We start from the raw sequence: 47,472 nt of genomic DNA on the forward strand, positions 1-47,472 counted from the left end.
GCTTCCGGTCCGCGTCGGGTGGCGAGCAGGAGGTGGCGGATGCCGTGGGTGGTGACGAGGTGCTTGGCGAGGAGGGCGCCGAGGGTGCCGGTGCCACCGGTGATCAGGACGGTGCCGTCCGGGTCGAGCGGGGTGGCTCCGGCGGTGTCCGGGGTGGCAGCCCTGACCAGCCTGGGCACGGTCAAGATGCCTTCGGCGAGCGCGAGTTCGGGCTCGCCGCTGCCGAGCGCGAGCGGGAGCGCGGCGGCGGACGAGTCGGTGCCGTCCTGGCGGACGAGGACGATGCGGTCGGGGTGCTCGGCCTGGGCGGACCGGACGAGGCCGACCAGGGCACCGACCGCCGGGCTGCCGGTTCCGTGGGGGAGGGCGACCAGGACACGGGCGTCGGTGAGGGTCTCGTCGGCGAGGACGTCCTGGAGCGCGGTGAGGGCGCGGGTCGCGAGCGCGTGGGTGCGCTCGACCTCCTCGGCCTCCTCACCGCCCTCCGCACCGTCGGGGGAGACCAGGTCGAGGTGCCGCACGAGGTCGAGACCGGCGGCCCGGAGCACGGCAGCGGTCGCGTCATCGCCGAGGAGGACCCAGGAGCCGGTGGCGGAGCCGCGACCGCCGAGGTCCTGTTCCTGCCAGTCCACCCGGTACAGCGGAGCGGCCCCGGACAGGGCGGTCCGGGCCTCGGTCAGGCGGTCCGGGTCGACCTCGCGCATCGTCAGCGCACCGATGGTCATCACCGGGGCGCCGGTCGCGTCGGCCACGGCCATGGTCACGGTGCCCGGCGTCGGCTCGCTCACCCGGATCCGCAGCCGGGTCGCGCCGGTCGCGTGCAGGGAGACCCCACTCCAGGAGAACGGCAGTCGGACGTGCCCGGTGGCCTCCACGACCCGCTCGCCATCCGGACCCGTCCGGGGGACCAGGGCGCCGGGGTGCAGCGCGGCGTCCAGCAGCGCGGGGTGGATGCCGTAGTCGCCGGGCTCGAAGCCGTCGGGCAGCGCGATCTCGGCGTAGACGGCGTCGGAGCTCCGCCAGGCGGAGCGCAGGCCCTGGAACAGCGGGCCGTAGTGGTAGCCGCGCTCGATGAAGTGCGCGTAGAAGTCGGAGAGTTCGACGGCGGTGGCGTCCGCGGGCGGCCAGACGGTCAGGCTCTCCCCGTCGCGCTCGGGCGCCGAGAGGAGGGCGCCGGAAGCGTGGCAGGTCCAGGAGACGGGTGCGGTCGTGTCATCGGGGCGGGTGTAGACGGCGAAGGCCGCCCGCCCGGTGCCGTCCACGGGCTCGATCACCAGCCGCAGCTGCAGCGCGCCCTGTTCCGGGATGGCCAGGAAGGCGTGGTGGGTCAGCTCGTCGATCCGGTTGCAGCCGACCTGCGCGGCGGCGTGCAACAGCAGGTCGATGAAGGCCGTGCCGGGCAGCACGGGTGCGCCGTAGATCTCGTGCTCGGTGGTCCACGCCGGGTTGTCGGCGGTGAGCCGGCCGGTGAACAGGTGCCCCTTGCCGTCGGGGAGTTCGGTGACGGCGGCCAGGAGGGGATGGTCGGCTGTGGCGAGGCCGGCCGAGGCGAGACCGGCTCCGGCGGTGCCGGTGGCGGGCTTGAGCCAGTAGCGCTCGCGTTGGAAGGGGTAGGTGGGGAGGTCGGCGGGGTCGGTGGTGGTGCCGTCGAGGGTGGGCCAGGTGACGGGGTGGCCGTGGGTGTGGAGGGTGGCGAGGGCCGCTGTGGTGGTATGGGTTTCGGGGTGGTCCTTGCGGAGGGTGCTGATGGCGAGGGTGTCGTCGAGGGTGGTGTGGGTGAGGGCGGTGAGGACGGGGTCGGGGCCGAGTTCCACGAAGGCGGTGACGCCGTTGTCGGCGAGGGTGCGGAGGGTGTCGGTGAAGCGGACGGCCTGGCGGATGTGCTCGGTCCAGTAGTCGGGGGAGGTGAGCTGGTCGGCAAGTTGGCCGGTGAGGTTGGAGATGACGGGGATGGTGGGCTGGTGGTAGGTGAGTTGGGTGGCCTCGGTGCGGAAGGCGTCGAGGACGGGGTCCATGTGGGGGGAGTGGAAGGCGTGGGAGACGGTGAGTTTGCGGGTCTTGCGCCCGAGGGCCTTGAAGTGTGCGGCGATCCGCTCGGCGGCTTCCGGATCGCCTGAGACCACCGTGGAGTCGGGTGCGTTGAGCGCGGCGATGGAGACGGTGTCGGTGAGGTGTTCGCGGAGTTCGTCTTCGGTGGCCTGGATGGCGATCATGGCGCCGCCGGCGGGGGCGGACTGCATCAGCCGTGCCCGGGCCGCGACCAGTCGGGCCGCGTCGGTGAGGCTGAGGACTCCGGCGACGTGGGCGGCGGTGAGTTCGCCGATGGAGTGGCCTGTGACGAAGTCGGGTGTCATGCCCCAGGATTCGTAGAGCCGGAAGAGGGCGGTCTCCAGGGCGAACAGCGCGGGTTGGGTGTAGCGGGTCTGGTTGAGGGCGTCCCCGTCGCCGAAGACGACCTCGCGCAACGGCCGCTCCAGATGGGCGTCCAGTGCGGCACAGACCGCGTCGAAGGCGGCGGCGAACACGGGCTGGTTCTCGTACAACTCCCGGCCCATGCCGAGGCGTTGCGCGCCCTGCCCGGTGAACAGGAAGGCGACCTTCCCGCCGCGCACCGTCCCCTGGACGGCGTGCGGGCTGGTGGAACCGTCGGCCACGGATGCCAGTCCGGTGAGCAGCTCCGCCCGGTCGGCACCGAACACCACCGCCCGGTGCCGCAGCTTCGCCCGTCCGGAAGCGAGCACGCGGGCGGCCTGCGCGAGCCGGTCGGCGTCCGTCACCGTGGCGAGGAACTCGCCCAGCCGCGCGGCCTGTTCGCGCAGCGCCGGCTCGCTCTTCGCCGACAGCAGCAGCGGCGGCAGCACCTCGGGGGCTGTGTCCTCCTCGGTGGTGCGCTCCGGAGCCGCTTCCAGGATCAGGTGGGCGTTGGTCCCGCTGATGCCGAAGGAGGAGACGGCGGAGCGGCGCGGGTGGTCGGTCTCGGGCCATGGCTGGGCCTCGGTGAGCAGCGAGACCGCGCCGGACTCCCAGTCGACGTGCGGCGTGGGTTCGTCCACGTGCAGGGTACGGGGCAGGATGCCGTGGCGCATCGCCTCGACCATCTTGATCACGCCGCCGACACCGGCCGCGGCCTGGGCGTGGCCGATATTGGACTTGAACGAGCCCAGCCAGAGCGGCTGTTCGGGTGTGTGTGCCCGCCCGTAGGTGGCCAGCAGGGCCTGGGCCTCGATCGGGTCACCGAGCCGGGTGCCGGTGCCGTGCGCCTCGACGGCGTCGACCTGGTCGGCCGACAGTCGGGCGTTGGCCAGCGCGGCCCGGATCACCCGCTGCTGCGCGGGCCCGTTGGGGGCGGTGAGCTGGCTGCTCTTGCCGTCCTGGTTGATCGCGGTGCCGCGGATCACCGCGAGCACCGGGTGTCCGGCGGCCTGGGCGTCGGAGAGCCGCTCCAGGAGGAGCATGCCGACGCCCTCGCCCCAGATCACGCCGTCGGCAGCGGCCGCGAAGGACTTGCAGCGGCTGTCCGGGGACAGCCCGCGCTGGCGGCTGAACTCCAGGAACATCCCGGGCGTCGACATGACCGCGGCGCCGCCGGCGAGCGCCATGGTGCACTCGCCGCTGCGCAGCGCCTGGACGGCCAGGTGGATCGCCACCAGCGAGGACGAGCAGGCGGTGTCCACCGTGACCGCGGGCCCCTCGAAGCCGAGGGTGTACGAGATGCGGCCGGAGGCGACGCTCAGCGTGTTGCCGGTCAGGACGTAGCCCTCGACGTCCTCGGGTCCCTGGTGGACGAGCGAGGCGTACTCGTGGTTGGAAACGCCGGTGAAGACGCCGGCTGCCGTGCCGCGCAGTGCGGTCGGGTCGATGCCGGCCCGTTCCATGGCCTCCCAGCCGGTCTCCAGCAGCAGGCGCTGCTGGGGGTCGAGGGCGAGGGCCTCGCGGGGGCTGATGCCGAAGAACTCGGCGTCGAACTCGTCGGCGTCGTACAGGAATCCGCCCTGGCGCGCGTAGCTGCGGCCGGCGGCGTCCGGGTCCGGGTCGAAGAGGTCGGCCAGCTCCCACTCGCGGTTGCCGGGGAAGTCGCCGATCGCGTCCACACCGTCGGCGACCAGCCGCCACAGCGCCTCGGGGGTGTCGGCGCCGCCGGGGAACCGGCAGGCCGTCGCCACGATGGCGATCGGCTCCCGGGCGGCGGACTCGGCCTGCCGCAACCGCTGCCGGGTCTGCTGGAGCTCCGTGGTGACCCGCTTCAGATAGTCGCGGAGCTTGTCCTCACTCACCGTCTGCCCCCAGTCCCAGCTCGTTGTCGATGAAGTCGAAGATCTCGTCGTCGGTCGCGGAGTCCATCCGCTCGGCGGTGTCGTCCGCCGGGCCGTGTGTCGCTGTCCCGTCCAGCTCGGTGAGCCGCTCCAGGACGTCCTGCAGACGCAGGATCAGGTCGTTCCTGGTGTCGGACCGCAGGGTGGCCGCGTCGGCTGTCAACCGGTCCAGTTCGGCCGCGAGCAGCGGCGGGGTGCCGCCCGTCGCGTTCGGACCCGCCGCGCCCGCCGCCTCGGGGGCGAACTCGGTGCGCAGGAAGGCGGCGAGTTCGGCCGGGGTCGGGTAGTCGAACAGCGTGGTGGCGGGCAGCCGCAGCCCGGTGTTGCGGTTCAGGGTGTTGCGGAACTCGACGGCGGTCAGCGAGTCGAGGCCGGTTTCCAGGAAGCCGGTCCGACCGTCCAGCGCCGCCGCCGAACCGTGGCCGAGGACGGTGGCGAGCTGGCCCAGGATGTGCTCCTCCAGGATCCGGACCTGCTCCTCCTCGCCGCGGCCGGCCAGCCGCTGCCGGAAGGTGTTCGCGTCCACGGTGTCCGTGGCCCGGCGGCGTGCGGTCGTGCCGACCAGGCCGCGCAGCAGGGGCGGCACGGCGGGGTTGTCCCCGCCGAACCCGGTGAGGTCGAGCCGGGCCGGCACCAGCAGCGCCTGGTCGTGGCCGAGGGCGAGGTCGAACAGGTCGAGCGCCTGCGCGGTCGGCACCGGTGCGATGCCGCCCCGGGTCAGTCGGGCCCGCCCGGCCTCGTCCAGGGCGCCCGCCATGCCGCTCTCCAGCTCCCACAGGCCCCAGGCCAGCGAGATGCCGGCGAGGCCACGGGCGCGGCGGTGGGCGGCGAGGGCGTCCAGGAAGGTATTGGCGGCCGCGTAGTTGGCCTGCCCGGCGTTGCCGATCAGACCGGCCACGGAGGAGAAGAGGACGAAGGCCCGCAGGTCGAGGTGCTCGGTGGCCTCGTGCAGGTGCCAGGCCGCGTCGACCTTCGGCCGCAGCACCGCGTCGAGCCGCTCGGCGGTGAGCGACGGGAGCGTGCTGTCGTCCAAGACGCCGGCCGCGTGCACCACCGCGGTCAGCGGGTGCTCGGGCCTGATCGCGCCGATCAGCGCGGCCACCGCGTCGCGGTCGGCGGTGTCGCAGGCCATGACCGTGGCCTCGGCGCCCAACTCCTGCAGTCCGGAGACCAGTTCGACGGCACCCGGGGCATCCGGGCCGCGTCGGCCGACGAGCAGCAGGTGCCGTGCGCCGTGGTCGGTCACCAGTCGGCGGGCGATCAGCGCGCCGAGGGTGCCGGTGCCGCCGGTGATCAGCACGGTGCCCGCCGGGTCGAGCGGGACGGGCGTCTCCGCGGTGACGGAGGCCCGGGCGAGCCGGGGCGTCAGCAGCTCGCCGGCACGCAGCGCGACCTGTGGGGCGTCACCGGCGAGGGCGGCGGGCAGGGCGCGCAGGGACGGGGCGTCGCCGTCGTGGTCCACCAGCACGATCCGGCCGGGGTTCTCGGACTGCGCGGTGCGCACCAGGCCCCAGATCGCGGCGGCGGTGAGGTCGGGCACGTCCTCGTCGTCCCGGGCCGCGATCGCGCCCTCGGTGAGGACGGTCAGCACCGTCCCGGCCAGTCGCTCGTCGGCCAGGAACTCCTGGACGGTCGCCAGGGTTGCGGCCGCGGTGGCGTGCGCCCCGGCGACGACGTCCTGGGCGGCCTTGTCGGCAGCCGAGACCGGGAGCAGCAGGCCGGCGATCCCCGCGGGCACCGTCTCCTGCAGCGCGCCCGGACCGTCGTGCACCTCGGCGGCGATGCCCAGCCGGACCAGCCGGTCGGCCAGGTCCTTGTCACCGAGGACGGCGTAGGGCCGGCCGGCCGGACGGGCCGCTCCCGCGGCGATCCGGCTCCACTGCACCCGGTAGAGCGAGTCCGGCTGCTTGGTGCGGGCGGCAGCCAGTTGCCCGGCGCCGACCGGGCGCATGGCCAGCGCCTCGATCGTCATCACCGGGGCGCCGGAGCGGTCGGCGATCTCCAGGGCGACGAGGTCCGGCTCCGGGCGGGACAGGTGCACCCGCACGTGCCGGGCGCCGGTCGCGTGCAGGGTGACACCGCTCCAGGAGAACGGCAGCCGGACACCGTCCTCGGCGCCGTACCAGAGCATCAGCGGGTGCAGCGCGGAGTCCAACAGGGCCGGGTGGAGGCCGTAGGTCTCCGCGTCGCCGTCGTCCGGCAGCGCGATCTCGGCGTAGACGTCCTCGCCGAGCCGCCAGCCGGCCTTGAAGCCCTGGAACATCGGGCCGTACTCGTACCCGCGGTTGATGAAGGTCCGGTAGAACTCGTCGATGTCGACCGCGGTCGCCCCGGCCGGCGGCCAGACGGACAGGTCGAAGGACGGCTGCCCGACCTCCCGGGCGAGGTACCCGCCGGCGTGCCGGGTCCACTCCTCCTCCGGCGCGGCACCGGCCGGCCGGGAGTACATGGTGAACGGGCAGCGCTCGGTCTCGTCCGGGGTGCCGACGGTGATCTGCACGTCCCGCGCACCCTGCGGAGGCACGGCCAGGAAGGCGTGGTGGACGAGCTCGTCGATCCGGCCGAACCCGGCCTGTCCGCCGGCGTACGCGAGCAGGTCGAGGAAGGCCACCCCCGGCAGGACGACCGTGCCGAACACCACGTGGTCGTACAGCCACGGCTGCTGCTTCAGCGAGACACGGCCGGTGAACAGCCTGGTCCCGTCCGGGAGGACGACGGCCGCACCCAGCAGCGGGTGGTCGGTCGTGGTCAGGCCGGCGGAGGCCAGGTCGGCGGACCGGGTGGCGGGCTTGAGCCAGTAGCTGTCGCGTTGGAAGGGGTAGGTGGGGAGGTCGGCGGTGCGGACGGTGGTGCCGGAGGGGGTGGGGATCGGCCAGGTGACGGGGTGGCCGTGGGTGTGGAGGGTGGCGAGGGCCGCTGTGGTGGTGCGGGTTTCGGCGTGGTCCTTGCGCAGGGCGCTGATGGCGACGGTGTCGTCGAGGGTGGTGCGGGTGAGGGCGGTGAGGACGGGGTCGGGGCCGAGTTCCAGGAAGGCGGTGACGCCGTTGTCGGCGAGGGTGCGGACGGCGTCGGTGAAGCGGACGGCCTGGCGGATGTGCTCCGCCCAGTAGTCCGGTGTCGTGAGGCGGTCGGCGAGTTGGCCGGTGAGGTTGGAGATGACGGGGATGGTGGGGTGGTGGTAGGTGAGTTGGGCGGCCTCGGTGCGGAAGGCGTCGAGGACGGGGTCCATGTGGGGGGAGTGGAAGGCGTGGGAGACGGTGAGTCCGCGGGTCTTGCGCCCGAGGGCCTTGAAGTGTGCGGCGATCCGCTCGGCGGCTTCCGGATCGCCTGAGACCACCGTGGAGTCGGGTGCGTTGAGTGCGGCGATGGAGACGGTGTCGGTGAGGTGTTCGCGGAGTTCGTCTTCGGTGGCCTGGATGGCGATCATGGCGCCGCCGGCGGGGGCGGACTGCATCAGCCGTGCCCGGGCCGCGACCAGTCGGGCCGCATCGGTGAGGCTGAGGACTCCGGCGACGTGGGCGGCGGTGAGTTCGCCGATGGAGTGGCCGGTGACGAAGTCCGGTGTCACGCCCCAGGACTGGTAGAGGCGGAAGAGGGCGGTCTCGAGGGCGAACAGCGCGGGTTGGGTGTAGCGGGTCTGGTTGAGGGCGTCCTCGTCGCCGAAGACGACCTCGCGCAACGGCCGCTCCAGATGGGCGTCCAGTGCGGCACAGACCGCGTCGAAGGCGCTCGCGAAGACGGGCTGGTTCTCGTACAACTCCCGGCCCATGCCGAGGCGTTGCGCGCCCTGCCCGGTGAACAGGAAGGCGACCTTCCCGCCACGCGCCGTCCCCTGGACGGCCTGCGGGCTGGACGAACCCTCGGCCACAGCCGCCAGCCCGGCCAGCAGCTCCGCCCGGTCCGCACCGAACACCACCGCCCGGTGCGGGAACAGCGTCCGCCCGGTGCTGAGCAGTGCCGAGGCCTCGGCGGTCGAGGCGTCCTCGTGTGCGGCCAGCCAGTCACGCAGGCCGGCCGCCTGCGCGGCCACCGCCGCCGGGCTCTTGGCCGACAGGAGCAGCGGCACGACGGGGGCCGTTTCGGACTCGGTCGTCATCGTGGGAGCGGGGGCGGGCGGCGCCTCCAGGATGACGTGGGTGTTGGTGCCGCTGATGCCGAAGGAGGAGACGGCGGCGCGGCGCGGGTGGCCGGTCTCGGGCCACGGTCGGGCCTCGGTGAGCAGCGAGACCGCGCCGGACTCCCAGTCGACGTGCGGGGTGGGCTCGTCCACGTGCAGGGTGCGGGGCAGCACGCCGTGGCGCATCGCCTCGACCATCTTGATGATCCCGCCGACACCGGCGGCGGCCTGCGCGTGGCCGATGTTGGACTTGAACGAGCCCAGCCAGAGCGGCTGTTCGGGTGTGTGTGCCTGGCCGTAGGTGGCCAGCAGGGCCTGCGCCTCGATCGGGTCACCCAGCTTGGTGCCGGTGCCGTGCGCCTCGACCGCGTCGATCTCGGCGGCGGTGAGCCGGGCGTCGGCGAGCGCGGTGCGGATGACCCGCTGCTGCGAGGGCCCGTTGGGGGCGGTGAGGCCGTTGCTGGCGCCGTCCTGGTTGACGGCGGTGCCGCGGATGACCGCGAGCACCTGGTGCCCGGCGGCCTTCGCGTCGGAGAGCCGCTCCAGCAGCAGCATGCCCGCGCCCTCGGCCCAGATGGTGCCGTCGGCCGCGCCGGAGAAGGACTTGGCCCGGCTGTCGGGAGCGAGCCCGCGCTGCCGGCTGAACTCCAGGAACATGCCCGCGTTGGCCATCACGGTGACGCCGCCGGCGAGGGCCATGGTGCACTCGCCGTTGCGCAGGGCCTGGACGGCCAGGTGGAGGGCGACCAGGGACGAGGAGCACGCGGTGTCGACGGTGATGGCCGGTCCCTCGAAGCCGAAGGCGTAGGAGAGCCGGCCGGAGGCCACGCTGGCCGTGGAACCGGTGAGCAGGTACCCCTCGACCCCTTCGGTGCCGGTGCGCACCAGCGGTCCGTACTCCTGGGTGATCACGCCCGCGAACACGCCGATCTGGCTTCCGCGCAGGGTGCCCGGCAGGATGCCGGCCCGTTCCATGGCCTCCCAGCCGGTCTCCAGCAGCAGGCGCTGCTGGGGGTCGAGGGCGAGGGCCTCGCGGGGGCTGATGCCGAAGAACTCGGCGTCGAACTCGTCGGCGTCGTAGAGGAATCCGCCCTGGCGGGCGTAGGTCTTGCCGATCGCCTCCGGGTCCGGGTCGAAGAGCGCGTCGAGGTCCCAGCCGCGGTTGTCCGGGAAGTCGCCGACGGCGTCGACCTCGTCGGCGACCAGCCGCCACAGCGCCTCGGGGGAGTCGGCGCCGCCGGGGAACCGGCAGCCCATGCCGACGATCACGATCGGGTCGTCGTTCTTCGCCGTCCGGCTCCGGCCGGGGGTGCCGGAGGCCGGCTTGGCCTGCGGAACCGCGGAGCTGAGCAGTTCCTCCCGCAGGTGGCGGGCGATCGCGCCGGGCGTCGGGTGGTCGAAGGTCAGGGTGGCGGGCAGTCGGATGCCGACCGCCTTGCTGAGCGTGTTGCGCAGCTCGACGGCGGTCAGCGAGTCGAAGCCGAGGTCCTTGAACGAGCTCTCGGGGTCGATCGCGGTGGACGGGTCGTGGCCGAGCACGGTGGCGATGTGCCGGCCGAGGAAGTCGAGCAGGAACGGACCCTGCTCGGCTTCGCCGCGGGACAGCAGCTCCTGCGCCAGGCCGTGCTCGCCGACGGCGGGGCCTGCCTCGGCCGCGCGGCGCGGACGCGGCTTGTACAGCGCGGTGAAGATCGGCGCGATGGTGCCTGCGCTCGCCTGGGCGCGCAGCCCGGCTCCGTTGAGCTGGGCGGGGACCAGCAGGGCCCGGTCGTGCGCGAGCGCGGCGTCGAACAGGGCCAGACCCTGGGCGTCCGGCATCGGGACGACACCGGTGCGGGCCATGCGTTGCTGCTCCTGCTCGCCGAGCGTGCCGCCCATGCCCCCGGACTCGGCCCACAGGCCCCAGGCGAGCGAGGTCGCGGGCAGCCCCTGGGCCCGGCGGTACGCGGCCAGGCCGTCCAGGTAGGCGTTGGCGGCCGCGTAGTTGCCCTGGCCGGGGGCGCCGAGCGTGGCGACGACCGAGGAGTAGAGGACGAAGGCCGTCAGTTCCAGGCCCTGGGTGGCGGTGTGCAGGTTCCAGGCGGCATCGGCCTTGGGGGTGAGGACGGCGGCCATGCGGTCGGCGGTCAGCGTCGGGATGGTCCCGTCGTCGAGGACGCCCGCGCAGTGCACGACGGCGCGCAGCGGGTGCGCGGCCGGTACGGCGTCCAGCAACGCGGCAAGGGCCTGCGGGTCGGCGGCGTCGCCGGCGGCGATCCGTACGGTGGCGCCCAATTCGGCCAGCTCGGCGGACAGTTCGGCGGCTCCCGGTGCGTCCGGGCCGCGCCGGCTGGTGATCAGGAGGTGCCGCACGCCGTGCTCGGCCACCAGATGCCGGGCCAGCATCGAGCCCAGGGCGCCGGTACCGCCGGTGACGAGGACCGTCCCCTCGGGGTCGAAGGCCGGCCCGGTCGGCTCGGCCGCGGCCGCTCGGGTGAGCCGGGGGACATTCACCGTGCCGTCCCGCAGGGCGAGTTGGGATTCCCCCAGCTCGATGGCGGCGGGCAGGGCGGTGGCTGAGGCGGGCGCGTCGTCCAGGTCCACCAGGACGATCCGCCCGGGGTTCTCGGACTGTGCGGTACGCACCAGGCCCCACGCGGCGGCGCCACCGAGGTCGACCTGCTGGGCATTGGCGACGGAGACCGCCCGCCGGGTCACCACGGCGATCCTGGCGGTGAACTCCTCGTCGGCGAGCAGCTGTTGGAGGGTGACCAGGACGTCGGTGGTGATCCGGTGGGCACGCCCGGCGGTGACGTCGGGGTCGTCCAGGGCCGGGACCAGTACCAGCTGCGGGGCCGTGCCGGGCTCGGCGGCGCGGAGGGCGGCGCACAGCGAGAGCGCGTCCGGGTATCCGGTGACGGTGGCGTCGGCGCTGCGGAGGGCCTCGGTGAGCGTGGTGTCGCCGAGCACCGCCCAGTGCCGCTCGGTGCCGGCCGCCGGGAGCGGGGCGGGCAGGGGACCCCAGTCGAGTCGGTACAGCTCCTGCGCTGTGGTCGCCTGGGCGGCGGCGGCCATCTGGTCGGTGGCCACGGCGCGCATGGCCAGCGAGCCGATGGTGATCGCGGGCGCACCGGTGTGGTCGACGATGTCCAGCGAGACGGTGTCGGGGGTGGGCCGGGAGAGCCGTACCCGCAGGCGGGTCGCGCCGACGGAGTGGATGGCGACGCCGCTCCAGGAGAACGGCACCCGGATGCTGTCCTCGGCCGGGGTCGCGCCCAGTACGAGGGCGGCCGGCTGCAGCGCCGAGTCCAGCAGGCCGGGGTGGACGCCGTAGCCGCCGGCGTCGACGTCGGCCGGGAAGGCCACCTCGCCGTAGGTGGTGTCGCCGTCCTGCCAGGCTGCCCGCAGCGAGCGGAACAGCGGGCCGTAGCCGAAGCCGGCATCGGTGATCCGCGTGTAGAACTCCGTCATGTCCAGCGGCGTGGCGTCCGCGGGCGGCCAGTCGCCGTCCTCGAACGGCTCGAAGGCGCCGGCCGGTTCGCCCACCGCGAGAGAGCCGGTGGCGTGCAGGGTCCAGTCGGTGCCGGGCTCGGCCTCCTCGGCGCGCGAGTACAGCGCGAAGCTGCGAGCACCCGACTCGTCCGTGGCGTCCACCGCCAGCCGCACCTGGAGCGCGCCCTGCTCGGGGATGGCCAGGAAGGTGCGGTGGGTGAGCTCCTCGATCTGGTCGCAGCCGACGATCCGGGCGACGTGCAGCAGCAGGTCGACGAAGGAGACGCCGGGCAGGATGTACGTGCCGTAGATCTCGTGCTCCGGCGCCCACGCCGGGTTGTCGGCGGAGAGTCGGCCGGTGAACAGGTAGCCGCGCCCGTTGGGGAGTTCGGTCTGGCTGGTGAGCATCGGGTGCTCGATGGCGGTGAGCCCGAGTGCCCCCGCTCCGGCGGTGCCGGTGGCGGGCTTGAGCCAGTAGCGCTCGCGTTGGAAGGGGTAGGTGGGGAGGTCGGCGGGGTCGGTGGTGGTGCCGTCGAGGGTGGGCCAGGTGACGGGGTGGCCGTGGGTGTGGAGGGTGGCGAGGGCGGTGGTGGCGGTGTGGGTTTCGGGGTGGTCCTTGCGGAGGGTGCTGATGGCGAGGGGGTTGGCCTCGTCGAGGGTGGTGTGGGTGAGGGCGGTGAGGACGGGGTCGGGGCCGAGTTCCACGAAGGTGGTGACGCCGTTGTCGGCGAGGGTGCGGAGGGTGTCGGTGAAGCGGACGGCCTCGCGGATGTGCTCGGCCCAGTAGTCGGGGGCGGTGAGGCGGTCGGCGAGTTGGCCGGTGAGGTTGGAGATGACGGGGATGGTGGGCTGGTGGTAGGTGAGTTGGGCGGCTTCGGTGCGGAAGGCGTCGAGGACGGGGTCCATGTGGGGGGAGTGGAAGGCGTGGGAGACGGTGAGTCTGCGGGTCTTGCGCCCGAGGGTCTTGAAGTGTGCGGCGATCCGCTCGGCGGCTTCCGGATCGCCTGAGACCACTGTGGAGTCGGGTGCGTTGAGGGCGGCGATGGAGACGGTGTCGGTGAGGTGTTCGCGGAGTTCGTCTTCGGTGGCCTGGATGGCGATCATGGCGCCGCCGGCGGGGGCGGACTGCATCAGCCGGGCCCGGGCCGCGACCAGTCGGGCCGCATCACCGAGGCTGAGGACTCCGGCGACGTGGGCGGCGGTGAGTTCGCCGATGGAGTGGCCGGTGACGAAGTCCGGTGTCACGCCCCAGGATTCGTAGAGCCGGAAGAGAGCGGTTTCCAGGGCGAACAGGGCGGGTTGGGTGTAGCGGGTCTGGTTGAGGGCGTCCTCGTCGCCGAAGACGACCTCGCGCAGCGGCCGCTCCAGGTGCGGGTCCAGTGCGGCGCAGACCGCGTCGAAGGCGGCGGCGAACACGGGTTGGTTCTCGTACAACTCGCGGCCCATGCCGAGGCGTTGCGCGCCCTGTCCGGTGAACAGGAAGGCGACCTTCCCGCCGCGCGCCGTCCCCTGGACGGCGTGCGGGCTGGTGGAACCCTCGGCCACGGATGCCAGTCCGGTCAGCAGCTCCGCCCGGTCGGCACCGAACACCACCGCCCGGTGCGCGAACAGCGTCCGCCCCGAGGCCAGGGCCCGGGCGACTGCGGCGGGGTGCCGGTGGCTGTCGGAGTCGATGAACTCGCGGATCCGGTCGGCCTGTTCGCGCAGGGCCGGCTCGCTCTTCGCGGAGAGCAGGAGCGGCGGTTGCACCTCGGAGGCTTCGTCCTCCTCGATGGGGCTCTGCGGTGCGGCCTCCAGGATCACATGGGCGTTCGTCCCGCTGATGCCGAAGGACGACACGGCGGCCCGGCGCGGCTGCCCGGTCTCCGGCCAGTCGCGCGCCTCGGTGAGCAGCGAGACCGCGCCGCTGGTCCAGTCGACGTGCGGGGTGGGTTCGTCCACGTGCAGGGTGCGGGGCAGCACGCCGTGCCGCATGGCCTGCACCATCTTGATCACGCCGCCGACGCCGGCCGCGGCCTGGGCGTGGCCGATGTTGGACTTCAACGAGCCGAGCCAGAGCGGCCGTTCGGCGTCGTGTGCCCGCCCGTAGGTGGCCAGCAGGGCCTCCGCCTCGATCGGGTCGCCGAGGGTGGTGCCCGTGCCGTGCGCCTCGACGGCGTCGACCTGGTCGGCCGACAGCCGCGCGTTGGCGAGCGCCGTACGGATGACCCGCTCCTGGGAGGGGCCGTTGGGGGCGGTGAGGCCGTTGCTGGCACCGTCCTGGTTGACGGCCGAGCCGCGGATCACGGCGAGCACCGGGTGTCCGGCGGCCTGGGCGTCGGAGAGCCGCTCCAGCAGCAGCATGCCCGCGCCCTCGGACCAGCTGGTGCCGTCGGAGGCGGCCGAGAACGCCTTGCACCGGCCGTCGGTGGCCAGGCCGCGCTGATGGCCGAACTCGACGAACATGCCGGGGCTGGACATCACGGCGACGCCGCCGGCCAGGGCGAGGCCACACTCGCCCTGCCGCAGCGCCTGCGCCGCGAGGTGCAGGGCGACCAGCGAGGACGAGCACGCGGTGTCCACGGTGACGGCCGGGCCCTCGAACCCGAGGGTGTAGGCGATGCGGCCGGAGGCGACGCTCGACGTGGTGCCGGTGAGCAGGAAGCCACCGTAGGTCTCGCCGCCCTCGTGCAGCCGGGGGCCGTACTCCGCGGGCATCGCGCCGACGAACACGCCGGTGCGGCTGCCGCTGAGCTGTGCGGGGTCGATGCCGGCCCGCTCGAAGGCCTCCCAGCCGGTCTCCAGCAGCAGGCGCTGCTGCGGGTCCATCGCTGTGGCCTCGCGCGGGGTGATGCCGAAGAAGGAGGCGTCGAAGCGGTCCGCGTCGTAGAGGAATCCGCCGTAGCGGGCGTAGGTCTTGCCGGGGGTGCCGGGTTCCGGGTCGTACAGGTCGGAGAGGTTCCACCCGCGGTTGTCGGGGAAGTCGCCGATCGCGTCGACCCCGTCGGCGACCAGGCGCCACAGCGCCTCGGGGGAGTCGGCCCCGCCGGGGAAGCGGCAGGCCATGCCGATCACGGCGATCGGCTCGTCGCCGGCCGTGGCGGTCTCGGCGGTTCCCGCAGCCTCGCCGCCGGCCAGCCGGTCGAGCAGGTGGCGGGCCACGGCGACCGGGGTGGGCTGGTTGTAGACCAGCGCGGCGGGCAGGGCGAGTCCGACGGCGGCGACCAGGCGGTTGCGCAGCTCCACACCGAGCGCGGAGTCGAAGCCGAGCTCCTTGAAGGTGCGCCTGGAGTCGACGGCGTCCGCGCTGAGGTGGCCGAGCACGATGGCCGCGCTGGAGCGGACCAGGTCGAGCAGGGCCTCCTCCCGCTCGGTGTCGGTGAGGCCGTCCAGGCGGCGCGCCCACGAGGACCCGGCGGCGGGCAGCGGCCGCTCCTCGGGCTCGGCCTCGTCGGCGGCGGGCCAGAACACGGTCTCGGTCGCGGTGCCCTCGGCCGGCGGCTTGGGCCAGTACCGGCGGCGCTGGAAGGCGTAGCCGGGCAGGGCGATCCGCTGCGGGGTGCCGCGGCCGAGCAGCGCCGACCAGTCCACCGTGGCGCCGTGGACGTGGAGTTCGGCCAGCGCGCCGAGGAAGGAGCGCCAGGAGTCCTCGTCGCGCCGCAGCGTGCCGAGCACCAGCCCCGGCCGGGTGGCGTCGTCCTCCAGCGTCTCGCTGAGCGCGAGGGTGAGGACGCCGTGCGGGCTGCTCTCGATGAAGGTGCGGTGTCCGGCGGCCCGCAGCGCGGCGACGGCGCGGTCGAACCGGACCGGGCGGCGCAGGTTGGTGTACCAGTAGTCGGCGTCGAGCCCGGTGGTGTCCAGCAGCCCGCCGGTGAGCGAGGAGTAGAACGGGATGTCGCCACCGCGCGGGCGGATCGGTGCGAGTTCGCTCAGCAGCCGTTCGCGGATCGCCTCGACGTGCGGGGAGTGCGAGGCGTAGTCGACGCGGATCCGGCGGGCCCGGACCTCGGCCCGTTCGGCCGCGGCGAGCAGTTCGTCGATCGCGGCCGCGTCGCCGGAGAGCACGACGGCGCCGGGGCCGTTGACGGCGGCGAGGGCGAGCCGCTCGCCCCACGGGGCGATGAACTCCTCGGCCCGCTCGGCCGGCAGCGCGACCGAGGCCATGCCGCCCTGTCCGGCCAGCGCGGTGATGGCGCGGCTGCGCAGGGCGACCACCCGGGCGGCGTCGTCCAGGCTGAGCGCCCCGGCGACGTACGCGGCGGCGATCTCGCCCTGGGAGTGGCCGACGACCGCGTCGGGGCGGATGCCGACGGACTGCCAGAGGCGGGCCAGCGAGACCATCACCGAGAACAGCACCGGCTGGACGACGTCGACGGCGTCGAGGCCGGGCGCACCGGGCGCGCCGCGCAGCACGTCCAGCAGGTCCCAGTCGACGTACGCGGCGAGGGCGTCGGCGCACTCGGTGACGGCCTCGCGGAAGACGGGGGAGGCGTCCAGCAGCTCCAGGGCCATGCCGGCCCACTGGGAGCCCTGGCCGGGGAAGACGAAGACCGTCCGGCCGCGGTCGTCGGCGACGCCGCGGACCAGCCCGGGAGCGTCCTGCCCCCGGGCCAGCAGGGCCAGCCGCTCGCGCAGGTCGGCGGTGTCGGTGCCGAGCAGGACGGCCCGGTGCTCGAAGGCCGTCCTGGTGGTGGCGAGGGAGTGGGCGACGTCGCCGGCCCGGGCCTCGGTGGGCAGGGCCTCGGCGAGCCGGGCGGCCTGGGCGCGCAGCGCCTGCGCGGTGCGGCCGGACACCGGCCAGGGGAGCAGGGCGGGCGCGTCCCGGCCCTCTCGGTCCTCGCGGTCCTCGCGGGCGTCGGTGGCGTCGGTGTCGGTGGAGGCGGCGGTGTCGGTGGCGGTCGGCGGTTCGGTGACCACGACGTGGCAGTTGGTGCCGCCGACGCCGAACGCGCTGACGCCCGCGACCAGCGGTGCGTCGGGCGAGGGCCAGTCCGCGTACTCCTGCTGGACCTCCAGGTGCAGACCGGCCAGGTCGATCGCCGGGTTCGGGGAGGCGTAGTTGAGGCTGGCCGGCAGCTTGCGGTGGTGGATGCTGAGTGCCGTCTTCAGCAGGCCGGCGATACCGGCGGCGCCCTCCAGGTGGCCGATGTTGGTCTTCACCGAGCCGACGCGCAGCGGGCGTTCGGCGGGGTGTTCACAGCCGAGCGCGGAGCCGAGAGCGGAGGCCTCGATCGGGTCGCCGACCGGGGTGCCGGTGCCGTGCAGTTCCACGTACTGGACGGCACTGGGCTCGATCCGGGCGTTCTCGCAGGCCAGCCGGATGACCTCGGCCTGGGCCTGCGCGCTGGGGACGGTCAGGCCGGGGGTGGCGCCGTCGTTGTTGGTGGCGCTGCCGCGGATCACGCAGTAGACCTGGTCGCCGTCGGCCAGTGCGCGGGCCAGTGGCTTGAGCACCACGACGCCGCCGCCCTCGCCGCGGACGTAGCCGTTGGCCCGGGCGTCGAAGGTGAAGCACCGGCCGTCGGGGGACAGCCCTCCGAAGCCGGCCGAGCGCGCAGTGCTGTCCGGGACGATGCTCAGGTTGACGCCTCCGGCCAGGGCGAGGGTGGACTCGCCGCGGCGCAGGCTCTCGACGGCCATGTGCACCGCGAGCAGCGAGGAGGACTGGGCGGCGTCGACGGTCAGGCTCGGGCCGCGCAGTCCGAGGGTGTACGAGACCCGGTTGGCGATGACGCCGCGCTGCACACCGGTGAAGGCGTGCTGGGTGAGCGACTGCGCGCCGCTGCGCTGGAGCAGCGTGGCGTAGTCGTCCCAGATCGCGCCGACGAACACACCGGTGCGGGTGCCGGCCAGCGCACCGGGAAGGGTGCCGGCGTCCTCCAGCGCCTCCCAGGCCAGTTCCAGCATCAGGCGCTGCTGCGGGTCCATGGTGACGGCCTCGCGCGGCGAGATGCCGAAGAACGCGGCGTCGAAGCGGTCGATGCGGTCGAGGAAGCCGGCCCGCCCGCCGGGGCGGCCGCGCAGCGCGTCGCCGAACCGGTCGGCGGGGGCGGCGGTGACGGCGTCGGAGCCCGTCGAGAGCAACGTCCAGAACGCTGCGGGATCCGGGGCCTGCGGAAGCCGGCACGAGAGGCCGGTGACCGCGATCGCGTCCTCGGCTTTCAGGGGCAGGTTCTGGGAACCGTTGGCACCAGTCATCTCGTTCGCTGCCTCCTACGAAGTGGGGCCGGCCGCGTACCCGGGTCAGGACGCTCGTCGTGACCACCGTCGTCGCGGGGGCTAACCGCGTCCTTGCCGATCTCTAAGCCCCGGCTTCGGCGCCTCTGCGGGGCGGCTGAACTGCGGGAACACGGTGGAGAGCGGGGGACTGCGGAGGAGCGCGGGGGGTGCCGAAGGGCGCGCAAACGCGCGGAGGACCCGGGTCGCCCGCTCCCCCGGGGTGGGGAGCGGGCGACCCGGGTCCTCCGGGCCTCGGGTGGATCTCCTGCGGTGCGCCGGGTGCGCCGGGTGCGGCAGACAGGCAGACAGGCAGGCAGGCAGGAGCGGGCGTCAGGCGGCCGGGCTGCTGCCCACCAGGACGCGGTCGTCGGCCAGCAGCAGCCGGTCGTCGGCGGCCAGCACGGCCTGGTGCAGCTGCTGGAGCGCGGAGCACGGCTCCAGGCCCAGTTCGTCGATCAGCATCCGGCGCGCGGACTGGTACACCTTCAGGGCTTCGGCCCGCCGGTCCGAGCGGTAGAGCGCGACCATCAGCTGCCGGTAGAAGGTCTCGCGCAGCGGGCTCTCCGCGATCAGCGCGAAGAGCTGGCCCACCAGCTCGCGGTGGCGGCCGAGTTGGAGCTGGGCCTGGATCTGCATCTCCGAGCAGTCGAGCCGGGCCTCGGTGAGCCAGATGCCGAAGCTGCGCAGGATCGGGCCCTCGCCGATGTCGCCGAGGACCGGGCCGCGCCAGAGCGCGAGCCCGCGCTCGAAGCAGTCGGCGGCCTCCTCGTACCGGTGGTCCCGCAGGTGCCGCCGGCCGAGGTCGGCGAGTTCCAGGAAGTCCTGGTGGTCGATCCGGCTGCCGTGCAGCCGCAGCATGTACCCGGAGGAACGGGTGACGATCCGGCCCTCCTGGTCGCCCGGCCGGTGCAGGAACTTGCGTAGGTCGGAGACGTAGACGTGCAGCCCGGCGGAGGCCCGGCGAGGCATCTTCTCGCCCCACAGCTCGTTCATCAGCTGGTCGGTGGTCACCACGTGCTCGGCGCGGACCAGCAGGGTGGCGAGCAGCGTCTCGATCTTCTGGGCGCTGATGAAGGTGGTGGAGTTCGGGTCGACGACCCGCAGCGAGCCGAGGAGTTCGTACCTCATGAGGCGCTCCCTTCCGCGGCGGCGGCGCTGCGGGCCTTCGCGAGGGTGGTGGCGACGATGTCGGTCACCGCGTCCCGGTGCTCCTCCAGGTAGAAGTGGCCGCCGGGGAAGACGTGCCGGGCGAACTCGGCGCCGGTGTGGTCCTCCCAGGCGAGCGACTGGGCGGTGGAGGTGTGCGGGTCGTCGCTGCCCACGAGGTGGGTGATCGGGCAGTCCAGCGGCGGTTCGGGCACCCAGGTGTGGGTCTCGATGGCCTGGTAGTCGCCGCGGACGGTGGGCAGGATGGTGGCCAGCAGGTCCTGGTTGTCCAGCCACTGCGGGTCGGTGCCGCCGACCTCCTTCAACTCCCGTACCACGCCCGCGTCGTCGCGCCGGTGCACGGTGCCGGAGGGCAGCTTGGAGGGGGCCGGGTAGCCGGAGGCGAACAGCCACAGCGGCCGGCGCCCGAGTCGGCTGCGGTAGCGCTGGGCGACCTCGAAGGCGAGGATCGAGCCCATGCTGTGGCCGAAGAACGCGAACGGACCGGTGGTCCACGGCTGGAGTTCCGAGAAGATCGCGTCGGCGAGCTCCGGGACGCTGGTGATGCACGGTTCGCCGCGCCGGTCCTGGCGGCCGGGGTACTGCAGTGCGAGGACTTCTATGTCCGGAGCCAGTGCCTGCGAGAGCGGGAAGTAGTAGCTGGCGGAGCCGCCGGCGTGCGGGAAGAGCACGAGGCGCAGTCCGGCCTCGGGGCTGGGGTGGAACCGGCGCACCCACTCACCGGTGACCTTGTGAACGGACGTCATCTGGTGCTCCTTCCACGCAATGGGGCGATCGAGCGCGCCGTTCCACTGCACCGTGTACCTGTCGGGATGAGGCCGGGGAATGAGGGGATCAACGGCTCCGTACGGCCGCGCCGGCCGGATGCTCGGGGGGAACTCCGGTGCGCCGTGGGAGCAGTGCGAGTCTATGGAGGCCGCCGGACCGCCCGGTACCCCGATCGCGCCCCTAGGCGGATTTGAGCGGGATTTGAGGATCGCCCCGGTAGGGGCCCCGGTGGCGGGGTGGGGTAGGGGAGACCGGCGGCGCCGGGGTAGGGGTGTGCGCGGCCGCGCGGCCCGGCACGCCGACGGCCCGGGCGCCCCAGTGCGGGCGTCCGGACCGTCGGTGCGGATGGTGCGGGTGCGGCGCTACTGGCCGCGCACGTGCGCGGCCAGCGCCGCGGGGGTCGGGGCGGAGAAGAGGTCCGCCAGTTTGACCGTGACGCCGGAGCCCTCCTCCAGCTTCTGGATCAGCTGCGCGCCGAGCAGCGAATGGCCGCCGTGGGTGAAGAAGTTGGTGTGGGCGTTCACGTCGTCGCGGCCCAGCAGCTCGCGGAACAGCTCCACGACCGTCAGGGTCAGCTCGTCGGTCGGCTCGGGCGCGCCGTCCTCGATCGCGCCGGGTGCCGGCCGGCCGTCGGCGGCGAGCTTCTCCAGGGCGAGGTAGTCCACCTTCTCGTTGGCGTTGGTCGGCAGTGCGTCGATCACCAGGAAGTCCTGCGGGAGGGCGGAGTTGGGCAGTTCGGTGCGGGCATGCTCCCAGAGGCCGTCCACGACCTCCGGGCCGCCGGCGGACTCGACGAAGACGACCAGGCGGCCGTCGGCACTGCGGTCGCCGACCACCACGGCGGCGGCCGCGCGCACCTGCGGGTGGCTGAGCACCGCGGACTCGACCTCGCCGAGCTCGATCCGGTTGCCGCGCAGCTTGACCTGCCGGTCGGAGCGGCCGAACACCTCCAGGTTGCCGTCGGCCCGCCAGCGGCCGATGTCCCCGCTGCGGTAGTACCGCCCGTGGCGGGGGTGGTCGCCGAACCGGGCGGCGTTGAGCTCGGGGCGCCCGTGGTAGCCGAGCGAGACGCCGTCGCCGGCGATCCACAGCTCGCCGCGTACGCCCACGGGCAGCTCGCGACCGTCGGGGGCGACCACCATGACCTGGATGTTCCGGATCGGCTTGCCGATGTGCGGGCGCTCGCCGAGCTCGTCGTCCAGGACGCCCCAGGTGCACCAGGTGGTGGTCTCGGTCGGCCCGTACGCATGGTGCAACTCGCAGCCGGTGGCGAGCAGTTGCTCGGCCAGCGGGACGGGCAGCGGCTCGGCGCCGATCACCACGCGGCGCCCGGCGAGCTGGTCGCCGACGTGCTCCAGGACCAGCCGCCAGGTGGTCGGGGTGGCCTGGACGATGCCGGGCTGGTGGCGCTTGAGCAGGTCGTGCAGCACCCGGCCGTCGACCCGGGCCTCGTCCGGCGCGATGACGATCCGTCCGCCTGAGTAGAGCGGGACGTAGTGCTCCAGGTTGGCCATGTCGAAGGCGAAGGTGGTGGTCCACAGCGTCGCGTCCTCCGGGGTGGCCCGGAGCCGGACGGTATAGTCGGCGGCGACGTTGGCCACCGCGCGGTGCGGCAGCAGGGCGCCCTTGGGGCGGCCGCTGGAGCCGGAGGTGTAGATCAGGTACGCGGCGGAGCCCGGGTCGATCCGCGGCGGCTCGTCCTCGCCGTTCCACCGCGACGGGCTGCCGCCGACCCGGACCAGCGGCAGCCGGGCCATCTCGCGGTCGGCGGGCAGCGGCAGTTCGCGGTCGGTGAGGATGACCCGCGCGCCGGAGTCCTCCAGCAGGTAGGCGACCCGCTGCGCCGGGTGGTCCGGGTCGACCGGCAGGTACGCGGCGCCGGACAGCCAGATGCCGAGCACGGCGGCGGTCAGCTCGGGCGAGCGGGCCGAGGCGAGGGCCACGATGTCGCCGGCCCTGACTCCGGCGGCGGCGAGCGCGTCCCGGTTGTCCAACGCGGCTTCCCACAGTTCGCGGTAGCCGACCGTACGGTCGCCCTGCTCCATGGCGACGGCGTGCGGCGTGGCGAGCGCGTGGGCGCGGACGGCCGAGGGGATGTCGCCGGGGCTGTAGTGCTCGACGGTGTCGTTGGCGGCCCCGATCACCGCGTGGTCCTGCTCGCTCCAGACCTCGATCCGGCCGACCGGCTCGTCCGGGTCCGCGGCGGCGGCGACCAGCAGCGCGTCGTAGCGCAGCAGCAGCGCCTCGACGTCGGCCCGGTCGAGCTTGTCGGTGCCGTACCGGGCGATGATCCGGATGCCGGACTCGGAGGAGGCGAGGAAGAACTCGAGGTCGAACTTGCTGTAGCCGTTCTCCAGCACCAGCGCGCGGGCCCGGTTGCCGTTCAGGCGCAGCTCGTCGGTGAGGCCCAGCTGCGGGAAGTAGTTGAACAGGTGGCGGCAGAGCCGGTTGCGCCAGGAGGAGCCGGCCCGGGGGACCAGGTCGGAGATGCTGTCCACCGGGACGTCGGCGTGCTCCAGGGCGCCGAAGTAGGCGTCCCGGGCGCGGCGGACCAGGGCGCGGAAGCCCTCGGCCGCGTCCACGCCGACCCGCAGCGGCAGCACGTTGGTGTGGTGGCCGACCGCGCCCGGGTCCTCCTTGGGGCGGACGCTGACCGGGGAGCCGACGGTGATGTCCGGGCCGGCGCCGTGCGCGGCGAGGAGCACGTAGTAGGCGGCGAGCAGGACGACCGCCTCGGGGGCGCGCGCCGAGCGCCCCAGCGTGGCGACGGCCGCCCTGGCCCGCTCGGACAGCTGGTAGGCGAACTGGTCGCCGCGCAGGGTGGGGTCGGCGCCGTCGGGGGCGCCGCAGGCGAGGTCGAGCACCTCGGGGTCGAAGTCCTCCAGCTGCTCGCGCCAGTAGGCGAGGCTCTCCGGGCTGGGCTCGGGCTCGTGGAACGTGGCGACGGGGGTGAGCAGTTCGGCCGGGGCGCCGGCGCCGGACGCGATCCCGTCGTACGCGGCGACCAGCTCCCTGAGCAGGGTGGTGCCGGAGATGATGTCGTAGACGAGGTGGTGGAAGGCCAGGCAGACGACCTGGCCGTCGGGGTGGTGGAACAGTCCGGCCCGTACCAGCGGCCGTCCGTCGAACGCGAACCGGCGGGTCATCCAGGGGCGCAGCGCGCTCTCGAGCTCCTCGGCGGGCGGAGCGAAGTCCTCGATCTCCTCGATCCGGACGGTGAAGTGCTCGGTCGGCACGACCGACTTCATCAGCTCGGCGCCGGAGGTGAAGTAGACCGTGCGGAGCACCTCGTGGCGGCGGAGCAGGACGTCGAGGGCCTCCTGGAGCACGGCCGGGTCGAGCGTGCCCTCCACCTGGAACGCCAGCGACAGGTTGTTGGCGGCCGCGTCGGGGACGAGCCGCTCGAGCAGCCACATGGCCTCTTCCTTGCGCGTCGCCGGCGCTAGGTCCCGGGTGGACCTCCCGCCGGGTGCGGCACCGGATTTCGCTGTGGGTCCCATCTGAGCCTCCCCTGGATGAACGGGCGTCCGGTCTTTCCCGAATGTGTTTTCCGAATGTACGGAATTACGGTGCGACGCTACTCTGGCAGCCTCCCCGGCCGATACCCCTAGCCGGTGGCCGGGCGTCATTCGAGCGCTTCCGAAGGCGCGGATAGGGGGGTGATTAGGGGGTGTTAGGGGGATGTCCGGCGGGTGCCCGAATTCCTAGGATTCCAATCCAGGATTGTCGACGCACGACCAGGGAGTGGTGATGGCGGGGTCCGATTCATGGCGGACGCTGGTGGACGGCGGGGGTTCCGAGGGGATCGTCCTCGCCGTCGACTTCGATACCACCGGGCGGCCGGAGGCACGCTTCTCCGACCTGGTGGCCAATCTGCCGGGCGGCCTGACGGTCTGGGAGACCGTCCCGCCCGCGGCCGGGACGGCGGCCACGCGCAGCGGTGCCGGCTTCCTGGACCACTGGTCCGCGCGGCTGGAGGCGGAGCGCCCGCAGGTCCGGGCGCTGCTCGGGTTCTGCGCCGGCTCGGTCTACGCGTCCGCGCTGGCCGACCGGATCTCGGCCTGGCAGGACGGCGAGCCGCTGCTGCTGATCTTCGACCCGGAGGTCTCCGTCGCGCAGACCCTGATGTGGCAGTACCACAAGGTGGTCGGCTTCATGTCCTCGGTGATCTCGGCCGAGGACGTCGCCACGGCCCGGGCAGCGGGTCAGGAGGTGCACGACCGCACGCCGGCGATCGGTGCGCTCAAGGACGGGCTGGTCGGGCTGATCCGGGAGATCGGCGAGCCGGCGTTCAGCAGGGTCGGCCTGGACGAGGTGCGGCGCGAGGAGCTGTTCTCGGTCTTCGAGTCCTTCCTCTGCTACCTGGCCGCGGCCTCGGAGATCGACCCGCTGGACCGCTGGCGTGACGCGGTGGCGTTCAGCTCGGCGAGCCCGTTGAGCGGGCTGCGGGCGATGCGGGCCTCCGGGGTCGCCGGGGAGCGGCTGGCGGTGGCGCGGGAGCTGGAGATCGACGTCGAGCACGGCGCGATGCTGGCCCACAAGGGACTCGCGGACGCCGTGGCCGAGATCCTGGAGGAATCGCACCGCAGGTGATTTCCGTACCGGTCCTCCCGCATTCGGGAATGGCGGACCAGGGCCCCGGCCGAGGAATTCGGCCGGGGCCCGGTGCTTTCCGCATTTCTCGCCGCATTCTGGGCCGGAGCCGGGAAAGGCCGAAGGGCCCGGCCTTCGGGATGGCCGGGCCCTTCGCCGTCGGGCGGTCATGCGGGGTGATCCGACGGTCATTCGGGGGATCGTCCGGGGGATTTTCCCGGGGTCATTCGGCGACCTTCGTGCGGGCGGTCCACTCGAACACCGCGGTCGGTTCGCCGTCGAGCGAGACGAAGCCGCCGGTGTGCCGGAAGTGCTCGTAGCCGCCGTACCTCGGGTACTTGATGGTGTCGTCCAGCGATTCGGCGTGCCGGACCCGGTCCTCGTCGGTGATGCTGGTCGGGCCGCCGACCAGGACGACTCGGTAGCTGGTCACGGGGAACCTCCACGGTAGGTGAAAAGGGACGGGACTGCGCGGGACCTACTGAGCGGTGTACTCGGCGAGCAGCGAGGCCACCAGGCTCTCCTCGACGTTGCCGCCGGACAGCAGGACGCCGATGTTGCGCCCCTGCCAGCGGGGCGCCGTCGCGAGCCGCATCGCGGCCGCCAGTGCGGTCGAGGCGGCCGGCTCGACGAGCAGACGGGTGTGGGTGAGCGCGACGTACATCGACTCGGCGATCTCCGCCTCCTCCACCGTCAGCACCTCGCTCAGTGAGCTGCGGCAGGTCTCGAACGGCAGGGCGCCGATCCGGTCCGGGCGCAGGCCGTCCGCGAGGGTCGGCCGGACTGCCACGTTGCACGGCTGCCCTTGGCGCAGCGCCTCGGTGAGCGCCGGCACCGCGGCGGGCTCGGCCGCGACCACCGCGACGTGCTCGCCGGCGGCCGCCAGGCAGGCCCCGGCCACCGCGCTGCCACCGCCGACCGGCAGCACCACGGCGTCCAGCCGCCGGCCCGCCGCGCGGACCTGCTCCAGCAGTTCGGCGGTGGCGGTGCCCTGGCCGACGACGACGTCCGGGTTCTGGTACGGGTCCACCACGTCGTAGCCGCGCAGTTCCCGCACGCTCTCGACGACGGCGATCCGGTCGGCCAGCACGGTGCCGGCCAGGATCACCTCGGCGCCGTTGTCCCGGATCCGGCGGATCTTCGTCGGGGCGGCGTCCTCGGGCAGCACCAGGGTGGCGGCGACGCCGAGTTCGCGGGCGGCCATGGCGACGGCGATGGCGTGGTTGCCGGTGCTCTGCGCCACCACGCCCACGCTGCCGGCGGCGACCATGCGCTCGACCGCGAGCAGGGCGCCGCGCAGTTTGAACGAGCCGCCGCGCTGCAGGTTCTCGGCCTTCAGCCAGAACCGGGCGCCGGCCCTGCGGTCCAGGTCGTCGCTGCGCACCACCGGGGTCCGGCGGACCCGTCCGGCCAGCCGCAGTCGGGCGTCCAGGACGTCACTACGGGTCAGCGGGAGGTCGGCTACGGCGGCGCTCGTGTTGATCTCTGACATCGAACCTCACTTCACGCGCGTGGTGTGGCCGGTCGCGACCACGGAGGTGATCCCTCGGTGTCCAGGCGGGCCGGTACACAGCGGAGCAGCGGGCGGTGTACCGGGATGAACCCTGCGACACGCCACCAACGTTGAACAGAGCGTCTAAAGCCTCTCCAAGCTGCGACTTCGCCGACTCGACGACTTGCGGAGGTTGACTGTTCTTCGCGGATGGTCATACATTCATCCCGATCCTGAAAGCGAAAGGGACCGTCCGGGTCGGCTCGGCATCCTGGTTGCCCGGGGAGGAGTGATGCCGAGTGCCTAGACCAGCGGAACGCTGTCCGGGCCCGGCCACCAGCAGCAGGAGCACCCGTCCCCGTGCCGGTCGGCGGCACGGATCCGAGGCCGGTCGGCGGCCACGGAGCGTGACTCGGGATCCGTCCCCGAAGAACGGCGCGATCCGCCCGGGCCGGTGCACCGGCCTGTGGCGTCGGCGCGGTGTTGTCCGGTGAGCGAGCGGGCGGTCTTTCACGGAATTCTGCTTCGTCAGAGGCGCCGGGACCGAGGGGCGACGCCGCCCGCGGTGAAACGGGGCCTCTTCGTGCGATGCGACCCGGTGCGGCGGACCGGGGCGTGTCGCTTCATGCCTCAGGGGGATCATTGTGACGACCGTTCTCATCGATCGAGGGAAAGAACTCGCGGCACTGGACGCCCAGTTGGAGGCCTCCAGACAGGGTCGGTGCAAGCTGGCCCTGGTCAGCGGAGCGGCCGGCAGCGGTAAGACCGAACTCCTCCACGCCTTCGCGGAGCATGCCGCCGAGCAGGGTGCTCTGGTGCTCGCGGCGCTGGCCTGCGAGAGTGCCGGGAACGTGCCGCTGGGCGTACTCCACCAACTGATCTGCTCCGCGCCGGCCGCCACGTACGGGCCGGACCCGTCCGATGTCAGGACCGGGACCCTGATGGCCAAGGCCGTGGCGGAGTCGGCCGGGGCCGGTGACCGCGGCCCGGTCGACTTCGTGCTGCTGGACGCGCTCGCCGCGGCCCTCGTCCGGCTGGCCGGGGTCCGGTCCGTGGTGATCGCGGTCGACGACGTCCAGGACGTCGACCAGGCCTCGCTCGACTACCTGCTCCACCTGGTCCGGCGGTTGCGGAACGCCCGGGTCCTCTTCGTTTTCAACGAGTCCGAGCACCTCCAGGGGCACAACCCGCGCTTCCGGGTGGAACTGCTGCGCCAGCCCGGTTTCCGGCGGATCCGGCTCGGCCCGCTCTCGGTCGGCGGCGTGCAGCGGATCCTCGACGCCGACCTCGGCGCGACCGTCCCGCACGCCACCGCGGCCCGCTACCACGAGGTCAGCGGCGGCAACCCGCTGCTGGTCCGGGCCCTGCTGGACGACTGCCGGCTGGCGCCGACCGCCGGTGCGGAGAGCCGGCCCCACGGGGCGGTCGAGGTGGGCGACTCCTTCTGCCAGACCCTGCTCGCCTGCCTGCACCGGGGCAACCCGACCATGCTGGCGGTCGCCCGGGCGCTGGCCGTCCTGGACGAGCCCAGCTCGCCCGAGACGGTGGCGCGGCTGCTCGTCCTGGACCGGCGCAGCACCGTCCAGGCCATCGAGGACCTGACGGCCGCCGGCTTCGTCAGCGACGGGGGCTTCCGCCACCCGCGGGCCCGAGCCGCGGTGCTGGGCGAGCTGTCCGCCGAGCGGCGGTCCCAACTGCACTACGCGGCGGCTCAGTTGCTCCACACGATGGGTGCTCCGGCGTCGGACGTCGCCCCGCACGTGCTCGGCGCCGGTGACATCGACGAGCCGTGGGTGCCGGGAATCCTCAAGTCCGCGGCCGAGCAGGCCATGCGTGAGGACGCGACCGAACTCGCCATCGGCTACCTGGAGCGGGCCGAACGCATGCTGGGCGGCGGGCCGGAGTGCATCCGGACCGTGATGCTGCTGGCCGTCGCCCAGTGGCGGGTCAACCCGGCGCTGACGGTGCGTCACCTCGACCTGCTCGGCGACGCGCTGGCCGCAGGCGATCTGACGATCCGCCAGGGAGCCGCCCTGGTGCGGGTCATGCTCTGGCACGGGCGGACCGAGCAGGCCGTGGCGGCGGTGGCCCACCTGCTCCGCCGGGCCGAGCAGGACGCCCAGGGCGCCGACGATCTGACGGCACTGGTGCACTGGATGCGCGGCACCCACCCGGACGTGCTCGCCCGGGCGGGCCTGCGGCCGGTCGCCGCCCGGGCCTGGAGCGGCCTGGCCAGCCTCGCGTCCCGTGCCGCCACGCTGTTATCCACCGTCCTGACCGCCGGCCCCGACGAGCGCACGGTCGACCGGGCCGAACGGGTCCTCCAGGCCACCGTCCTGGAGGCCGACGACATCGCGCCGATCGAGGCGGCGCTGCTCACCCTCCTCTACAGCGGCCAGCCCGGCCGGGCGGCCCGCTGGTGCGATCCGCTGCTCGACGAGGCGCTGGCCAGGGACATCCCCAGTTGGGCGGCCAGACTGTCCGGCATCCGCGCCGCGATCGCGGTCCGCGAGGGCGACGCGCGGACGGCCGAGCGGCACGCCGAGGCCGCACTGAGCCTGCTGGCCCCGCGCAACTGGGGCACCACGGTGGGCAGTCCGCTGTCCGTCCTGCTGTCCGCCAGGACGGCACTGGGCAAGCACGAGGAGGCCGCCGAACTGCTCAGCCAGCCGGTGCCCGAGGCGATGTTCGAGACTCGCTACGGCATGCACTACCGCTACGCGCGTGGCCGGCACTACCTCGCCACCGATCGCTACGACGAGGCCCTGGCCGACTTCCTCGCCTGCGGCGACCAGATGCGCGCCTGGGGCATCGACCAGCCCGACGTGATCCCGTGGCGCTCGGCCGCGGCCGACGCGCTGCTGTGCCTGGGCAAGCGCGAGCAGGCCGCCCGCCTGGCCGAGGAGCAGCTGGCTCGGCTCGGCCCCGGCTGCTTCCGCACCCGGGGCATCACCCTGCGCACGCTGGCCGCGACCGCCGCGCCGGAGGGCCGTGCGGAGCTGCTCCGGGAGGCCGTCGCCGACCTCCGGGCGGCCGGCGACCGGCTCGAACTGTCCTGCGCCCTGGCCGAGCTGACCGAACTGACCGAGCTGGCCGAGCTGACCGAACGTGCGGGACCGGCCGGATCGGCCGAACGGGGCGAGCTGCGGCAGGTGGTCGGCGAGCCGGACCGGCCCCGGGAGCAGGGCGCCCAGCAGTCCTTGCGGCTGGCCCGGGAGCGGGTGCCCGAGCCGCGCCGCGCGCCGCTGCTGCGGCAGGTGCCGCCGGCCCCGGAGCCGGCCCGCCGTCCGGTCGGCCACGACGGGGTCGGCCTGCTCAGCGAGGCCGAGCTGCGGGTCGCCGCGCTGGCCTCGCTGGGCTGCACCAACCGGGAGATCGCCGGCCGTCTGTACATCACCGTCAGTACCGTCGAACAACATCTGACCCGGGTGTACCGCAAGTTGAAGGTGAGCCGGCGCTCGGACCTGCCCACCGACCTCCAGGTGGACCCGCCGGATCCCCGGCCGGGGGAGCTGGTGGGGCAGCTCAGGGTCGCCTACCGCGGGCCGAGTGAACTGGTCCGGCGGTGCGAGGTCGGGTGACCCCTGCCCCTCCAATGTATGACCAGATTTGAAAACTGGTCAAGGTGGCGGGCGTGGACTACATTTGACCCGAGTTCACATCTGGTCATTTTTGCTTGATCACCTGCTCGACGGAGGTCCCATGATCGAGGTACGCGGGCTCAGCAAGCGGTTCGGGGAGGTCACCGCGGTCGACGACCTCACCTTCACCGTCCGGCCGGGCGAGGTCACCGGCTTCCTCGGCCGCAACGGGGCGGGCAAGACCACGACCCTGCGCATGGTGCTGGGCCTCGACACGCCCACGACCGGCACCGTCACCTTCGACGGTCGGCCGTTCGGCGAACTGCCGGCCCCGCTGCGGCAGGTCGGCTCCCTCCTGGACGCGCGCGCGGTGCACCCGAGCCGCACCGCCTCCCAGCACCTGCTGGTGCTCGCCCACAGCAACGGCCTCGACCCGGCGCGGGTGCCGCGGGTCCTGGAGCTGGTGGGCCTGCGCCACGCCGCCCACCGGCAGGCCGGCGCGTTCTCCCTCGGCATGCTGCAGCGCCTCGGCCTGGCCGCGGCCCTGCTGGGCGACCCGCCGGTGCTCATCCTGGACGAGCCGCTGAACGGCCTCGACCCGGAGGGCATCGTCTGGTTCCGCGACCTGATGCGCAAGCTCGCCGGGGAGGGGCGGACCGTCCTGGTCTCCAGCCACCTGATGGCCGAGATGGCCCTCACCGCCGACCACCTGCTGGTCATCGGCGGCGGCCGACTGCTCGCGGACACCAGCGTGGAGGAGTTCGTCGACGCGAACAGCCATGCCGAGGCGGTGGTCCGCACGCCCGCCGCCGAGTCCTTCGGCCGCGAGCTCTCGGACGCCGGCGCGGCGGTGCGCCGCCTGCCGGACGGCGCGCTCGTGGTGACCGGCATGGACAGTGCCCGGATCGGCGCGCTGGCCGCCGCCTCCGGGGTGGAACTCCACGAGCTCGCCACCCGGAGGCGCTCGTTGGAGGAGGCGTTCATGACCCTCACCGGCGACGGAGCCGCGTCCGGAGACGGTTCGGAGTCGGCCGGCCCGGCACCGGCCGGCCCGGTCCCGGACGGTCCCGCGCCGGCGCCGGCCCGGGACCGCTCCGCCGGGCGCGGACTGCTCGGCCGCCGGGCCGCCCGGCCGTACACCGAGCGCCGGCCGACCTTCAGGGACGCCGCCAGGGCCGAGTGGGCCAAGCTGCGCACCACCCGCTCCAGCCGCTACCTCGCGCTCGGCACCGTGGTCGCCGGGGCCGGGCTCGCCCTGCTCACCAGCAACGCGGCCGGCACCGGGTACGCCGCGATGCCGGAGGCCGAGCGACTGGCCTTCGACCCCACCGAGGTCAGCCTGCGCGGACACCTGGTCGCCCAGGTGACCATCGGGCTGCTCGGCGCGCTCGCGATCACCGCCGAGTACACCACCGGCACCCTCACCCCCACGCTCACCGCCGTCCCCGACCGTGGCCGGCTGGCCGGCGCGAAGGCGGTGGTGCTCGGCACCACCGCCCTCGGTGTCGGGCTGGCGACCACCGTCGGCGGCTTCCTCGGCGGCCAGGCCGTACTGGCCCGGCACGGCGCCCCGCACACCGGGCTGAGCGACCCGGAGGCCCTGCGGGCGGTGGTCGGCGGTGGCGCCTACCTGGCCACCGCCGGGCTGCTCGGCCTCGGGCTGGGCGGGCTGATGCGCAACACCTCGGGCACCGCGAGCGCGCTGTTCGGCGGGATGCTCATCGTGCCCGCCTTCGCCCCGGCGCTGCCCGGCCGGCTGCCGGAGTGGGTGGCCACCTACTGGCCGCCGCGGGCCGGCGCCCAGGTGATGGCCGTCCACCAGCAGGACGGCCTGCTGGGCCCGGCCGCCGGGCTCGGCGTGATGGGCGCCGCGACCGGTGCGGTGCTGGGCGCGGCGTACGCGGCGTTCCGCTCCCGGGACGCGTAGGCCCTCACTTTCCCAGGCCCGTCAGGCGCCCGCTGCGCGACGAGGACGGCCGGCCCGGTGGACACCCACCGGGCCGGCCGTCGGCGTTCCGCGCCCGTGCGTGGCCGCGGGCGCACGACAGCGGCCCGACCGGCTGAGGGGGTTGTCAGCCAGGTCGGGCCGCCGTTTCCTCCAGCCGGTCGGCGGCTGGAAGCGGCGTGGTGCCAGGTGTTTCGGCGGACCAGGCACCACGCCGTACTCGGGTGGAGAGCCGCTCAGGCAGGCTCTCCGAGGGAGATGGCCTCCGCGGGGCAGAGCTCGGCCGCCTCCCGGGCGGCCTGCCGCTCCGGCGCGGAGCCGGGCTGCCGGAGCAGTACGACCAGGCCGTCCTCGCCCTGGTCGAACAGCTCCGGCGCGTAACGGAAGCACTGAGCCGCCCCCTGGCACAGGCCCTGGTCCACGGTCACGTCCATGGCGACGCCCTCCCCGGTCACCAGGTGACCGGCAGCGCGGTCAGCGTCTGCACACCACCGGGGGGCGACATCGTCAGCTCGTCGGCCGGGACGGCCAGACGCAGGTCCGGCAGCCGCTCGAACAGCGTCCGGAAGGCGATCTCCAGCACCACGCGGGACATGTTCTGACCGATGCAGTTGTGCACGCCGTGGCCGAAGGCCAGGTGGTGGCGGGCGGTGCGGCCCACGTCGAAGACGTCCGGCTCCTCGAACACCTTCGGGTCGCGGTTGACCAGCAGGTTCGGGATGATCACGCCCTCGCCGGCGCGGATCACCACGCCACCGATCTCGATGTCCTCCTTGGCCGCCCGGCGGGTGCCCATGTCGGCGACCGAGGTGTAGCGCAGCAGCTCCTCCACCGCGTTCGGCCACAGCTGCGGGTCGGCCGTGACCCGCGCCAGCTGCTCCGGGTGCCGCAGTAGCGTGACGATCCCGCTGCCGAGCGTCGAGGAGGTGGTCTCCTGCGCCGCGACCAGCAGGACCAGCGCCATCGCGACCAGGTCGTGGTGCTCCAGCGCGCCGGTGCCGGCCCGCTCGGTGGCCAGCACCGAGAGCAGGCCGTCCTCCGGGTCGCTCTCCAGCTTCCGGATCCGCTGGTCGAGAAAGCCCCAGGTCTCGCGGAGCACCTGCTGGATCTCCTCGGGGCCGAGCGTGCCGCGCTCCTGGGTGATCTGGCGGGTCTTCTCCTGGAAGAACTCCTGGTCCTCGAGCGGGACGTCGAGCAGGTGGCAGATCACCATCGACTGCACGGGCACGGCGAACTCGGCGACGAGGTCGGCGGTCGGACCCTTGGCGATGATCGCGTCCAGGTGCTCGTCGACGATCCGCTGCACCAGCGGACGCATGTCCTGGGTACGCCGGGCGGTGAACGCCGGGATCAGCATCCGCCGGTGCACGTCGTGCTCCGGCGGATCCAGCTCGGTGATGGTGCGGAACGGCCGGTGGGCCTTCTCGGCCATGCTGATCGCGGGGAAGCCGGCGTGCAGCTTGTCGGACGAGAGCCGGCCGTCGGCGAGCAGCTTGCGGGCCTCGGCGTGGGCGGTGACCACCCAGGCCTGCGTGCCGTCGAACAGGGTGGTGCGCTGGAGCGCGTCACCCTGCTCGCGTAGGTCGGCGTAGCCCTGGGGGAGGGCGAAGGGGCAGGTGCGGGGTACCGGGAAGGCGGGGCTTGCGGGGGTGCCTTCGGGAACGGTCGTGCTCTCGGACATGAGTAGCGATCTCCCTCGGTGGTGGCGTGCCCGTAGCGGGTGACGCACTGGTAGTGGTGCCGCGTCGAGCTTCGACCGCGCGATCAAGCCGGGACAACCCCAGCCCCACCCCTGATGCACCCCTATCTGCGAGCGCCCTCGGGCCCCCTTGGGGCGGCGTCAGTAGGAGCGCTGCAACTGGGCGCGGTGGGCTTCGGCCAGCTCGCTGAACATGGCGACGACCTGCTGGTTGAGCTCGGTGAGGACCGTCTCGGGGAGCGGGGCGTCGGCCTCGATCGAGCGCCGCAGGATGTGGGCGAGCAGGTCGGCCCGCTGTTCCAGGTCGAGGCCCTCGTCCTGGCCGAGCTCCTCGGCGGTCAGGAAGCCGCGGGTCACGTTGACCAGGACGTAGCCGGCCGTCTCGGGGGTGAGCCCGGGCTGCAGCGCGTCGTGCTCGGCGAGCAGCTTGAGCAGGTCGGTGTTCTCCGCGAGTTCCTGCTGCGCCGCGCGCACGGAGTCGTCGGAGGCGAGGCTGCCGAGCAGCACCGGGTCGGCCAGCAGCAGGGCCTTGACCAGCGGCCGGTTGGTGAGCTCCATGAAGATCGTCCGCATCAGCCGGTGCGGCAGCGCCATCTCGGGCTCCTTGACCAGAGCCTCCAGCAGGTGGTCGAACAGGCGCAGCGCCTCGCGCTGGAGGACCCCCCAGAAGAGCGCCTCGCGGGTCTTCCAGTGCAGGTAGACCGTGCCCTTGCCGACGCCGGCCCGACCCGCGACGTCGTCGATCGTCACCTTGCGGTAGCCGTGCGCCATCAGGAGGTCTGCGGTGATGTCCAGGATCCGCTCCGCACGCACCTGACGTGCGGTGGAGCCGGCCGGGAGTCTGCTGGGGTTGCTCATGCCAGCCACTGTAGAACCAATTTTCAAATTTGGTCAACTATGCGCAAGGGCGCTCCCGGGCGGTGCTTCGGGGGTGGTTCGGGCCCCGACCCGTCGTGACGAGTTTGAGGTTGACCAAAATTGAAAATGAGTCATACGCTTGCCGAGGTCAATCCCAGCCGCTCCGTGCCCTCTCGATTGGAGTCCCGCCGATGCCCCGCACGACGAAGCCCGAGCCCCGGGCGGGCAAGGCCGAAGAACCGCGTTCCGCCGGCCGGTGGTGGGCCTTGGCCGCCATCACGCTCGCCGTCCTGGCGGTCGGTCTGGACAGCTTCATCCTCTACACCGCGCTGCCGACCCTCTCCGAGGTGCTGCACGCGTCGACCACCCAGCTGCAGTGGATCCAGACCGCGTACACGCTGGCCTGGGCCGGTCTGCTGCTGCCGATCGGCAAGCTCGGCGACAAGATCGGGCGCCGCCGGATGCTGCTCGGCGGCCTGCTGGTCTTCGGCGTCTCCTCGGTGGTCGCCAGCCGGGTGACCTCCGCCGACTCGCTGATCGTGATGCGCGCGGTGATGGGCGCCGGCGCGGCCGTCATCATGCCGATGGCGATGGCCCTGCTGCCCTCGCTCTTCCCCCGGTCGGCGGACCGCCGCAAGGCCGTCGGGGCCGTCACGGTCGGCGCGGTGCTCGGCCTGCCGCTCGGCCCGCTGGTGGCGGGCTGGCTGCTGACCAGCTTCAGCTGGGGCTCGATCTTCCTGATCAACGGTCCCATCGTGGCGATCAGCCTGATCGCCGTCGCCGTCCTGGTGCCCGAGAGCAAGGACCCCAACGCCTCCCGGCTGGACTGGCCGGGCGCGGTGCTCCAAGCGGTCGGCGTGATGGCCGTGGTGTACGGCATCATCGAGCAGCCCGCCTACGGCTGGACCGGCCGCACCCTGGCCTGCCTGATCGGCGGCGTCGCGGTGCTGCTGCTCTTCCTGCTCTGGCAGAAGCGCGCCTCCGCCCCGCTGGTGGACCTGAAGATCTTCGCCAACCGCACCTTCACCTGGGGCACCGTCGCCTTCGCCGTGATCAGCTTCGCCCAGGCCGGCATCCTCTTCGTGGTCAGCCCGTTCCTCCAGCTGATCCAGGGCAACGACGCCCAGGGCACCGGTCTGCGGCTGCTCCCGATGATCGTCGCGCTGCTGGTCGGCGCCGGCCTCAGTGACGCCCGTGCGGCGAAGTTCGGTGCGAAGATCGTCATCCCGATCGGCATGACGGTCAGCGCGGCCGGCTGCGCCATGTTCACCGTGATCAAGGCGGACAGCGGGTACGGCATCGTCGCGGCGGCCCTGGTGGTCTTCGGCTTCGGCCTCGGACTCGGCCTGCCGCTGGCCGCCGACACCGTCCTGGAGGCGCTCGCCCCCAACCAGGCGGGCGTGGGCACCGCGCTCTCCAGGACCATGCAGAGCGTCGGCATCTCGCTCGGCTCGGCGATCCTCGGCAGCGTGCTGAACAGCGCCTACCGGGGCAAGCTCGGCGACGCCCTGACCGGCCTGCCGGACGACGCCAGGGAAGCGGCCAGGTCCAGCCTGGACGGCGCCAAGGCGGTCGCCGGCCAGCTGCCCGGCGACGCCGGCGGACTGCTCGGCCGGGCCGCGGACCAGGCCTACATGCACGGTCTGAACCAGGCCTCCATCACCACCGCGGTGCTGATGGTGGTGGGCGCCGCCTTCGTCCTCCTGCTGCTGCCGATGGCGCACGGGCAGGAGGCGGAGAACGGCGAACTCCCCTCCGCGGAAGCCCCGGTCGAGGTGGCCTGACCCCGGGACGGCGAAGGTGGTCGGCGCCGAGCGCCGACCACCTTCGCCGTTGTCGGGACCGTTCAGTCGGCCAGCCGGATCTCGGTGGTGAACACGGTCGTCGTGGCGTCCTCGCGGCCCACCAGGGTCAGTGAGCGGGTGCCCGCCTTGCCCCGGTAGCGGCCGCTGAGGCCGAAGGCGTGGACGACCTGCGGCTCGCCCTGGATGATCCCCGCGAGGTCGATGACGCCGGACCAGTACACCGAGCCGTCGGCGAACTCGTCCGTGCCGTTCACCCGCTGCTTGACCTTCTTGTCGGCCGGGTCCAGGTAGACGGCCGCGAAGCCCTCGACGGTCTTGCCCAGCTGCTCGCCCGCGGCGTCGAAGAGCTCGCAGTGGTAGGTCACCACCGTGCCCGGGCCCTCCGAACCGCCCTCGGGCACGTGCATCCGGATGTGCGAGACCTCCTTGAGGCCGCTGAACACGATCTCCTGCTTCTCGGCGGACATTCCAACTCCCTGCTATCCGAAGACGGTCGACCGGCCGGGTGGCGGCCGGAAGGATTCTGCCGACGGCCGCTTAAGCTGCGGCAAAGCCCGCCGGGCGGTCAGCGCACCGGGGCCAGCCGGGCCCGCAGCCGGGCCGCCCCGTACATCAGCCCCAGCACCGCCGGCTGCGCACCGCGCACCCCGCGCATCCGCAGCAGCGCGAGCGCGGACCAGAACCTGCTCTCCGCGACGTGGCCGGGCGCCGCGTGGACGTCGTCGTGCTCCAGCACCCGCAGGTCCCCGACGGTGCGGCGCAGCAGCCGCACATCCTCCTGGGGGACGATCTCGTCGCGGAGACTGGCCACGTAGGCGACCGGGATGTCCAGCGCGGCGAGCCGCTCGGCGGGCAGCGCCCAGCCGTGCAGCCCGGCGAGGTCCCGCCCGGTCAGGTGGGCGAGGGCGTCCGCGGTGATCCGCGGCACCCGGGCCTGCCAGGCCGGGTCGGTGAAGAAGGCGTTGACCGGCGCTCCGGCGGTGACCACCCCGCGGATCCGGGCGTCGTCCATGGCACAGCGCAGCGCCAGGTGCCCGCTGAAGCTGAGCGCCAGCGCGTACGTGCGGGACGTGTCGGCCCGGTCGGCGACGGCGTCCAGCAGCCCGGACAGGAAACGGTGGCTGTGCTCGTCGTACGGCACCGGGTTCTCGCCGATGCCGGGCAGGTCGACCACCAGGGCCGCCATGCCGAGCCGACGGAACACCGGCAGCGCCGGCGCCCACTGCTCCTTGACGCTGACGTTGCCGCCCATCAGGACCAGCAGCGGTCGGCGCTCGGTGGCCGACAGGCCGGACTCCCAGCAGCCGACCTTGCGGCCGTCGATCTCCACCTCCAGCCGCCGGATGCCCGGTGCGGCCGTCGCCCGCCAGCTCTCGAACGCGGCGACCGCGCGCTCGGCGGCGGCCAGCCGGGCCGGCGTGCCGGTGAACGGGAACCTCGCCATGACGAAACGCCGGCAAGCCTCCAGGGGCTTGCCGGCCTGCTCCAGCCGTTCCGCCTCGGCGCACCACTCGCCGGTCCACGAACCGGGGCCTTCGCCGTCGGTCGTGATGCGGGCCAGCACCCGGTCGAAGTCCGGGATCCGCTGGCCCCTGGCGTGCACCGCGACGAACTGCTTCAGCTCGTCGACATCGTTCATTCGTCAATCTCCTGACGGTCCGTCGGTTCGTCCGGGTCGGTGAACCCCTCCAGGGCGAGCTTGAGGTCGGCGAGCACGTCGGCGGCCTCCGCACCGTCGATCACCCGGTGGTCGAAGGTGAGCGAGAGCCGCATGACCGGCGCCACCGCCAGGCCGCCGTCCTTGACGACGGGCCGGTCGGCGATCCGGCCCAGCCCCAGCGTGATGGTGGCGCCGCCCACCGAGTAGAAGCCGTCCACCGGGCGGTGCCCCAGGGAGGTCACCGCGAAGGTGCCGAAGGCGCCGGCCCGCCGGGTCAGCGGGCGCACCCCCAGCCGGAACAGCGCGCCGCCCAGCGGCCAGGGCAGCCGCTGGAGCATCCGGGTCGCGGCGAACTCCGGCATGACCGCCGGATCGCCGTCCCGGAAGTGGTCGACCCGCTCCTGGATCTCGGGCAGGCCGACGCGCTGGAGGTCGGGCAGGACGGTGGAGACCACGATCCGCTGCCCGTTCATCGTCCGGTCCAGGGTGAACTTGCCGTTCACCGAGGCGTACCTGGCCACCCGGGGCCTGGCCCGGCCGCGCAGCGCCGCGTTCGCCTCCGGATGGGCGGCCAGCACCCGGGCGGCGGTGTACAGCACATAGCTGACCACCGAGTACTTCCGCACCTCCTCCCGGTGGCGGACCACGGCGCCCATGTCGACGTCGGTGTCCAGGAACACCGGGGAGAAGGACCGGATCTCCCGGAGGAAGTGCAGGGTGGGACGGCGCTCCGGTGCGATCGGCCCGACGGCCGCGGGCCGGTTGCCGCTCATGCGCTCGCCGCCGGGCCGAACCAGGTCGCCAGCGCCGTGGTCAGCCCCTCGTCCGGCGTGGCCGCGCCGTCCGCGGGACCGGCCCACGCCACCCGGCCGTCCGGGCGCACCAGCACCGCGGACGCCGCGATCTCCGCCGACGGACGGGCGGTGACCAGCTCGACCCGGTCGGCCCAGCCGGAGACGTCCGGCAGCCGCAGCTGCCCGTCCGACAGGTCGAACAGCACGCCGCGGGCGCGGTGCAGCGCCCGGGCGACCGTGGTCTCGCCGTCCGCCGTCACCAGCGGCGCGTTGACCAGGCGGCGACCGAGCAGCGGGTGCGCCGCCGCCTCCGGGTACGCGATCGGGTACCGCACCGCGAACCCGCAGATCAGCTCGGACAGGTGCGCGTTGACCTGGGGCAGCTGCACCAGCTCGGCGAAGATCTCGCGCAGCGGCGCCACCCCGTCCGCCGGGTGCACCAGGGCCACCTGCGCCAGGCTGGTGCGCAGCGAGCGCGCCCCGGCCGGGTGCCGCTCGGCCTGGTAGCTGTCCAGCAGGCCCGCCGGGGCGTGTCCGGTGGCGTCCGCGGCCAGCTTCCAGCCCAGGTTCATGGCGTCCTCGATGCCGGTGTACAGGGCCATGCCGCTGAGCGGGAACTGCACGTGGGCGGCGTCGCCGGCCAGGAACACCCGGCCCTCGCGGTAGCTCACCGCCTGGCGGTTGACGTTGTACCAGCGCTGCAGCCAGCGGGCCCGGCCGGTGCGCATCGGGCGGCCGGTCAGTCGCTCGGCCAGCGCGCGCACCTCGTCCATGGTCGGCTCGTCCCGGTTCGGCGGCTCGGCGTCGTACTCGCCCATGGCGATCCGCAGCACGTTCTCGCCCACCGGCGACAGCATGTACGGGCCGTACGGGGTGCTCTCCGGGCCGAGGTGGTCGAGCAGTTCGTCGCCCGGGTCCACCTCGATGTCGCCGATCAGGCCGTGGAAGGGCTGTTCCTCGCCGACGAACTCGATCCCGGCGAGCCGGCGCACGGTGCTCGCGGAGCCGTCGCAGCCGACCAGGTGGCGGCCGGCCAGCCGGTAGTCGGTGCCGCCGTGGCGAACGGTGACGGTGACCGAGGCCTCGTCCTGGACCAGCCCGGTGATCTCGTGGCCGCGCCGGAGTTCCGCGCCGAGCTTCAGCGCGTGCTCCTCCAGCCGCCGCTCCACCGCGCTCTGACCGACGATCAGCGTGGCGCCGTGCCGCTCGGTCAACCGGTCGGGGGCGAGCGGGTAGCCGGAGAAGACGGCGAGCGGCCACTCGAAGCCGTCGGCCCGGATCGCGTCCATCACCTCGCGCTGTTCGAGGAGTTCGATCGTGCCGCCGTTCATCGCCGAGCCGAGCGACTCCTCGCGCGGTCGCTCCAGCCGCTCCAGGACGACGGTCTCCACGCCCAGCAGGCGCAGTTCGCAGGCGAGCAGCAGGCCCACCGGGCCGGCGCCGGCAATGATCACGGGGTCGTTCATCGGGGGCTCCTCTGGGTCTCGGGGGATGCGGTGTGGGACGTGGTGCGGGACGCGGCGCTCGCGGTGGGTGTCGTACCGGTCGCGGTCAGCGCTTCGGAGAGCAGGTCCAGCAGGGCCTGTGACAGGTCGGCGAGGGTGGGCTGGTCGTAGATCAGCGCCGGTGTCAGCTCGATCCCCGCCGCCTTGGTCCGAGTCACTAGCTCCATCGCGGTCAGCGAGGACATCCCCAGGTCCATCAGGTCGGTTTCGGGGCTCACCTCATCGGCGGCGGCCAGGCCCAGCACCGCCGCGACCTCGGCACGCAGGTGGGCGAGCAGGATCGCCGCACGGTCGGCCGGCGGCGCCCCGGCGAGGCGCTCCAGCACCGAGCCGCTCGCGCCCGCGCCGTCCGGCTCGGGGGCGGCCGCGAAGGCCGTACGGGCCGCCGGGACCTCCTGGAAGAACCGTCCGGCCCAGGGCTGCCCGGCGGCCACGGTCGGCCAGTCGACGTCCGCGACCACCAGGTGGCCGGACCGGCCGAGCAGGTCCAGCACCGATCGGGACGGGAGCGGGAGCAGGCCCAGTTCGTGGGCCGTCCGCGCCTCGCCGCCCGGCTCCTCCGCCCACGGGCCGCAGCACAGCGACAGCGCGGGCTCGCCGAGCGCGAGCCGCCGGGCGGCGACCGCGTCGTGGAAGGCCGGCAGGGTCGCCTGGCCGGGGGCGGCCGGCAGGCCCAGCGCGCCGGTGGCGTCGGAGACCAGGACGAAGGCGGACAGCGCGGTGCCGCGGGTGAGCTCGTCCAGGTTGGCCGCCGCGTGCCGCAGCGCGCCGGCCGTGGCCGGCTCGCCGTCCGCCGGGGCGAGGTGCACCACGCCGTCCAGTGGCTGGTCAGCCGGGACGGCGGCCAGCACCCGGGCGAGCGCGGCACGGTCGGACGGATCGACCGGGGCCACCGTCGCCTCCGCCCCCAGCGAGGCCAGTTCTGCGGTCAGCGAGGTCAGTTCGGCCGTCAGGGCGGTCGGGCCGGCCGGATCCTCGGCAGCGACCGCGGCGGACGGCGGCACGACCAGCAGCAGCCGGCGGGCGCCCTGGGCGGCGAGCCGCCGGGCAGTCCGGCGGCCCGCCTCGGTGTCCGCGCCGGTGACCAGCACCGTGCCCGACGGCGACCAGCGGCCGTGCGGCCGGCCGGTGTCGGCCGACAGCAGTCGGCGTGCCAGCAGGCCGCCCGGGCGCAGCGCCAGTTCGCGTTCGCCGGTTTCGCCGGCCAGCGCCACGGCCAGCCGGCGCTCCGCTGACGGGTCGAGCACGGCCGGCAGGTCCAGCAGCGCGATCGCCCGCTCCGGGTACCGGGCGGCCAGCGACGGCCCGGCGCCCCACAGCGCGGCGACCTCGGGTGCGGCCGGAGCGTCGGCTGCCGTGGCAGCGGCGGCCCCCCGGGTGAGCAGCCAGACCGGCGCGGTTGCGCCGAGTGCGTCCAGCGCGTCCAGGGCGGCGGTGGCACCGGCGGTCTCGTCGGCGAACCCGTTGTCCGAGGCGGGGGTCGCGAACAGCAGGACCCCGCTCGGCGGACCGGCCTCGACGAGCTGACGGAGCGACTCCGGCGTCCCCGTGGCGACCTCCTGCGCACCGGCGCGCAGCAGGGCCGGAGCCACGTCCTCGTTCCCGTCCGCGCCGAGCAGCAGCCAGCGACCGGCCAGCGGTGCCGCGGGGGTGTCGGCCAGCGGCTGCCAGCCGATCCGGTGGCCGAGGCCGGCCCGCCGGCGCAGTCCGGCGAGCGCCGGCAGCAGCGCGGCCAGACTCCGTCGCTCCTCCTCGGTGGCGTCCAGCATCTCGTCCAGGGCGTCCAGGTCGGCGCGCTCCACGGCCTCCCAGAAGCCGTTCTCGGTCGTGCCCGCCGCGGCGGCGTTCTGCCCGCCGGGGGTGGCGGCGGGGGAGAGCCAGTAGGGGCGGCGTTGGAAGGGGTAGGTGGGGAGGTCGAGGTGGTCCCGGCGGGTGTTGAGCAGGGTGGGCCAGGTGACGGGGTGGCCGTGGGTGTGGAGGGTGGCGAGGGCCGCTGTGGTGGTGTGGGTTTCGGGGTGGTCCTTGCGGAGGGTGCTGATGGCGAGGGGGTTGGCCTCGTCGAGGGTGGTGTGGGTGAGGGCGGTGAGGACGGGGTCGGGGCCGAGTTCCACGAAGGTGGTGACGCCGTTGTCGGCGAGGGTGCGGAGGGTGTCGGTGAAGCGGACGGCTTGGCGGATGTGCTGGGTCCAGTAGTCGGGGGAGGTGAGCTGGTCGGCGAGTTGGCCGGTGAGGTTGGAGATGACGGGGATGGTGGGGTGGTGGTAGGTGAGTTGGGCGGCTTCGGTGCGGAAGGCGTCGAGGATCGCGTCCATGTGGGGGGAGTGGAAGGCGTGGGAGACGGTGAGTTTGCGGGTCTTGCGTCCGAGGGTCTTGAAGTGTGCGGCGATCCGCTCGGCGGCTTCCGGATCGCCTGAGACCACCGTGGAGTCGGGGGAGTTCAGTGCGGCGATCGACACCGTTTCGGTGAGGTGTTCGCGGAGTTCGTCTTCGGTGGCCTGGATGGCGATCATGGCGCCGCCGGCGGGGGCGGACTGCATCAGCCGTGCCCGGGCCGCGACCAGTCGGGCCGCATCACCGAGGCTGAGGACTCCGGCGACGTGGGCGGCGGTGAGTTCGCCGATGGAGTGGCCGGTGACGAAGTCCGGTGTCACGCCCCAGGATTCGTAGAGCCGGAAGAGAGCGGTTTCCAGGGCGAACAGGGCGGGTTGGGTGTAGCGGGTCTGGTTGAGGGCGTCCTCGTCGCCGAAGACGACCTCGCGCAGCGGCCGCTCCAGGTGCGGGTCCAGTGCGGCGCAGACCGCGTCGAAGGCGGCGGCGAACACGGGCTGGTTCTCGTACAACTCCCGGCCCATGCCGAGGCGTTGCGCGCCCTGCCCGGTGAACAGGAAGGCGACCTTCCCGCCGCGCACCGTCCCCCGGACCAGCCCGGGAGCCGACTCGCCGCGGATCAGTGCGTCGAGCGCCGGCCCGAAGGCGGCGGCGCCCGCGGCCACCACGGCGGCACGGTGCGGGAAGTGCGTACGGGCGGTGGCCAGGGCGCCGGCGACCGCCACCGGGTCGGCCGTCGGCCGCTCGGCCAGCCAGCCGCGGAGCCGGATCGCCTGGTCGCGCAGCGCCGCCTCGCTCTTGCCGGAGAGCACCCACGGCACCACGGCGTCCGGGGCGTCCTCGGCCGGCCCGGTACCGGTCCCGTTGAGCGCCGGGGCGGGCGGCGCCTCCAGGATCACGTGGGCGTTGGTGCCGCCGATGCCGAAGGAGGAGACGGCAGAGCGGCGCGGCTGCCCGGTCTCCGGCCAGTCCCGCGCCTCGGTCAGCAGCCGTACCGCACCGGACTCCCAGTCCACGTGCGGGGTGGGTTCGTCCACATGCAGGGTGCGGGGGAGCACGCCGTGGCGCATCGCCTCGACCATCTTGATCACACCGGCGACGCCGGCCGCGGCCTGGGTGTGCCCGATGTTGGACTTGACCGAGCCCAGCCAGAGGGGCCGCCCCGCCGGCCGCTCCTGCCCGTAGGTGGCCAGCAGGGCCTGGGCCTCGATCGGGTCGCCGAGGGTGGTGCCCGTGCCGTGCGCCTCGACCGCGTCCACCTCGGCGGGGGTGAGCAGCGCACCCGCGAGCGCCGAGCGGATCAGGCGCTCCTGGGACGGCCCGTTGGGGGCGGTCAGCCCGTTGCTGGCGCCGTCCTGGTTGACGGCCGAGCCGCGGACCACCGCGAGCACCCGGTGCCCGTTGGCCTCCGCGTCGGAGAGCCGCTCCAGCAGCAGGACGCCGCCGCCCTCGCCCCAGCCGGTGCCGTCGGCGCCGCCCGCGAAGGACTTGCAGCGGCCGTCGGGCGCCAGGCCGCGCTGCCGGCTGAACTCGATGAACACACCGGGGGTGGCCATCACGGTCACGCCGGCGGCCAGCGCCAGCGTCGATTCGCCGCGCCGCAGCGACGCGCAGGCCAGGTGCAGGGCGACCAGCGAGGACGAGCAGGCGGTGTCGACACTGACCGCCGGTCCTTCCAGGCCGAAGGTGTAGGCGACGCGACCGGACGCCAGGCTGCCCGCGCTGCCGGTGCCGAGCAGGCCCTCGGCCTCCTCCGGCACCCGGTGCATCAGCCGGCCCGCGTAGTCGTCGTACATGACGCCGGTGAAGACACCGACCTGCTTGCCGCCGAGGGTGGCCGGGACGATGTCCGCCCGCTCCATCGCCTCCCAGACCAGCTCCAGCAGCAGGCGCTGCTGCGGGTCGGTCGCGGCCGCCTCGCGGGGACTGATGCCGAAGAACGCCGGGTCGAACTGGTCGGCGTCGTACAGGAACCCGCCCTCCCGGGCGTACGAGGTGCCGGCGTGGTCCGGGTCCGGGTGGTAGAGCTCGGCGAGCGGCCAGTCCCGGCCGCCGGGGAAACCGGAGATCGCGTCGGTGCCCTCGCTGACCAGCCGCCAGAGGTCCTCGGGGGAGCGGACGCCGCCGGGGAAGCGGCAGCTCATCCCGATGATCGCGATCGGTTCGCGGTGCGTCGCCTCGGCCTGCTGGAGCTTGAGCCGGGTCTGCTTCAGGTCGGCGGTGACCCACTTGAGGTAGTCGACGAGTTTCTCTTCGTTGGTCATCGGGCGTCCGGACCCTTCCGTGGGGTGGGTGGAGGTCACTTCAGGGCCCTTCCGAGCTCGTGGTCGATGAAGTCGAGGACCTCGTCGGCGGTGGCCGAGCGGAGCCGCTCCTCGAAGTCCTCGGTGTCCGGCTCCACCGGGGCCGCGGCCTCGTCGAGCCGGGCCAGGAGGGTGCGCAGCCGGACGGTGAGCCGGGCGCGGCCGGCACTGTCGGGGGCCATGCCCAGGAGGTCCGCCTCCAGCCGGGCGAGGTCGGCGAGGGCGGCCGGCTCGCGGTCGCCGCTGCCGAGCCGACCCAGCAGGTGGTCCGCGAGCGCGGCGGCGGTCGGGTGGTCGAAGACCAGCGTGGCGGGCAGCTTCAGCCCCGCGTCGGCGGCGAGCCGGTTGCGCAGCTCGACGGCGGTGAGCGAGTCGAAGCCGAGGTCCTGGAACCGGCGGGACGGGTCGATCGCGTCCTCGCCGCGGTGGCCGAGGACGGCGGCGATCTGGCCGCGCACGGCGGCCAGCACGATGCCGTGGTGCTCCTCGGGAGCCGCCGCGGCCAGCCGCTCGGCCAGCCCGGTGCCCTGCTCGACCCGTCGGGCCGCCGCCGGGACGAGACCGCGCAGTACGGCGGGCAGCATCCCGGCTGCGGCCTGCCGGCGCAGCACCGGCGGGCTGAGCCGGGCGGCGACCTGCGTCGGCCGGTCGGCGGCGAGGGCGGCGTCGAGGAAGTCGAGCCCCTGCTCGGCGGGCATCGCGGCCAGGCCGTCCCGGCCGAGCCTGGCCAGGTCGGCCCGGGACAGGCCGTCGGTCAGCCCGCTGGGCTGCTCCCACAGGCCCCAGGCCACCGACAGGCCGGGCAGTCCGGCGGCGTGCCGGTGTTCCGCCAGGGCGTCCAGGAAGACGTTGGCGGCGGCGTAGGCGGCCTGGCCCGCGTTGCCCAGGGTGCCGGCGAGCGAGGAGAACAGGACGAACGCGGTCAGGTCGAGGTGCTCGGTGGCGCGGTGCAGGTGCCAGGCGGCGTCGACCTTGGGCCGCAGCACGGCGGCGAGCCGCTCGCCGGTGAGGCCCGGCAGGGTGCCGTCGTCGAGCACACCGGCGGTGTGCACCACCGCGGACACCGGGTGGTCCGCCGGGACGGCCGCCAGGACGGCGCCCAACGCGGCGGGGTCGGCCGCGTCACCGGCGGTGATGGTCACCTCGGCGCCCAACTCCTGGAGTTCGGCGGCGATGTCGGCGGCGCCGGGGGCCTCGGGGCCGCGACGGCTGAGCAGTAGCAGTCGGCGCACTCCGTAGCGGGTGACCAGATGGCGGGCGGTCAGGACGGCGAGGGTGCCGGTGCCGCCGGTGATCAGGACCGTCCCCTCGGGGCCGAACGGGGCGGTGGCGGTCCCGCCCCCGGCCGGGCCGGCGGGACCGCGGGTGAGCCGGGGCACCGTGACGCCGCCCTCGCGGACCAGCAGCTGCGGTTCCTCGCCGGCCAGCGCGGCGGCCAGCGCCCGGTAGGACTCCGGGCGTCCGTCGTGGTCGGCCAGCACCAGCCGGTCCGGGTTCTCCGACTGGGCGGAGCGGATCAGCCCCCAGAGCGCGGCCGCACCGAGGTCGACCGGGTCGCCGCCGGGCACCGCACCCGAGGTGGCGACCAGTAGCCGGTGCTCGGCCGTCTTCTCGTCGGCCAGGAACTCCTGGACCAGGCCGAGCAGTTCGGCCGTCACGGCGTGCGCGCGGGCGACCGGGTCGGCACCGGTCGGGGCGGCGAACGGCTCCCCCAGCGGGTGGGCGTCCACCCCGGCCTCGCACAGCGCCGCGACCAGCTCGGCCGGGCCGACCACCGACCACGGGCCGGTGGCGGGACCGCCGGCGGGCCGAGCGGCAGCCGTCCATTCGACGTGGTGCAGCGGGTCGCGCCGGCTGGTGCGGACCGCGGCGAGCTGCTCGGGCGTGATCGGGCGCAGCGTCAGCGAACCGATCGAGGCGACCGGCCTGCCGTCCTCGCCGCTCAGCCGCAGCGCCACCTCGCCCGGGCCGGCCGGGGTGATCCGCACCCGCAGTGCCCGTGCGTCCGACGCGTGCAGGGCCACTCCGGTCCAGTTGAAGGGGAGGTGGACACCGGCCTCCGGCGTGCGCTCCCGGTCGGTGAAGGCGATCGCGTGCAGGGCGGCGTCCAGCAGGGCGGGATGGATGCCGAAGCCGGCCTGAACGGCGTCCGGCACCAGCGCCACCTCGGCGAACACGGTGTCGCCGTCGCGCCAGGCGGCCCGCAGACCCTGGAAGGCGGGCCCGTAGCCGAGCCCGGCCTCGGCCAGGTCCTGGTACAGCCCCTCGACGTCGACCGGCTCGGCGGCGGGCGGCGGCCAGGCGGCAGTATCGGTGCCCGCGGCCTCCGGGGTCTCGGCGGTCTCGGCGGTCTCGGCGACGAGCGTGCCGTGCGCGTGGCGCACCCAACTGTCCGCTGCGGTGGCCCCGGTGGGGCGCGAGTGGACGGTGACGGCGCGCCGTCCGGCCCGGTCCGCGGCCTCGACCCGGACCAGCAGCTGGGCCGTCTCCTCCGAGCCCACCGTGATCGGCGCCTCCAGGGTCAGGTCCTCCAACTGCCCGGCGCCGACGGCGGCGCCAACGTGCAGGGCCAGCTCGACGAAGGCGGTGCCCGGCAGGAGGACGGTGTCGAGGACGGCGTGGTCCGGCAGCCAGGGGTGGCGGGCGTGCGAGAGCGTGCCGGTGAACAGGTGGGTGTCGTCCGGCAGGGTGGTGGCCGCACTCAGCACCGGGTGGTCCACGGCCTGCAGGCCGGTGCTGGCGAGGTCGGTGGCCGAGGTGCTGTGCAGCCAGTAACTGTCGCGTTGGAAGGGGTAGGTGGGCAGGTCGATGGGGTGGGTGGGGGTGGTGGGGAGGGGCCAGGTGACGGGGGTGCCGGTGGTGTGGGCGTGGGCGG

General features: G+C 73.9%; 18 protein-coding genes and 2 pseudogenes. 4 read left to right on the forward strand and 16 right to left on the reverse strand.

Annotated features, from left to right (window positions below; genetic code table 11):
* From ACZ3TI_RS37720 to ACZ3TI_RS37740, 5 genes are all read right to left on the reverse strand, one after another.
* Positions 1-4,274: type I polyketide synthase (locus tag ACZ3TI_RS37720; protein ID WP_465734547.1), on the reverse strand; the 4,274-nt coding region annotated here is incomplete at its 3' end.
* Positions 4,267-18,078, reverse strand: a complete 13,812-nt coding sequence (locus tag ACZ3TI_RS37725; RefSeq protein WP_465734549.1) for a type I polyketide synthase — start codon at positions 18,076-18,078, stop codon at positions 4,267-4,269. The genes ACZ3TI_RS37720 and ACZ3TI_RS37725, both read right to left, overlap by 8 nt.
* 351 nt (positions 18,079-18,429) lie before the next feature.
* Positions 18,430-19,227: an AfsR/SARP family transcriptional regulator gene (locus ACZ3TI_RS37730; RefSeq protein WP_465734551.1), complete on the reverse strand. Its 798-nt coding sequence runs from the start codon at positions 19,225-19,227 to the stop codon at positions 18,430-18,432.
* Positions 19,224-20,012 (reverse strand): thioesterase II family protein, encoded by a 789-nt coding sequence (locus ACZ3TI_RS37735; protein WP_465734553.1) that lies wholly within the window; start codon positions 20,010-20,012, stop codon positions 19,224-19,226. Before ACZ3TI_RS37735 ends, ACZ3TI_RS37730 begins: the two co-directional genes overlap by 4 nt.
* A gap of 384 nt (positions 20,013-20,396) precedes the next feature.
* Entirely contained in the window at positions 20,397-23,663 is a 3,267-nt protein-coding gene (locus ACZ3TI_RS37740) for a non-ribosomal peptide synthetase (RefSeq protein ID WP_465734555.1), read from the reverse strand.
* A gap of 121 nt (positions 23,664-23,784) precedes the next feature.
* On the opposite strand from ACZ3TI_RS37740, the gene ACZ3TI_RS37745 reads away from it, so the two are divergent.
* A complete protein-coding gene (locus tag ACZ3TI_RS37745) occupies positions 23,785-24,627 on the forward strand; it encodes a hypothetical protein (protein ID WP_465734557.1) in 843 nt (280 codons plus the stop codon).
* A 223-nt stretch (positions 24,628-24,850) separates the two neighbouring features.
* Here the strand turns inward: ACZ3TI_RS37745 and ACZ3TI_RS37750 are convergent, their stop codons facing one another.
* On the reverse strand, positions 24,851-25,060 hold the full coding sequence (locus ACZ3TI_RS37750; protein ID WP_465734559.1) for a DUF5988 family protein: 210 nt from the start codon (positions 25,058-25,060) through the stop codon (positions 24,851-24,853).
* Positions 25,061-25,105: 45 nt separating this feature from the next.
* Positions 25,106-26,119 carry a pyridoxal-phosphate dependent enzyme gene (locus ACZ3TI_RS37755; protein WP_465734561.1) on the reverse strand — a complete coding sequence of 338 codons (1,014 nt, stop codon included), beginning with the start codon at positions 26,117-26,119 and terminating at the stop codon, positions 25,106-25,108.
* 644 nt (positions 26,120-26,763) lie between these two features.
* Between ACZ3TI_RS37755 and ACZ3TI_RS37760 the strand changes: the two genes are divergently transcribed.
* Together ACZ3TI_RS37760 and ACZ3TI_RS37765 are read left to right on the forward strand one after the other, a co-directional pair.
* A complete protein-coding gene (locus tag ACZ3TI_RS37760) occupies positions 26,764-29,700 on the forward strand; it encodes a helix-turn-helix transcriptional regulator (RefSeq protein WP_465734563.1) in 2,937 nt (978 codons plus the stop codon).
* 121 nt (positions 29,701-29,821) lie between these two features.
* Positions 29,822-30,766: pseudogene (locus ACZ3TI_RS37765) on the forward strand (ABC transporter ATP-binding protein); the annotation flags it as partial.
* 1,115 nt (positions 30,767-31,881) lie between these two features.
* On the opposite strand, the gene ACZ3TI_RS37770 reads toward ACZ3TI_RS37765, so the two are convergent.
* The 3 genes from ACZ3TI_RS37770 to ACZ3TI_RS37780 form a co-directional block, all read right to left on the reverse strand.
* Positions 31,882-32,079, reverse strand: coding sequence for a ferredoxin (locus tag ACZ3TI_RS37770; protein ID WP_465734565.1), 198 nt, complete (start codon positions 32,077-32,079; stop codon positions 31,882-31,884).
* Between the two features lie 17 nt (positions 32,080-32,096).
* Positions 32,097-33,326 (reverse strand): cytochrome P450, encoded by a 1,230-nt coding sequence (locus ACZ3TI_RS37775; RefSeq protein ID WP_465734567.1) that lies wholly within the window; start codon positions 33,324-33,326, stop codon positions 32,097-32,099.
* 159 nt (positions 33,327-33,485) lie between these two features.
* Positions 33,486-34,202, reverse strand: coding sequence for a TetR/AcrR family transcriptional regulator (locus ACZ3TI_RS37780; protein WP_465734569.1), 717 nt, complete (start codon positions 34,200-34,202; stop codon positions 33,486-33,488).
* Between the two features lie 191 nt (positions 34,203-34,393).
* On the opposite strand from ACZ3TI_RS37780, the gene ACZ3TI_RS37785 reads away from it, so the two are divergent.
* Positions 34,394-35,986: an MFS transporter gene (locus tag ACZ3TI_RS37785; RefSeq protein ID WP_465734571.1), complete on the forward strand. Its 1,593-nt coding sequence runs from the start codon at positions 34,394-34,396 to the stop codon at positions 35,984-35,986.
* Positions 35,987-36,048: 62 nt separating this feature from the next.
* Here the strand turns inward: ACZ3TI_RS37785 and ACZ3TI_RS37790 are convergent, their stop codons facing one another.
* The 6 genes and pseudogenes from ACZ3TI_RS37790 to ACZ3TI_RS37815 all read right to left on the reverse strand — a co-directional run.
* Positions 36,049-36,474: an allene oxide cyclase barrel-like domain-containing protein gene (locus ACZ3TI_RS37790; RefSeq protein WP_465734573.1), complete on the reverse strand. Its 426-nt coding sequence runs from the start codon at positions 36,472-36,474 to the stop codon at positions 36,049-36,051.
* A 98-nt stretch (positions 36,475-36,572) separates the two neighbouring features.
* Positions 36,573-37,646 carry an alpha/beta fold hydrolase gene (locus tag ACZ3TI_RS37795; RefSeq protein ID WP_465734575.1) on the reverse strand — a complete coding sequence of 358 codons (1,074 nt, stop codon included), beginning with the start codon at positions 37,644-37,646 and terminating at the stop codon, positions 36,573-36,575.
* Positions 37,643-38,440 carry a 2-oxo acid dehydrogenase subunit E2 gene (locus ACZ3TI_RS37800; protein ID WP_465734577.1) on the reverse strand — a complete coding sequence of 266 codons (798 nt, stop codon included), beginning with the start codon at positions 38,438-38,440 and terminating at the stop codon, positions 37,643-37,645. Before ACZ3TI_RS37800 ends, ACZ3TI_RS37795 begins: the two co-directional genes overlap by 4 nt.
* Positions 38,437-39,927, reverse strand: a complete 1,491-nt coding sequence (locus tag ACZ3TI_RS37805) for an FAD-dependent monooxygenase (RefSeq protein ID WP_465734579.1) — start codon at positions 39,925-39,927, stop codon at positions 38,437-38,439. The genes ACZ3TI_RS37800 and ACZ3TI_RS37805 overlap by 4 nt, the downstream gene beginning before the upstream one ends.
* A pseudogene (locus ACZ3TI_RS37810) lies at positions 39,924-44,516 on the reverse strand (type I polyketide synthase); the annotation flags it as partial. The pseudogene ACZ3TI_RS37810 and the gene ACZ3TI_RS37805, both read right to left, overlap by 4 nt.
* A gap of 77 nt (positions 44,517-44,593) precedes the next feature.
* Positions 44,594-47,472, reverse strand: a 2,879-nt coding sequence (locus ACZ3TI_RS37815; RefSeq protein ID WP_465734582.1) for a type I polyketide synthase, incomplete at its 5' end; no start/stop codon positions are given.

The organism is Kitasatospora sp. NPDC023120 (genome assembly GCF_055560835.1).

What these genes read in the sequence shown, in the direction of transcription:
- ACZ3TI_RS37805 (WP_465734579.1), bottom strand. Translation starts at nt 39,927, where the DNA reads ATGAACGACCCCGTGATCATTGCCGGCGCCGGCCCGGTGGGCCTGCTG.
- ACZ3TI_RS37775 (WP_465734567.1), bottom strand. Translation starts at nt 33,326, where the DNA reads ATGTCCGAGAGCACGACCGTTCCCGAAGGCACCCCCGCAAGCCCCGCC.
- ACZ3TI_RS37770 (WP_465734565.1), bottom strand. Translation starts at nt 32,079, where the DNA reads ATGGACGTGACCGTGGACCAGGGCCTGTGCCAGGGGGCGGCTCAGTGC.
- ACZ3TI_RS37785 (WP_465734571.1), top strand. Translation starts at nt 34,394, where the DNA reads ATGCCCCGCACGACGAAGCCCGAGCCCCGGGCGGGCAAGGCCGAAGAA.
- ACZ3TI_RS37790 (WP_465734573.1), bottom strand. Translation starts at nt 36,474, where the DNA reads ATGTCCGCCGAGAAGCAGGAGATCGTGTTCAGCGGCCTCAAGGAGGTC.
- ACZ3TI_RS37740 (WP_465734555.1), bottom strand. Translation starts at nt 23,663, where the DNA reads ATGACGCCCGGCCACCGGCTAGGGGTATCGGCCGGGGAGGCTGCCAGA.
- ACZ3TI_RS37730 (WP_465734551.1), bottom strand. Translation starts at nt 19,227, where the DNA reads ATGAGGTACGAACTCCTCGGCTCGCTGCGGGTCGTCGACCCGAACTCC.
- ACZ3TI_RS37725 (WP_465734549.1), bottom strand. Translation starts at nt 18,078, where the DNA reads ATGACTGGTGCCAACGGTTCCCAGAACCTGCCCCTGAAAGCCGAGGAC.
- ACZ3TI_RS37800 (WP_465734577.1), bottom strand. Translation starts at nt 38,440, where the DNA reads ATGAGCGGCAACCGGCCCGCGGCCGTCGGGCCGATCGCACCGGAGCGC.
- ACZ3TI_RS37755 (WP_465734561.1), bottom strand. Translation starts at nt 26,119, where the DNA reads ATGTCAGAGATCAACACGAGCGCCGCCGTAGCCGACCTCCCGCTGACC.
- ACZ3TI_RS37795 (WP_465734575.1), bottom strand. Translation starts at nt 37,646, where the DNA reads ATGAACGATGTCGACGAGCTGAAGCAGTTCGTCGCGGTGCACGCCAGG.
- ACZ3TI_RS37745 (WP_465734557.1), top strand. Translation starts at nt 23,785, where the DNA reads ATGGCGGGGTCCGATTCATGGCGGACGCTGGTGGACGGCGGGGGTTCC.
- ACZ3TI_RS37780 (WP_465734569.1), bottom strand. Translation starts at nt 34,202, where the DNA reads ATGAGCAACCCCAGCAGACTCCCGGCCGGCTCCACCGCACGTCAGGTG.
- ACZ3TI_RS37735 (WP_465734553.1), bottom strand. Translation starts at nt 20,012, where the DNA reads ATGACGTCCGTTCACAAGGTCACCGGTGAGTGGGTGCGCCGGTTCCAC.